Origin of the sequence: Bradyrhizobium sp. TM233, assembly GCF_036247965.1 — a bacterium.
GTDB classification, from domain to species: domain Bacteria; phylum Pseudomonadota; class Alphaproteobacteria; order Rhizobiales; family Xanthobacteraceae; genus Bradyrhizobium; species Bradyrhizobium ottawaense.
On record NZ_BTIG01000017.1, the window covers coordinates 56701 to 113739 of the forward strand.

Genomic DNA, 57039 nt, shown 5'->3' on the forward strand with positions numbered 1-57039 from the left:
GGTGAAAGACACCCAGCCGAGGATCAGAAGGATGATCGAGAAGACGACCGACGGCAGCGGATTCCGGATCGACCAAGCCGAGATATTGAGAGCCATCAGCGTACCCGCGTGCGATCGAGTTCATCGGCGAACATGGTCTTGATCTGGTCGCCGTCATGGAGCGAAGAGCCGGCGTCGGCCACGACGATTTCGCCGACGTCGAGGCCTTCCAGAATTTCCGTCGCGTTGTCGGACGAGAGCCCGACCCGCACCTTGCGCGTCTCGATCGTGTTGCCCTTGACGACCTGAATGGTGAGATGGTCGATCGCGGTCTTGGGGATCGAGACGCCGCAGCTTCGCTTGGCGTCGATCGAGGCGCGGGCGAATACGCCGACCTTCAGCGACGGATTGTTGGTAACGCTGATGCGGACGCGGCCGAGCTGCGTGGCGCGGTCGATTTCGGGCGCAACCAGCCGGACCCGGCCGATCAAATCGGGCGCGTCGTCGCGGCTGATGCGCACGGTGGCGCCGGAGCTGAGCTTGGGCATGTGCACCGCCGGGACCTGAGCATCGAGCTCGATCTCGTTGTTGACGGCGATGCGGAACATCGGGCCGGCCTGCGGGGATGCGGGCGCGCCGACGATGGTGCGGACCTCGGTGACGAGGCCCGGCGCAGGCGCCTTCAGCGAGATCGGGCCTTGCGGACCGGGTCGCTGCGGTTGACCCGGGATCTGCGGCGGCGCGGTCAGGCGCGCCAGCTCCTGGTTGTCGGCAACGACGGTGCCTTCGGTGACGAAGAGATCGGTGACCTTGGATCCTTCCTGGTCGGCGACGACCACGGCCTCGCGGCGCGGCACGAAGAAGCCGGTCACCCGCACGAGGTCGGAGAAGCAGGCATTGGTCGACTTCGTCACGATGACGAGCGCCTCGCTCTGCGTCTCCTTCGGCTCGGGGCGCTTCCGATGCTCGAAGAGGTAATAGCCGACGCCGAGCGCGACGACGAACACCACGGTTCCGGCAGGCTTGAGATATTCGGAGAGATTCATCGCCGGATCATCCTGGCCTGGCTCACGGCCGTCCGCGCGAGGCCCATGAAAAGCGTTTCCCTGAAACAAAGCGGCGTCCCGCAAGGCTGCGGGACGCGCTCTGGAAGCGAGACTTTACACCACATCACGACTTGTCACTTCAAAGGATTACGTCGTGCTCACTTCGATGCGGTGGTCTTGTTTTCCATGTTGACGACTTGGACGCGGCGGTTGACCTCCGCCATCGGCTGGCTCGGGTTCTTCAGCTTGCTCTTGCCGTAGCCGACGGTGACGAGGTCGGTCGCGGAGATGCTGTACTTCTCGACGAGGTAGCGCTTGATCGAATCTGCGCGGCGTTCCGACAGGTCCTGGTTGTAGGTTTCGCCGCCCGCGGCGTCGGTATGACCGGCCACCACGAAGGTGGAGCCCTTCAGGTCGGGACTGGTCAGCGCGCGACCGAGCGCCTGCACGGATGGCATCGACTTGGCGCTGATATTGGCGGAGTTGTAGTCGAAGGTGATTTCGAGATCGATGTTCGGCTTGTCCTTGGCGACTGACGCGATTTCCTCGCGCTCGGTCGAGGACAGCGAACGCGTCGAGCGGCCGCGCACCGACTGGATCAGCTTGCTCTCGGCGGCGTTCGGCGCGGGATCGGCCTGCGGGGCGATCGAGAGGCCGCGGGTCAGGGGCTTCTTCTGCGCCGGCGCCAAAGCGCGGACGATGTCGTCCTCGGTGACGTTCTTGCTGTTGCCGTCATCGCCGGCGAAGGCCGGCGAGGCCGGCAGCGACAGCGTGGCCCCAAGAGTGATGCCAAGCGTGATGACGGACAGGATCGCGGTAAGTCCCTTTGCAGCCGATTTCATAGCCAGTCCCTCCTGCGCAGTCAGCTCGCGCGGTTCCAAAATTCCTGCCAAAATTCCTGCAATGAGCCCCCCGGGGAAGGCCGCCTGCGGCATCCGTTCGTTAGTCTTCCCTGGGCCCCCAGGGGTTCGAGCCGCCGCCTGCCTCAATTCAAAAAAATACTAGCGCACTCCGTAGCTTGCGAATTCCTGAACGATGTTCGGATCCATCGCCTTGGCATTGGCGATATCGAGCGCGCCTTCCTGGGCTGAGCCATTGCGCTGCTTGGCGAGGCCGCGTCCATAGAGCGAGGAGGTCAGGCGCGGGTTGATCCTGAGGGCCGCATCGAAATCGGCGATGGCATTCTTGACCGCGCCGGATTTGAGGTTGACGAGCCCGCGGCTGTCCAGCGCATCGACGAAGTTCGGCCGCAACCGCAGCGCCTCGTTGCAATCCTTCAGCGCGCCCTGGAGGTCGCCGACCACGGTGCGGGTCCAGCAGCGGTTATTCAGCGCCTCGACATCCTTGGTGTTGATCCGGAGCGTGTCGTCAAAATCCTTGATGGCGAGGTTGTAGGCGCCCTTGCTGGCATAGACCTGGCCACGCCGGTACAGCGCATTCACATCGTCCGGATTGGCGGCGATCTTGGAGGTCAGGCTCTTGATCGTGGGATCGTCGGCCAGCGCGGCAGCGCTCGGCCCGCTGTCCGTGCTCGGCGCCGGAGCGGGATCGATCGGTTTTACCGGCGGTGGCGGCGGGGGCAGGGCGGCCTCGACCTGCGGCTTCGGTGTGGGGGCCGGTGCGGGCGCTGGCGCCGGTGGCGAAGCAGGCGCGGGTGCCGCCGCGGTGTCGGCCGGCTTCGGCGGCGGAGGTGGTGTCGGCGGCGCGGGCGGTGCCGGCGGCGGGTTGTTGGCGACGACCGGCGGCGGCGCGGGAGGCGCGGGCGGCGTCGCCGGTGCCGGGCGCGATCCGCCGGCTCCCGGGCTGAACGAGAAATCTTCGGCCAATGAAGAGGATATCCACGGCACCTGCTCGCCGCGTGAAGCGCGGGTGACGCCCATCTTGGTCCGGTTCAGTGTCTCCTCGGCCATCAGGTCGGGGACCCGGATTTCCTTCAGGAGCTCCTGGACGAACAGGCTGTGCTCGCCGCCGGCGTCGGAGACGACCGAGGCCAGCGCCGCCGAATACATCACCAGCGTTCCGTTCGGCGCGATGACCGGGGTCAGGCCAGCCGAGAAGCTGCGGAACCGGCGCTCGAACGGGTTGCGCCTGGAGGCGTCGATCAGCGCGATCTTGACGCCGGCGCCGCGGGTGTTGAGCTCGCCGAGGACGGTCTCGAGGCTGAAACCGTCGCGGCGTACGTCGGATTCGGTCCAGATCTGCGCATCGATCGGCAACATGTAGCTCTGGCGCGCCGACTGGATGCCGAAGCCGCTGAAGAACACCAGCGCCACCGATCCCGGCTTGATCTTGCCGTAGAGCTTGTCGAAGGCGCGGCGCATGCCGTCGCCGGTCAGATTCTCGGCGATCTCGACCGAAAAGCCGTCGCGCTTGAGCTCGTCGGCGACGTCACGGGCATCGTTGATCGGTTCCTTCAGCGGGGCATCCGCATCCGGATATTTGGCGTTGCCGATGACCAGCGCAAAACGGTCACCGGCCGCAAGCGATGGGGCAGTCGGGACGAGCGAGATGAGCAAGGGCAGAAGAAGAAAGAAGCGAATTTTCATAATCAGCGCGGTCCAGCCAAAAAGGCGCCGTTACCAGCTTGCGCCGCGGCGACCTTAACTTACGCTTCCTGCATTATCAAACCGGGGACGGAGGGCGTCAACCACTTGGAGATTCGGCGTTATCGCGACGATTGACCGCAACGCCTGGGTGCGCCGCTGGGGGAATAAACAGTCTGTCATGTTTGTGCTCGACCTGATCCGGCTAGATCTTACCGGCAGCACGTTAGGGCCTCCATGGCGACCAAAATGTGATTGGTCTCACATTGAAGGCCTGCCCCGTCGCGCGCCGCGGGGCGTTTGACCTTTGCAGCGGACAATGGCTTGGTGCGCAGGATCGTCCCGGAAGGTCCACTCAGAAAAGCAAAGCAAAAAGCAGGAATCATGGGAAACGCCTACGAAATCTACGCCCTGCGCTACGCGACGATGTCGCCGCGCACCCCCAGCATGAACTTCCTTCAGCCCGATCCGCATGACAGCGCGGCGCAGGACCTCGACTATTTCGTCTGGCTGATCCGCGGGGGTGGCCGCGACATCCTGGTCGACACCGGCTTCAATGCCGAGGAGGCGAGCGCACGGGCGCGCAAGCTGACACTCAATCCGGTCGATGCGCTGGAGCGTTTTGGCGTCAAGGCATCGAGCATTCGCGACGTCATCGTGACGCATCTGCATTACGATCATGCCGGTAATCTCGACCGCTTTGCGAATGCGCGCTTCCATCTCCAGGAGCGCGAGATGGCTTATGCGACGGGGCGCTGCATGTGCAACGGCCTGCTGCGACATCCCTTCTCGGTCGAGCACGTCACCCAGATGGTGCGACATGTGTACGGCGAACGCGTCACTTTCTATTCCGGCGACGGTGAGGTCGCGCCCGGCGTCACCGTGCATCGTGTCGGCGGCCATTCCGACGGCTTGCAGGTGGTCAGGGTCGAAACCGCGCGCGGGCCCGTGGTGTTGGCGTCCGATGCCGCGCATTACTACGCCAATCTGCAGCGCAAGAGCCCGTTCCCGATCGTCTACAATGTCGGCGACATGGCGGTCGGTTGGGAGACGATCGAGCGCCTCGCCGGACATCCCGATCGTTTCATCCCCGGTCACGATCCGATCGTGACGGAGATCTATCCGCGTGCCAGCGACAAGGTCGATGCCTGGGCGCTGCATCTCGCGCCGTCGCGGTCGTTTGCGAAGTGACGATGTCGTCACCTTGGAGACAAATTTGATCACCCGCCTTCAGGTGGCGATGCGAGGCATCGGCCCACGATGCGCGATCGTGCGCGCCGATTGACGTGCTCATCCATCATTTCTAGGTTGTGTCTGACATTCACAGAGGTGTTGGGCGTGCTTTCAAAACTCAAAAATCTTGCCGCTGACGCCGTGAAAGGCGTCAGCGGGCATTTCTCGAAAGCTTCCGGGGCAATTGCCGACCTGGCCGCGAGTCTTGCCAGCCGCGCCGCGGCCGCCGCTGATCTGGGGCGCATTCTCGATATCATCGAAATGGTCCCGGGCGTCAGCTTCGAGAAGCCGGAGCTTAATGCTGACTATCTCAATACGCTGCTTGCCGCGGTGCAGATGGGCGAGCTTACGCTGGCCGTGCACTACCGCCAGCAGACCGAAGCCGGCGTGGTACGCCTGCATCCCCTCACAACCGCAGAGGCCAATGCACTAACCGGCTCGGACGATAAATTTTCCTCGATGATCCTGATCGACGGTGAGAATGACAAGCCTGCCCTCCAGATGCTGATGAACACCGAGCATCTGGCGGAAAATTATCGGTACGTTACCGCCGATACCCTGATCAACGCATTGGCGTTCCCGATCGACAATGTCAAAGGCGGTTTCATCATCGCCAGGCCGTTTCGTGCAATCGCGCGACCAATCGCAGGATGGCTGCTCAACATCATTTTCGACCAGGGTGAGAAACTGCATCGCCGTTTCCGCGGTACCCGCGCCGAAGATCAGCCCCAGCCACCGTCGTTATCAGCGGAGGAGGAAACCGGGGCGACGAGTGTCTCAATGACGTCGGAAGACAGTGACGTCCAGGCTCGAGTCTCCGATCGCGCTGTCGACTAGTCGCGGAATGTTGGCGCGTCAGCCTGCGCCCTAATACGCTTCCTTCGCGTCGGCTTCCTTGCTGGTCTGGATCAGATCGAGACTCTCCTCGATCTTGCCGAGCAGCGCCGAGAGCGCTCTTGCGGCTCAGTTCAGGCAGGCCTCGTGTCCGCTATGCTTCGGAATGCCGCTCGAAAAGAACATCGTCGGAGGTCCGAGCCGGGCCACAAGCGGACCCCCTACAATCCGCGCGTTGTAACTTTCCAGAACTCGTCCATCGCTAAGCAATGCTCTTTGGACTTTGGTCCGAGATAGCTAATCAGTGCCTTAAAATCGAATAATCTCCCGCCGTCCGCATGCTGCAATGTTTCAAGAAAGCCCGTCGACAAGGCGGCCTGTTCTTCGGCAGAGCCATTGTCTAGCACCTGCTCGCAGAGTTCAAAAACGGACCTTACCGTGTCTTTTGGCAGCTGCTCAAAATGCTCGATGAGAGCCTGTGCCAATCCGCCGCCAGCTACAGTTATTGGCACCACCTCAGGTGACCACTCCGCCTTCAGCGTAGCGAGCGACTCTCTCAATTGAGGCGCTAGATCAGCAATCCGGTCAAGATATTTACGGTCCGTAGGCATGCGCTCACACGCGCGCGATGCGCGCCGGATGCTCCGGGTTGCGGCGAATGAAGTCCTCAACATCCCGCAATCGTTCTGGCAATGGCTGCGCACCGGCGTAGTGCCAGAAGCGGAAGCCTGCTGACCAGAGGGCCTCCACCTTCAGCCATTGCTCGGCATCGGTCCGCTTCGGAGCCCTGAACGCGCGGCCCATTTCATGAAGGCAAGAACCGCAATGCGGGCAAACAGTGCTCGCATTTGCCCGAACCTTCCACGATTTTCGGCACGCGAAACAGGCATGGGCTATGAGATAGTTGCGTCCTTGCAACGATAGCTCTGGACGAGGGGGCCGAGGACGCGGATCGGCACGCGTGGCGGTCGCGCGCCGCAAATCCATTCGTCGAGCCTTTTCCAAGCCGGATGCCATATGAGGAACATTGACAGGAGAGCCCTAAGTCCGCAACGGGTCAAAATCTCCGGCTTGAGTCTCAGCCGGCGACTTCCGGTCTGCCGCCTTCTTCGGACCCGTTCAGCCTCTGAGACGGGCGGCAGATATGGTTTCAACGAGTGCCGGCAGGATCCACACAAGCAACGATATCGCGGGGAGATTTTCGAGCCGCTAGCTCCGGCGGAGAGAATATCGCCAGGTATCCTCCGTCCCCTGCGAGCTTAGATGTGGCGACCTCGCGATAGCCGACGGCAGTTAATTCGCAGCGCAAGAGCTCAATTGGCGTGCCGTGCTTCGACGTCGGAAGCTCAAGATCGACAATTCCCACCCGTGCACCCTGCTTCAAGGCGGGCGCGAGATTGTAGAGGAAGGCATAGGGTTGGGCTATCTCGTGATACATATGCGCAAGGATTGCGGCGTCCAGCGAGGAAGCGGGCAGACGCGGGTCGTGCGGTTCGCCGAGCGCGAATTGCACGTTCGTCAACTTCAGAAGTTTTGTTCGCCTGGCGAGTTCGACGAGGTAATCTCGCGTGACGTCCTGGGCAACGACAGAGCCGGCGGGTCCGACGAGGTGCGAGAGCCTGACCGTGTGGTAGCCACTGCCTGCTCCAATGTCACCGACTGTCATACCTGGTTTCAGTTCAAGAACGCGTGCGATTTGACCGGCCTCATTGAGGGCGTCGCGGCGCTCTTCGGCGGAGCGGCGCGGGCTGACGATTCGTGCGACAGGGCGCTGCGGTGAGGGAAACTCGTTTGCAGCGACTCCGGGGGGAGCCAGATAACCCATGTCAACCGCGTATGCGCGAGCTGCAGCAAAGGCCACAAGTAGCATCGCTATATACGCCACTGCCGTCACGGGCCTACCAAGCTCTCTCAACCGGACTCCCAAAAGCCGACGTCTGCGCCTCTATGAGTCCCTAATACGCCTGCTTGGCGTCGGCCTCTTTGCTGGTCTGGATCAGATCGAGACTCTCCTCGATCTTGCCGAGCAGCGCCGAGAGCTGCTTGCGCTCCTGCGCGGAGAGGCAGGCGAGGATCTCGTCCTCCCGTCGCAGCAATTGCGGGAACAGCTCCTCGTAGAGCGCGCGGCCCTTCTTCGTCAGTTGCAGGCGGAATTCGCGGCGGTCGGCTTCGTTCTCGACCCGCTCGATCATGCTCTCGCTGAGCAGCGTGGTCACCGCGCGGCTGATGGTGGATTTGTGCGTGCGGGTGCATTGCGCGATGTACTGCGCGCTACAGGCATCGTTGCGGAACCCGAGCGTGGCGATCACGCGCCAGGCCGGAATGTCGAGGCCATGCCGTTCCTGATATTCGACCGAGAGCGCGGAACTGACCTCGGCTGCGAGCCGGTTGAGGCGGAACGGCACGAACTTGAACAGATCGAGTCGGGCTTTTGGCCGCGCCGAGGCCTCATCGGCTTCGCGTGCCTTCAGTGCGATATCGCCAGATGTCCTCGCCAAGGAGCGCGCTCCGAATTCCAGTTGACGGCCGGCCGGCTCCGGTCCAAAATAGTTGCACGTGAGACTATCTAGCAGATCAGTGCTCTCCTGACCATAGCCGAGGTTCGAGTATGGCGCAGGCCAAGCCACTTCAGGTCAAGACACATCAGGTCAACACGCATCAGGCCAAAGCCCAATTCGGCTATCGCCGTCACCCCGATCAGGATCGTCCCGGTCAGAATCCGGCCGAGCATCCGGTCGTGGTTGTCGGCGCCGGCCCGGTCGGGCTGTCGCTCGCGATCGATCTTGCCCAGCGCGGTCAGCGCGTCGTCCTTCTGGATGACGCCGACCGCATCGGCGAGGGCTCCCGCGCGATCTGCTTCTCGAAGCGGTCGCTGGAATATTGGGACCGGCTCGGCGTCGGCGACCGTATGGTCGCCAAGGGCGTGGTGTGGAGCGTCGGCCGGATCTTCCACGGGGACTCCCTGCTCTACCAGTTCAACCTCCTGCCCGAGGACGGCCACAAGCGGCCCGCCTTCATCAATCTCCAGCAATATTACGCCGAAGCCTATCTGGTCGATCGTATCAGCGATCTGCCCGAGATCGACTTGCGCTGGCGCAACAAGGTGACGGCGCTGGAGCAGCGTAACGACGGCGTGGCGCTGACGATCGAGACACCCGACGGTGCCTATCGCCTGCACGCGCAACATGTGATCGCCTGCGACGGCGCGCGCTCCTCGCTGCGGCAGATGGTCGGCGCCGAGTTCGCGGGACAGGTGTTCGAGGACCAGTTCCTGATCGCCGACGTCAAGATGACCGCGGAATTCCCGACCGAGCGCTGGTTCTGGTTCGATCCGCCGTTCCATGCCGGCCGCTCCGCGCTGCTGCATCGGCAGCCCGACGACGTCTGGCGCATCGATCTTCAGCTCAATCGCTACGCCGATCCCGTGGTCGAGAAGAAGCCCGAGAATGTGCGGCCGCGGATCGCGCGCATGCTCGGCCACGACAAGTTCGAGTTCGAGTGGATCTCGCTCTACAAATTCCAGTGCCGGCGGATGGACCGCTTCATCCATGGCCGGGTGATTTTCGCCGGCGATTCCGCGCATCAGGTTTCGCCGTTCGGTGCCCGCGGCGCCAATTCCGGGCTCGAGGACGCCGAAAATCTCTCCTGGAAGCTCGACCGCGTGCTGCGCGGCACTTCGCCCGCAAGCCTGCTCGAGAGCTATCATGTCGAGCGCAGCTTGGCGGCCGACGAGAACATCCGCGAATCCACCCGCTCGACCGATTTCATGGCGCCGAACTCGCATCAGGAAGCGCGGCTGCGCAAGGCGGTGCTGTCGCTCGCCAAGGAAACCGAGTTCGGCAAGCGCATGGTCAATGGCGGCCGGCTCTCGGTGCCGTGCAGCTACGATTCCCCGCTGTCATCGCCGGATGCAGATGCCTGGCGCGGCGGACCATCTCCCGGCTGCTCCATGCTCGACGCACCAATCGCCGAGCAGGCCTATCTGACGGACGCCTTCCGCAAGGGTGGAACGGACTTCACCCTGCTGTCGTTCAGCAATGGCACGGCGATCGATGTGCCCGACGGGGTCAAGGATGTTCGCATCGGTGGCGAGGGCGGACTTGCCGATCCCTCGGGCCTCGTCGCAAAGCGCTATGACGCCGCGCCGGGCGCTGCCTATCTGCTCAGGCCCGACGGCTATGTCGCCGCGCGCTTCCGCCATCCGACGCGCGCCGCGATCGCGGCGGCGTTGTCGCAGGCTCAAGGTCTCAATTGAGGTTTCGCATGCCGTTGTCCACCAGCTCCAACTTTGCGCGGCCGGACGATGCCTTTCGCGCCATCGTCGAAGCGCATCGCGGGCTCACGGAGGAGCAGAGCGCCGATTTCGATGCGGCGCTGGTGCTGATCCTCGCCAATCATATCGGCGAGATCGATGTGCTGCGTGAGGCGATCGAGCTTGCCAAGCGCCGCATGATCGACGGTCAGCAGCAGCAACAGCAACAACAATAACCCAAAAGACTCAAAGGACGAATTGATGGCGAAGAACTTCGCATCCACCGGCGATCTCGCCGAGAAGACAATCACCTTCTCCGAGATCGGCACCGATCTCTATGCCTTCACCGCCGAGGGCGATCCGAACACGGCCGTGATCGTCGGCGACGACGGCTGCCTGGTGTTCGACGCGCAGGCGACGCCGGCGATGGCGAACAAGGTGATCGAGCGCGTCAAGACTGTCACCGACAAGCCGATCAAATATGTCGTGCTGTCGCACTATCACGCCGTGCGCGTGCTCGGCGCCTCCGCCTACAAGGCGCAAGGCATCGTTGCCTCGCAGGAGACCTATCGTCTGATCGAGGAGCGCGGCAAGCAGGATTGGGATTCCGAATACGGCCGCTTCCCGCGGCTGTTCCAGGATGCGCAAAGCATCCCAGGCCTGACCTGGCCGACGCTGACCTTCGAAGGCGAGATGTCCATTTTTCTCGGCAAGCGCGAGGTGCGACTGATGCAGTTAGGGGCCGGCCACACCTCCGGCGACATCGTCGCCTGGGTGCCCGATGCCGAAGTGATGTTCTCCGGCGATCTCATCGAATATCACTCGGCCTGCTATTGTGGCGATGCGCATCTGCGCGAATGGCCGATGACGCTGAACGAGATCCGCAACTTCAATCCCAAGGCGATCGCGCCGGGCCGCGGCGATGCGCTGAAGGGTGCGGCCACGGTGCGCGAGGCGATTGCGATGACGCGCGACTTCGTCACCTCGCTCTATGGCGCGGCCGAAATCTCGGTCGCCAAGGGGCGCACGCTGAAGGAATCGATGGCTGCGACGCGCGAAGTGATGGACCCGAAATTCCACAGTTTCGCGATCTACGAGCACTGCCTGCCGTTCAACGTGTCGCGCGCTTATGACGAGGCGTCGGGAATCGACGATCCCGTGATCTGGACCGACAAGCGCGACCAGGACATGTGGGCGGCCCTGCAAGGAGGAGGATAGTCATGAACATCAACACCTCGCCCGATCAGATCGTCCGCAGCACGGCGCAGGTCACCCCGGGCTACATGTCCGGCTTCGGCAACAGTTTTGAGACCGAGGCGCTGCCGGGCGCGTTGCCGATCGGGCGCAACTCGCCGCAGCGCTGCGCCTACGGGCTCTACGCCGAGCAGCTCTCCGGCTCGCCCTTCACCGCGCCGCGCGGCACCAATGAGCGTTCCTGGCTCTATCGCATCCGCCCCTCGGTGAAGCATTCCGGCCGCTTCGAGAAACTCGATGCCGGCCTGTGGCGTTCGGCGCCGTGTCACGAATACGATCTGCCGATCGCGCAGATGCGCTGGGACCCGACGCCGCTCCCGAAGGACGATGTGACTTTCGTTCAGGGCGTGCAGACCATGACGACGGCGGGTGACGTCAACACGCAGGCCGGCATGGCCGCGCATGTCTACCTCATCACCAAATCGATGGTGGATCAGCATTTCTACAATGCCGACGGCGAGCTGATGTTCGTGCTGCAGCAGGGCAATCTTCGCCTCGTCACCGAGTTCGGCCGCATCGACGCCGAGCCTGGCGAGATCGTGTTGATCCCGCGCGGCGTCAAGTTCCGTGTCGAGATTCCCAACGGACCGGCACGCGGCTATCTCTGCGAGAATTACGGCGGTGCCTTCACGCTGCCGGAGCGCGGGCCGATCGGCGCCAACTGCCTCGCCAACGCGCGCGATTTCCTGACGCCGGTGGCGCATTACGAGGATAAGGACACGCCGACCGAGCTGTTCGTGAAATGGGGCGGCTCGCTGTTCAAGACGACCTTGCCGCATTCGCCGATCGACGTCGTCGCCTGGCACGGCAACTACGCGCCCTACAAATACGATTTGCGCACCTTCTCTCCCGTAGGTGCGATCGGCTTCGATCATCCCGATCCCTCGATCTTCACGGTTCTGACCTCGCCGTCGGAGACCACGGGCACCGCGAATATCGACTTCGTCATCTTCCCCGAGCGCTGGATGGTCGCCGACAACACCTTCCGGCCGCCCTGGTATCACATGAACATCATGAGCGAGTTCATGGGCCTGATCTACGGCGTCTACGATGCCAAGCCGCAAGGCTTCGTCCCCGGCGGCATGAGCCTGCACAATTGCATGCTGCCGCACGGCCCCGATCGTGACGCCTTCGAGCATGCCAGCAACGGCGAATTGAAGCCGGTGAAGCTGACGGGCACCATGGCCTTCATGTTCGAGACCCGCTACCCGCAGCGCGTCACCGCGCATGCCGCGAACGCGTCCACGCTGCAGGACGATTACGCGGATTGCTGGAAGGGCCTGGAGAAGCGGTTCGATCCGAGCAAACCGTAGTCCTTTCGTCATTGCGGGATGCGCCGAAGGCGCAGGCCCGGAATCCATAACCACGATCGTGAGTATGGATTCTCAGATGCGCAATTGCGCATCTTAGCTCGCGCTCCGCGCGCCCCGGAATGACAGCGGAAAAACCGTCAACAACTCCGGCAGGAAACCCATGCCCCATCCCAACGACCCCAGCCTCCGCTCCTTCATCGAGATTGATCCTTCCTCCGACTTCCCGATTCAGAACCTGCCCTATGGCGTGTTCTCGACCGCGGCCAATCCGACGCCGCGCGTCGGCGTTGCGATCGGCGATTACGTGCTCGATCTCTGGGAGCTCGAGCAGGATTGCCGGCTCGAGGTCGGCCCGCTCGGCGTATTCTCCGGGGCCTCGCTCAATCCGTTCATGACGCTGGGTCCGAAGGTCTGGACGAAGACGCGGGCACGGGTCAGCGAGCTTTTGCGCGCGGATCATCCGGAGCTGCGCGACAACGAGGAGCTGCGCAAGCGCGCGCTGGTGCCGATGCGCGATGCGAGATTGCATCTGCCCTTCACCGTCTCCGGCTACACCGATTTTTACTCGTCCAAGGAGCACGCCACCAATGTCGGCGTGATGTTCCGCGGCAAGGACAATGCGCTGCAGCCGAACTGGCTGCATATGCCGATCGCCTATAACGGCCGCGCCTCCACGGTCGTGGTCTCCGGCACCCAGGTGAAACGGCCGCGCGGGCAGCTGAAGCCGCCGAATGTGGAGGTGCCGAGCTTCGGGCCATGCAAGCGGCTCGATTTCGAGCTGGAGATGGGTGTTGTCGTCGGCCAGCCCTCGCCGATGGGTGGCATGCTGACGGAGAGCCAGGCCGAGGAGATGATCTTCGGCTTCGTGCTGCTCAACGACTGGAGCGCGCGCGACATCCAGCAATGGGAATACGTGCCGCTCGGCCCGTTCCTCGCCAAAGCGTTCGCGACCTCGATCAGCCCATGGGTGGTGACGCGCGAGGCGCTGGAGCCGTTCCGCCTGAAGGGACCGGAGCAGGAGCCGGTGCCGCTCGACTATCTCAGGCAGGGCAAGCCGCAGAATTACGATGTCGACCTCGACGTCTCCTTGCGCGCCGCCGGCGCCAACGCGCCCGCCAGCATCAGCCGCACCAATTTCAAGTACATGTACTGGTCCTCGGTGCAGCAGCTGATGCACCACGCTTCCTCCGGCTGCGCCATGAATGTCGGCGATCTCCTCGGCAGCGGCACCATCTCCGGTCCAGAAAAGAACCAGCGCGGCAGCTTGCTCGAGATCAGCTGGAACGGCACCGAGCCGGTCGAGCTCCCCGGCGGCGCCAGGCGCTCGTTCCTCGAGGATGGCGATAGCCTCGTCATGCGCGGCTGGTGCCAGGGCAGCGGCTATCGTGTGGGCTTCGGCGAGGTCGAGGGGACGATTTTGGCGGCGGAGTAGCCGCGCGCTCCTGTCTTGTAGGGTGGGTTAGCGTCAGCGTAACCCACCTCTTCAGTGTCCGCGGTCGCAGACGTGGTGGGTTACGCTGCGCTAACCCACCCTAAGCATCAACGCCGTGGAGAGACCTACCGCCTCTCCGGCGGCACGTCGCGCACCCGCGCGCAATGCGCCGCGACGTCCTCGACGCTGTATTTCAGATGCACCCGCTTGTCCGACGGCGCCTGCCTGCTCGTGCACACGCCCGCGCGCCATTCCTGCGTCGGCCTGATCGGGCGCGGCGCAAAGCCGCCGCCGCAGTTCGGGCAGACGTTGGACAGCTTGGTCTCGACGCAGTCCACGCAGAACGTGCATTCATAGGAGCAGATCCGCGCGTTCGTGGCATCCGGCGGCAGATCGCAATCGCAATATTCGCAGTTCGGTCGAAGCTGGAGGGCCATGGCTGAATCTCCGGATTGGCTGGGATCATCGCAGACCGCGCGTGGAGCGCGAATGACGTAGTTCCCTCGATTTCAGCCGCTCTTGATCTCCTTGAGCGGCAGCCGCGAACTCTCCTTCAGCCTGTCCAGCACGATCGAGGAGCGCACATGCGCTACGCTCTGATGCGGCATCAAGACGTCGTTGACGAGGTTGGAGAGGCCCTTGAGATCGCGCAGCACCGCCTTGAGCACGTAGTCGGCATCACCGGTGAGCGAATAGGCCTCCTGGATCTCGTCGATCCGGTTCACCAGCGCGCGAAACCGCTTGGAATTGTCCGGCGAATGGGTCGCAAGCCCCACCTGGATGAAGGCGATCACGCCGAAGCCGAGCGCCTCGCTGGAGAGATCGGCGTGATAGCCCGCGATCACCTTCTCCTCCTCCAGCCGCATCCGCCGCCGCGAGCATTGCGAGGCCGAAAGTCCCGCGAGGTCGGCCAGCTCCTGGTTGGTGAGGCGGCCGTCGTCCTGGAGTGCGCCCAGGATCTTGAGGTCAAAAGCGTCAACCTGAATCATGTGTGTTTTGTCCATTCCATGCACAGATCATGCATAGGATAGTCAAATACCGTCCCGTTTGCACGCTTCTTGCGCGTCTCATGAAGGATAATTCCTTCCCAGCAGCCATTTGGGAGAGCACCATGGGTCCGTTTCCGCACGATGCACCGCCGGCCACGATCACCGCCGACAATCCGATGGGCACCGACGGGTTCGAGTTCGTCGAATATGCGCATCCCAATCCGGAAGAGCTGCACGCGCTGTTCAAGCTGATGGGCTATGCGCCCGTCGCGCGCCACAAGACCAAGACAATCACGGTCTACCGCCAGGGCGACATCAACTATCTCGTCAACGAGGAGCCCGGCACGCATGGCTACGAGTTCGTCGCCGCGCACGGCCCGTGTGCGCCGTCGATGGCGTTCCGCGTCGTCGATGCGAAGGCGGCCTATGACCGCGCGATTTCGCTCGGTGCGGAGCCTGCCGATGTGTCATCCGCGCAGAAGACGCTCGATGTGCCCGCGATCAAGGGCATCGGTGGCAGCCTGCTGTATCTCGTCGATCGCTACGGTGCCAAGGGCTCGGCCTATGAGGCCGAGTTCGAATGGCTCGGCGCACGCGATCCGCGGCCAGCCGGCGCCGGCCTGTTCTATCTCGACCACCTCACCCACAACGTCCACCGCGGCCGCATGGATGTCTGGGCCGGCTTCTACGAAAAGCTGTTCAGCTTTCGCCAGATCCGCTTCTTCGACATCGAGGGCCGCGCTTCCGGCCTGTTCTCGCGCGCACTGACCAGCCCGGACGGCAAGATCCGGATTCCGATCAATGAGGACGCCGGCGATTCCGGACAGATCGAGGAATATCTGAAGACCTATCGCGGCGAGGGCATCCAGCACATCGCCTGCGGCTGCCGCGACATCTACCGCACCATCGAAGGCCTGCGCGACGCCGGCCTGCGCTTCATGCCGTCGCCGCCCGAGACTTATTTCGAGAAGGTCGACACGCGCCTGCCTGAGCATGGCGAGGATCTCGCGCGGCTCCGGAAGAACGGCATCCTGATCGACGGCGAAGGCGTGGTCGAGGGCGGCCAGACCAAGGTGCTGCTCCAGATCTTCTCGGCCAACGCGATCGGTCCGATCTTCTTCGAGTTCATCCAGCGCAAGGGCGACGACGGATTCGGCGAGGGCAATTTCAAGGCCCTGTTCGAATCGATCGAGGAGGATCAGATCCGGCGCGGGGTGCTGAAGGTGGAGACGGCGGCGTAAGCGTTGCGCGTGAGACGCCTGCCGCCACATCATCGGTGTCGTCCCGGACAAGCGTAAGCGCAGATCCGGGATCCATACCCCCCAGGGTCGCGTTGTAGAGCGAGCGCCAACCCCGAGTCTTCGCCAAACACAATCCTGTGGTTATGGATCCCGGATCTGCGCGCGCTTGTGGCGCGCTTGTCCGGGACGACGGCGGAGGTTGACGCGACAGCAGAGAGTCTAACGCCCCGCCCACGCCTTCGTCACCGCCCCGATCTCCGCTCCCTCCGGCTCGCGCACCGTCGAGGGCGTGCGCGAGAATCTTGGCGCGGGTGCCGGCTGCTTCACGCCGTGGCGCTCGATGAAGACCTCGCGCGCGACCATGTGCGGGTGCTTGGTCGCTTCCGACATGGTCAGCACCGGCGCGAAGCAGATGTCGGTGCCTTCCATGATCTTGCACCAGTCCTCGCGCGTCTTGCTCTTGAACACGGCCTTGAGCTTCTCCTTCAGCGCCGGCCAGGCCTTGGGGTTCATCTGCGCGTCGAAATCGGCATCGGCGAGGCCCGCGTGCTCGCGCAGCAGCGCGTAGAACTGCGGCTCGATCGAGCCGATCGAAACGAAGTGGCCGCAGGCGCATTCATAGACGCCGTAGAAATGCGCGCCGCCGTCGAGGAAGTTCTGGTTGCGCCCCTCGGTCCAGCGTCCCATCGTCGTCATGTCGAAGAAGAACGACATCAGCGATGCCGCCCCGTCGCACATCGCGGCATCGACGACCTGGCCCTTGCCGGACCGCTGCGCCTCCAGCAGCGCTGCAAGCACGCCGACGACGAGATAGAGCGCGCCGCCGCCGAAATCGCCGACGAGATTGAGCGGCGGCACCGGTGCTTCCTTCGTGCCGATGGCGGCGAGCGCACCGGTGATGGAGATGTAATTGATGTCGTGGCCCGCGGCATTGGCGAGCGGGCCTTCCTGGCCCCAGCCGGTCATGCGGCCATAGACCAGTTTGGGGTTGCGCGCGAGCACGACGTCCGGCCCGAGGCCGAGCCGCTCCATCACGCCGGGACGAAAACCCTCGACCAGCGCATCGGCGCTGGCCAAGAGGTCGAGCACCTCAGCGATCGCGGCCTTGTCCTTGAGGTCGAGCTCGATCACCTTGCGGCCGCGCCCCGCCACCGACTTCATGCTCTTCTTCGCGCCGACCCGGTCGAGCGTGACGACGTCGGCGCCCATGTCGGCCAGCATCATGCAGGCGAACGGACCGGGTCCGATGCCGGCGAATTCGACGATGCGAAAGCCCGAGAGCGGGCCGGAGCTGCGGACGGAGGAGCCTTCTGATTTTTCGTTGGCTGATTTGTCGAGCACGTTGTTGTTTCCTCGGGTCGCGGGCGAATGCCGGTGGTTCGGCAATCGCCGCTGACATTCTTCTTTGGAGCGAGTTAATCGGCTGATTAACTTTTCCCGCCTTCATGCCAGCGAGGCAAGCGCTTTTGATGCCGCACGGCCAAAATAAAACGGCGCGCACCGAAGTGCGCGCCGCGGAAAATTTGTGTCGAGACGCTGGCGACGAGATCAGCTTGCCGCAGCCACCGCGCGCTGCGCCATCACCTTGACGAGATTGGCTCGGTATTCGGCCGTGCCGTGGATATCGGCCAGCAATCCATTCGCCGAAATGCTGACGCCGTCGATCGCCGCCGGCGACCAGTTCGCTTTCAGCGCGGCCTCGATCGCGGGCACCCGCATCACGCCACTCTGTGAGGCGCCGGTCGCGGCGACCCGGACCTCGCCCGATTTGGTCTGCGCGACGAACACGCCGGTTAGCGCAAAGCGCGAGGCCGGATGCCGCATCTTCTCGTAGCCGGCCTTTGCCGGCACCGGGAACGACACGGCGGTGATGATCTCGCCGTCTTCGAGTGCCGTGGTGAACAGGCCCTGGAAGAAGTCCTCGGCCGAGATCGACCGCTTGTTGGTCTTCACGGTGGCGCCAAGGGCCAACAAAGCGGCCGGGAAATCCGCGGCCGGATCGTTGTTGGCGATCGAGCCGCCGATCGTGCCGCGGTAACGCACGGCGGGGTCGCCGAGCACCGAGGTGAGATAGGCGATCGCGGGAATCGCCTTCTTCACATCGGCATTGGTCATGATGTCGTAATAGATCGTGGCGGCCTTGATGGTCAGCGTGTCGCCCGACAATTCGACGCCCTGCAGCTCCTTGATCTTGCCGAGGTCGATCACGTCGGAGGGGCTTGCGAGGCGCTGCTTCATCACCGGCAGCAGCGTCTGGCCGCCGGCAAGGAACTTCGACTCGCTGCCCTTGGCGAACAGGCTGACGGCCTCGTCGACCGAGGAAGCGCGATGATAGGTGGTCTGGTACATCTTCGTTCCTCCCTCTTAAGCCGCGTGGATCGTGCGCCACACCCGGTCAGGGGTTGCGGGCATTTCCAGGTTGTTCTTGCCGATCGCATCCGTGATCGCGTTGATCACGGCTGCAGAGGCGCCGATCGCGCCGGCCTCACCGCAACCCTTGATGCCGAGCGGATTGCCCGGGCACAGCGTCGTGGTGTGGGAGAGGTTGAAGGAGGGTACGTCGTCGGCGCGCGGCATGGCGTAGTCCATGAACGAGGCCGTGACCGGCTGGCCGTTGGCATCGTAGATCGCATGCTCGAGCAGCGCCTGTCCGATGCCTTGAACAAGGCCGCCATGGACCTGGCCCTCGACGATCATCGGATTGATCAGCCGGCCGAAATCATCGGCCGCGACGAAGTTGACGAAGGAGGTCTTGCCGGTGCCGGAATCGACCTCGAGCTCGCAGATATAGGTGCCGGCCGGGAAGGTGAAGTTGGTGGGGTCGTAGAAGGCGCTTTCCTTCAGACCCGGCTCCATCCCGTCAGGCAGATTGTGCGCGGTATAGGCCGCGAGCGCGACCATCGGCAGGGCAATCGCCTTGTCGGTGCCGGTCACCTTGAACTCGCCGTTCTCGATGACGATGTCGGCTTCGGAAGCTTCCAGCGCGTGCGCCGCAATCTTCTTGGCCTTCGATTCCATCTTCTCCATCGCCTTCAGGATCGCGGTGAGGCCGACGGCCGCCGAGCGCGAGCCGTAGGTGCCCATGCCGAACTGCACCTTGTCGGTGTCGCCATGGACGATCGAGACCTGGCTGATGGGAACGCCGAGGCGCTCCGCGACGAGCTGGCAGAACGTGGTCTCGTGACCCTGGCCGTGGCTGTGCGAGCCCGTCAGGATCTCGATGGTGCCGACCGGGTTGACGCGCACCTCGGCCGATTCCCAAAGACCGACGCCGGCGCCGAGGCTGCCGACCGCCTTCGACGGCGCGATGCCGCAGGCCTCGATGTAGCAGGACACGCCGATGCCGCGCAGCTTGCCGTCGGCTTTCGCCTTGGCCTTGCGGGCGGGGAAGCCGGCATAGTCGATCGCCTTCATCGCAGCGTCGAGCGAGGCGTTAAAGTCGCCGGTGTCGTAGGCCATGATCACGGGCGTCTGATGCGGGAACTGGGTGATGAAGTTGGTCCGGCGCAGCGCGGCCGGATCGACCTTCAACTGCCGCGCCGCCGTCTCCATCAGCCGTTCGATCAGATAGCTCGCCTCGGGGCGGCCCGCGCCGCGATAGGCGTCGACCGGCGTGGTGTTGGTGTAGACCCCGATCACCTCGGCGTGGATCGCCGGGATGTTGTACTGGCCCGACAGCAGCGTCGCGTAGAGATAGGTCGGCACCGACGACGAGAACAGCGACATGTAGGCGCCGAAATTGGCGTAGGTCTTCACCTTGAGGCCGGTGATCTTGTTGCTGGCGTCGAACGCCAGCTCGGCATGGGTGACGTGGTCACGGCCATGCGCGTCGGTGAGGAAGGCCTCGGTCCGGTCGCCGGTCCATTTCACGGGACGGCCGATCTTCTTGGAGGCCCACAGTGCCACCATCTCTTCGGGATAGATGAAGATCTTGGAGCCGAAGCCGCCGCCGACGTCGGGCGCGATCACGCGCAGCTTGTGCTCCGGCGCGATGTTGTAGAAGGCCGACAGCACGAGGCGGGCGACGTGCGGGTTCTGCGAGGTCGTGTAGAGCGTGAAATGCTCCTCCGCCGCGTCGTAATCGGCGATCGCCGCGCGCGGTTCCATCGCATTCGGGGCGAGGCGGTTGTTGGTGACGTCGAGCTTCACGACGTTGGCCGCCTTGGCGAAGGCGGCATCGGTGGCACCCTCGTCGCCGATCACCCAGTCATAGACCTGGTTGCCGGGGGCCTCGGGATGAAGCTGCGGCGCGCCTGATTTGATCGCGGCGTGGACGTCGGCGACCGCGGGAAGCTCCTCGTAATCCACGACGACGGCCTCGGCCGCATCGCGCGCCAGATTCTTGCTCTCGGCAATCACGACCGCGACGGCCTGACCGACGAAGCGCACGGTCTCCGGCGCCATCGCCGGCCATGCGCCCATCTTCATCGGGCTGCCGTCCTTGGAGGTGATGGCCCAGCCGCAAATGAGGTTGCCGACCTTGTCGTCGACAATCTGCTGGCCCGTGAGCACGGCGACCACGCCCGGCATCTTCAGCGCGGCGGAGGAATCGATCCCCTTCACCTTGGCGTGCGCGTGCGGGCTGCGGATGAAGTGGGCATGGGTCATGCCCAGCAGCTTGATGTCGTCGACGTAGCGGCCCTTGCCGGTAATGAAACGCTTGTCTTCCTTGCGCACGACTCGCGCGCCGATGCCTTCTACACCCATGTCTGGTCCTCCCGACCGGAAATTTCTTTGACCGCGCTTTCCCTCGAAAGCTGCAGCCGTGGTTCTTTTCGAGGCGAGCCGCTCTACTCGGCCGCCTGCGAGACCTTCATGCGTCCGGCTGCATCCAGCACGGCTTTGACGATGTTGTGGTAGCCGGTGCAGCGGCAGATATTGCCTTCCAGCTCGGTGCGAACGGTGGCCTCGTCGAGCTGGCCGCCATGACGATGCACGATGTCGATCGCCGACATGATCATGCCCGGCGTGCAATAGCCGCATTGCAGGCCGTGATTGTCGCGGAAGGCGGCCTGCATCGGGTGCAGCTCGTCGCCCTTGGCGATGCCTTCGATGGTGGTGATGCTGGCGCCGTCGGCCTGGCCCGCCAGCATGGTGCAGGATTTCACCGCGCGGCCGTCCATGTGCACGACGCAGGCGCCGCACTGGCTGGTGTCGCAGCCGACATGGGTCCCCGTGAGGTTGAGGTGATCGCGCAGCAGCTGGACCAGCAGCGTGCGGTCCTCGACGTCGACAGCAACGGCCTTGCCGTTCACTGTCAGTTTGACTGTAGACACGATGTCGTCCTCCCAGAATGTTTGTAGTTATTCCAATTAGAAACAGCGCAATGAAACTTTGCAACTGGGATTTTGGGTCGCCGGGCGTCACGAAACGGTCGTCGAGGCGCCGCGATCAGACAACAGCGATCCGTGCCGCCGCCAGCGCATGGCGCGACCTGTCCGAAACCTGCAAGGAGATGGTCTCTCGTTTTCCGCAGCGTCCACCTCTGGCATCGCGCGAAGGCTGCTCGCCCCGCGGATGTCGGTCCTGGCGCCGCCGATTGTCTCTCCCTTGGGATTCTTGTCGTCGTTCCGCAAATAGGAGCACGGCCGGGCGACTTTGTAATCGCGATCTTGGTAGTAGGATTTGGTGCGGTAAGCCATTGATTTCATTGAAGCGCTGATCGCCCGCGACGAGCCGGGCCGGCTCGGGGGCCTGCCGGGAAGCGGACTGCCCGAGTCCGCCTATACCCCCTGGCGATCGGTGGACGCGAAGAAACAGCCGATCTCTCGAGATGGCCTCGCCAATCGCGCGCCTACCGTCGTGCTGAAGGCGGGCCGGTCAAAGCGAGCGACAACGAGACCGTGACATTGACGGATATCGTAACGCCCAGCGGCCATCCGTCGCGGCTGAACCGTTGTCGTGATTTGTGGCCGTCGCGGATGCCGACTTTCGACGGAACGCGCGGATGGCTGCACGATGTTGCCGCAATCCGATCGCTGGTTTCGAGCTGCCAACGAGCGACAAGAAGCGAGTGCCGACAACGAGATGAGTGGCCAGGCCTGACAGTGATTTGCACTACTACCTTCCGCCTATACTAAGCGCGAAAGGGCGATGCTGTAATTTCCGTGATGGTTCGCAGGTGAACTGCGTATCGAAAAGCGCAAGAGCGCATCGGCGCCCAACGTGGCGCGCAAAGCAACATCACGGAGGGAATAATGACCTTTGGAACGAGGGGCTTCTTGGCCGGCATTTCGATGATCGCGATCCTGGGCGCCGGCACGATTGGCGTTCGCGCCAACGATTCACTGCTCAAAGCGCAATCCGATTCCAATCAATGGGCGGTGGCGGGCCATGACTACGCCAACACGCGGTTCAGCCCGCTGAACCAGATCAACGCCGAGAATGCCGGCAAGCTGTCGCTTGCCTATTCGTTCTCGCTTGCATCGCTGCGCTCGAACGAATCTTCGCCGATCGTCATCGGCAACACGTTGTACGTCTCGACATCATGGGGGCCGAAATACGTCTATGCGCTCGACGCCGCGACCGGCGCGCGCAAGTGGACCTACGAGCCGGAGATTCCGGACGACGTGCTGCAATACGCCTGCTGCGACGTCAACAATCGCGGCGTCTCCTACGCCGACGGCAAGATCTTCGTCGGCCGGCTCGACGGCAAGCTGACCGCGCTCGACGCTGCGACGGGCAAGGCGCTGTGGACGGCGAAGGTGGTCGATTACAAGCAGGGCTCGGTCATCACCTCGCCGCCGCTGGTCGTGCGCGACAAGGTCATCACCGGCTTCGGCGGTGGCGAGTACGGCGTGCGCGGCGCGCTTCAGGCCTTCGACATCAACACCGGCAAGCTCGCTTGGCAGACCTTTACCGTTCCCACGCCGGAGGAGCCCGGCGGCGATACCTGGAAGGGCGATTCCGCGCAGCATGGCGGCGGCGCGGCCTGGCTGGTCGGCTCTTATGATCCCAAGACCGATACCGTGTATTGGGGCACCAGCAATCCCGGGCCGTGGAACACTGCCGTGCGCTCGACCGGCAATGGCGATTTCGGCAAGCTGACCAACCTCTACACGGCCTCGACGCTGGCGCTCGACCCGAACACCGGCAAGATCAAATGGCATATCCAGACCACGCCCGCCGACGCCTGGGACTATGACGGCGTGAACGAGGCCGTGCTCGCCGACCTCAACATCGGCGGCAGCAACGTTCCGGCGCTGATGAAGGCGGATCGCAACGGGTTCTTCTTCGTCGCCAACCGCGAGACCGGCAAGGTTCTTTCGGCGGAGAAGTATGTCTTCTCGAACTGGGCGCAGAAATTCGATCTCGCCACCATGCGCGCGGTCGAGGATCCCGACAAGCGTCCGGGCCCCGGCCATCCCGCCAAGGACATCTGTCCCAATCTGATCGGCGGCAAGAACTGGCAGCCGATGTCGTTCAACCCGCAGACCGGCCTCGTCTACATTCCCTCCAACAATGTCTGCATGGATTGGTCGGTCAGTGACGTCGCCTACAAGCGCGGCGTGTTCTATCTCGGCGCCGAATTCCCGACCAAGGGAGGCCCCGGCGGCTTCCTCGGCGAGCTCGTGGCCTGGGATCCCGTCAACCAGAAGAAAGTCTGGTCCATCAAGGAAGACCTGCCTTTCAATGGCGGTACGCTGACCACTGGCGGGGGTCTGGTGTTCGCCGGCAACATCCATGGCGATTTCCGCGCCATCGATGCGAAATCCGGCAAAGTGCTCTGGAGCAAGAATCTCGGCTCCGGCATCGGTGCGGGTCCTGTGACCTACATGGTCGACGGCAAGCAATACGTCGCCATCGTCGTCGGCCGTACGGCAGCACTGCCCGCGTTCCTGGGCGAGGTTGGCAAGAAGATGACGGCTGCAGCTCCCGAGGGCGGCTCGCTCTTCGTGTTCTCCGTCCAGTGACCACTGGCGCGTGTATCCCGGGGTGACGGGATACACGCGCTCTTTTCCCGAAGTGTGATCGCGTCGTTGCGGCCGAGGCAGGGCCATGTCGCAACGTCACGCCAACAATGCCCAACCACGGGAGGTGAGGATGCGTCCAAATCGTTCTGGCCTTGGCCATAGCAAACGTCGCGCCATCGCAGCTTTACTTGCATGTGTTGCCGGTTCCGCGCTCATCGTGCCAGCCGCCACAAGCCGCGCCGACGAAGTGAAGCCGTTCCGGCTCTGTGCCGACCCGACCAATCTTCCGTTCTCGAGCAACAGCCCCTCGCAACCCGGCTTCTATGTCGAGATCGGGCAGGCGCTGGCGCGGGCGCTCGGGCGGCCGATCGCCTATGATTGGTACAAGTCGTATTTCGGCAAGCGCACCGTCCGCGTGACGCTGCTCGGCAAGCAGTGCGACGCCATGATCGGCCTGCCGCGCTCCGAGGATTTCATGGGGCCGGCCGTCATCTTCTCGAGCACGGTTGCGCGTGAAGGCTACGCCCTCGTGACCGCAAAGGACCGGACGGTCTCCGGGGTCGACGATCTCCGGGGCAAGCGGGTCGCCGTGCAGTTCGCCAGCACACCGCAAAACCTCCTGGCGACGCGTGACGAGATCCAGAAGGTGACGGTGCTGTCGCCCGAGGAAGGCATGCAGGCGCTCGATCGGGGCAATGCCGACGTCGCCTTTATCTGGGGACCCGTGGCGGGCTGGCTGAACAAGACCGTCTACCAGGATCGGTACCGCGTTCAGCTCACCGAAGGCGAAGGTCTGTCGTGGGACGCGGCGATCGGCTTCGCAAAGGCCTCGACAGAACTGCGCGACCAGATCGATGCGGTTTTGCCGGACCTCGAGCGCACCATCGCCGACCTCAAGGCGAAGTATGGCCTGCCGACCGGTCAGGCTCTCCACTTCAATGCCGTGCAGACGCCGGCGGGAACCACGACCGGAGCCGGGACCGGCGCGGCGCAAGTGGCCAGCGTCGTCGCGACCGAGACCAAGGGCGACGCGCTGGCATCGAATGCCGAAGCTGTCGGCCTGGGCAAGGAGATCTTCAACGGCACCTGTGCGCATTGCCATGGTCCCGACGCGATCCAGAGCGAGCGGAAGATCGATCTGAGGCTGCTGCGTCACCGCTACGGCGACGAGATGCGAGAGAAATTCTTGACCACGGTGCACGAGGGACGTCCGGCCAAGGGCATGCCGTCCTGGAAAGAGGTCTTCACCGACGGCCAGTTCGACAACATCTACGCCTTTCTGCTGACGGTTCAGGCCGAATCGAACGACTGAATGGACTTGACCGGACGGCATCGGGGAGATGTTCTAGGGGCCGTTTCGCATCCATCGGCACGAACGTCCGATGGATGCGCCCGCGCGATGGACCCCGGGGAAGGTGCCATGACCAGCTTCCTGATCATCGACGATCATCCGCTGTTTCGCGAGGCGCTCGGCAATGCCGTGCGGTTGGCGCTGCCGGAGGCCCGCATTCTGGAAGCGATGTCGATCGAGGACGCCTTGCGGGTTCTTTCGGTCGAACGGGGGATCGACCTTGCGCTGCTCGATCTCTCGCTTCCCGACGCAACCGGTTTCTCCGGCTTTCTCAGGCTGCGCGAGACCTATCCGCGCCTGCCGGTCGCCATCGTCTCGAGCGAGGAGGATCAGCATGTGGTCCGCGAGGCGCTGGCGCTGGGTGCTGCCGGCTATCTGCCGAAATCCACGTCCAAGCGCGAGCTCGCGCAGTCGATCGAAGGCGTGCTCGGCGGATCGGTATCCGTGCCGAAGGATTTCGTGGCGGAGCCGCAGCGGAAGCGGGCCGACAGCAGCAAGGCACTCAGGGTCAAGCTTCGCGAGCTGACGCCGCAGCAGCTTCGCGTGCTCGATCTCCTTCGCCGCGGCTATCCGAACCGGCAGATCGCGCAGGAGCTTCAACTCGCCGAATCGACCGTGAAGGCACACATCACCGAGATCCTGCGCAAGCTCGGACTGTTCAGCCGCAACAAGGCGATCGTCGAGATCGGCAAGGTCGACCTGCCGGATCCACGGCGGCCCCATCCGAGGATCGATCGCGGGAGGCCGCAATGAGCTGCTGGTCCGATTTGATCTGGATCAAGCCGGGTTGCTCCGGCGACGGCATGCTCGCCGGTCTGATCGCTGACTTCGGTGACGAGCTGGGAACGGCCCAAATCTGATGCGGTTTCTGATTGTCGAGGATCATCCGCTGTTTCGCGAGGCGCTCGAGGGAGCGCTGCAAATGGCGACGCCGGATGCCGAGATGCTTCAGGCCACCTCGATCGACGGTGCGCTCGAGTTGTTGGCGTCGAGGCCCGATGTCGACCTCATTCTTCTCGACCTGTCGATACCCGGGACGACCGGACTGTCCGGCATCATCCGCATCCGCAAGGCGTTCCCGCGCATTCCCGTCGTCATCGTGTCGGGGCACCAGGACGCGCAGATCATCTCGGGCGCATTGTCGCTCGGCGTATCCGGCTACATCCTGAAATCCTCGTCCAAGCAGGAGCTGGCGCATTCGATCAGCGAAGTCGTGCGTGGCGCGGTGTGTCTGCCGGCCGCTTTTCGCGCGTTGGCCCGCCCGCAGCGTTCGCCGATTGCGGCCCAGGAGCTCCTGAAGCGCCTTCACGATCTGACGCCCCAGCAATTGCGTGTCCTCGAAATGCTCAAGCGCGGCCTGCAGAACAAGCAGATCGCCTTTGAGCTGAAGATCTCCGAGACCACCGTGAAGGTTCACGTCTCGGATATCCTGCGCAAGCTGAACGTGATGAGCCGCACCAAGGCGATCGTCGAAATGTCGAAGATCGATTTTGCGACGCTGGCGGGCGCGGGAGCGGCCGCGAAGCGCGACCGCGCCCGGACCGATCCGCAGGCATGATGCAGCCCTCGCTCGCCGTCGATGCGGCGCGAGGTGATGAACTAGCTCAGCAGGAACGACAGCAGCGCGCGCATCTCCGCCGGCCTGATCGGTTTCTTCAGCACTTCCAGCCCGTAGCGGCTGGCTTCCGCCGCAGCCTTTTCGGAATAATCCGCCGTGATGATCATCGCCGGCACGTCCGACTTCAACCGCTGCCGGATTCCCTCGACGGCCGACAATCCGCTTTCGCCGTGATCGAGGTGGAGATCGGCGATGATGGCGTCCGGCGTGCCGCCGAGCTCACTCAAACGCTGGGCGGCATCCGCGGCGGATCTCGTGGTCGCGACATCGCAGCCCCATCCTTCCAGCAAGGCGGCCAGCGCCTCCGCACCCGAGGCGTCGTTCTCGATGAGCAGGATCTTGGCCCCTCCCAGACCGCCATAGTGCAGGTCGGCGGGCTTCATCTCCTGCAGGTCGTCGCTGACATCGGCGCGATCGGCCTGCTCCAGCTCGAGCACAAAGGTCGATCCCCGGCCGACATGCGAGGACAGCCGCACCTCGTGCCCGAGCGCCGTCGCGAAGCGGCGCACGATCGAAAGTCCGAGACCGAAGCCGGCCTGGTCGGTCGCGCTCGCGTCGCCGCGCTGGAATTCCCGGAAGATCGCCTCCTGCTGCGCCTGCGCAATTCCGGGGCCGGTATCGGAGATCTGGATCGCGATGCGATCACCACGCCGTCTGCATCCCATGATGACGCCGCCGCGGCGGGTATAACGGATCGCATTCGCGAGCAGATTTTGCAGGATCCTCCGGAGCATCATCGGGTCGGACAGGACCGCGAGCGGCGAGGCGCGGACGCGCAGGGACAGTCCCTGCCTCCAGGCGATCGGCTCGAACTCGTCGCGGAGCTGGTCGAGCAGCGGCCCAAGCGCGATCGGCCGCACGTCGGGCCGGAGCGCGCCCGCATCGAGCTTCGCGATCTCCAGAAGCGAGCGGAGCAGGTCTTCCAGCGTAACCAGGGAGCGGTCGACCTGGTCGATGAGCAGGCCCGCTTCCTGCGACTCCATCATCTCGGTGAGGGCCGACAGGGTCAGGCGCGCCGCGTTCAGCGGCTGCAGGAGATCGTGGGTGACCGAGATCAGCACGGACGATTTCAGCGAGCTTGCAGCTTCCGCCTGCTGCTTGGCACGGTACAAGCCTTCGTTGGCCCGCTCGACCGAACGCAGGGCATCCCGCAACTGATGCGTCCGGTCGCGAACTTGATGGTCGAGCGCGATTGCGGTTTCGAACAGTGAGAACGCATTGAGCTGCTGGTCCATCGACCGCTCGACGCGCGACATCAGCGCCGCATTGATCTTCTTCAGCTTGACGGACTCCCGCCGGAGCTGCTCGATCGTTTCGGCATCCTGCCAGGTCTCTGCCACGTCGGCTCCGTTACGTCGGCCGCCTGCCGATGGCGACGCCGGTGAAGGTCTGATTCACGTGCATCGAGCCGAACTGTTCGCCGTAGGTATGGAACCCGACGACGCGATTCTGCCGGTACAGCTCGGACATTTCGCGTGAAAGCTGATGCTGCTCGGCATCCAGCCGGCGTAGCAGGCATTCGAAGCCAATATATAGAGAGACGTCGCCGATCTGGTCACGGGTTTCCGCGAAGGCGTCGCGGGTGGCTCCGACCAGGCTGCACGAGGTTGCCGTCGTCAGCACCATGCCCTCGTCGATCGCGCAGAAGAAGCGCAGCGAGCCGTCGGGATCGACGCGCTGGATCGACCGCGCATAATAGGATCCGCCGACCCGGACCAGCACCGGATGGGATGCGAAGGAGAACGGGTCGAGCTTTGCGTCGATGATTCCGACGGCACGGGAATATTCCGCGGCGGCAGGCTCGGCGTTCAATTCCTTGACGACGCGCTGCTCGATATCGGCCTCGGTGACCACCATCTTCTGTGCGGTCGGCTCGAAATTGTCGCATTTGAACACGCGGAACGGCAGCGACGTGTTGAGGAGAATGAGGAGAGCGGCGTCGGTGTGGGCCTTGCCGTCGAAGAACACCCAGGTCCTTTCGAAGCGCAGGCCGTCGCCGGCCGACCCGCCGACGATCGGGATATTGTCGAGCGAGGCATAGAGGGCGGACATCACCGCTTCTTCGCGGCGGCACATGCCGTCGATCAGCACCAGGCCGAACGGGTTGCGGCCGCTGACCTCCGAGGTTGTCCGCAGCAGCTCGTGGCGAAGCTCGCTGCCGATCCGGCGGCCGTCCTCGACGTGGAAATTGGCGAGATTCAGGATCGGCCGGACCACGGCGTTGAAGTCGGCCTGGCTGAACGTCATCGCGACAACGCTGTTCTCGTCCCAGCCGTCCGGCGCCAGCTCGCCTGCCGTCGTGCAACCGCAGACCGGCGCGTCCGCGAAGTGTCTGGTGATCTCGGCGATGAACCGATGAGGATCGTAGCGGGGGGAGAGGAAGACCAGGACCAGGGCCAGCTCGTCCGACGGAAGCTGGGCGACCAGCTCGGCAACGGCCTCGTCGACGGTCGGAGCTTTCGATTTCGCGACCGCAACGCCGGACGAACCGCCAAACCGAAGATCGGCCTGCCCCACTTCGTTTCTCTCCTCAAGGACCGGCTTGGTCTGTCGCCAAGATCTGTCGCCAAGTGCCGAAAACAGTAGGGCTTTTTCATTCTACCCGCAACAAGTCGCACAGTGTCGTCCGGACGGGAAGCTGCCGGCCTGGCGCTTGCGCGGCCCGGGATTGCGAGCCGGAGGAATTTACCGCCCCTTGACGATTCTGCCTTAGTTTTGCGCATCCGGTCGGGGAGGCGGGGCGCCTCCGGATCGTGGCTGTTTGGAATGAATAATGGGGGTGGGAATGTCCGGGCGTATCGCGTCGCCGTCAAAGCGCACAATATTTCCCACCCTGAGGTTCCGCGCCAAGATCATCCTGGGCTTTGCGGTCGTGCTGGCGATCTCCGCCGGCAGCATGGCTTTCTCCTATTTCGGCTTCGAGCGGGTTTCGGCCGGGGTCGGGTCCTACCGCAGCAGCGTGTCGGAGGCCGACCTCGCCCGCAACATCGACCGCGAGCTGCTCGCCTACCGTTCGGCCGTCAAATATTTCGTCGTCACCGGCAAGGAAGATGACGCCAAGGCGGCGATTGATGCCGAGGCCAGCCTGAAGAACGCCATCGACCAGGCCGTGAAGAGTGCCAAGGCCCCGGCGCGGGGCGAGAGTCTCGACAAGCTCGCCAAGGAGTTCGCGAATTTCTCCGCAACCTTCGCCAAGGTTCTGCAGGCCAAGCGTGACAGCACGTTGCTGGTGCAGAACCAGCTGCAGCGCCAAGCCAATCTCCTGAAGTACAAGCTGGACGATATCGGCAACAACGCTTCCGATTCCGAGGCGCAGTCGATCGAGTTCGGTACCAAGCAGGTCAACGCCCAGTTCCAAACCGCGAGTGCTGCAGCCACCAATTTCGTGCTCACGTCCGATCAGGCGATCGCGACCAGCGCGCTGGCGCGGCTGAAATTCGTGGAGAACTCGCTCGGCGCGGTCTATTCCATGGACGAGAAGATCGTCGACGGCCTGAAGGAGGCCAAGACCATCCTCGGCGCCTATCGCGAAGCGCTGGAAAAGCTGATCGCCAACGCCAAGTTGGTCGACAGCCTCGTCACCGAAATGAGCGGCTCGGCCGGTGCCATCCTGCAAGGCGCCACCGCCATGAAGGCGGACCTCGTCGCCGAGCAGCAGCGGCTGGATTCGGAATCGGAAGCGACGATCGGGAAGACCGAGCAACTGGTTCTGATGCTGGCCATCGGCGGTACGCTGCTTGGTGCGGTCCTCGCCTTCCTGCTCGGCACCGGCATCTCGCGTCCGATGATCGCGATGTGCAAGGCGATGCGCGAGCTGGCCTCGGGCAATTTCGACGTGGTGCTGCCGGGGCTCGGCCGCAAGGACGAGATCGGCGAGATGGCCGGTGCGGTCGAGGAGTTCAAGGTTCAAGCCGTGGCAAAAGCCGAGCGCGATGCCGCCGCCAGCGAAGCCCAGAACAGGGAGGCGAGCGCGGCCCGCCGCTCCGAGCTGATCCGCTTCGCCGATGATTTCGAAAGCGCGGTCGGCGCGATCGTCTCCAACGTCTCGGCCTCGGCCGTGCAGCTGGAATCGGCGGCCTCGACGCTGACCCGCACCGCCGAGACCACCCAGAGCCTGTCGAGCCAGGTCGCGGGCGTGTCCGAGCAGGCGTCCTCCAACATGCAGTCGGTCGCCACCGCGACGGAAGAGCTCTCGGCCTCGGTCGAGGAGATCGGCCGTCAGGTCCGCGATTCCAGCCGGATTGCGGAAGCCGCCGTGGTCCAGGCCAAGGAGACCGACGGGCGCATCGGCAAGCTGTCGCATGCCGCCCAGCAGATCGGCGAGGTGGTCAAGCTGATCACCGCGATTGCCGAGCAGACCAACCTTCTGGCGCTCAATGCCACCATCGAGGCGGCACGGGCCGGCGAGGCCGGGCGCGGCTTTGCGGTGGTTGCCAGCGAGGTGAAGTCGCTGGCGAGCCAGACCGCGAAGGCGACGGACGAGATTTCCTCGCACATCACGGGCATGCAGGGCGCCACGGCCGAGTCGGTTGCGGCGATCAAGGAGATCGGCGCGACCATCGGCCAGATCTCGTCGATCTCGACGTCGATCGCGAGCGCGGTCGAGCAGCAGGGCGCGGCGACGCAGGAGATCGCGCGTAGCGTCCAGACCGTCGCGCAGGGCACCCAGACCGCGGCCACCGACATCGGCGAGGTCAACCGCGGCGCCGCCGAGACCGGCTCGGCCTCGGAGGAGGTGCTGCACTCGGCCAAGACGCTGTCATCCGAAAGCACCCGCCTGCGCGCCGAGCTCGACCGCTTCATGGGGAATATCCGGGCGGCGTAAGTTGCTTGGGCTCGTCGCGAGCTAGACTCTCCGCTGTCGCCCCACTCTCTACTGTCGCCCCCGCGAACGCGGGGGCCCATAACCCCAGGGAGCGGTTATGGAGCGAGCAGGTAACTCCGAGTCTTCGCCAAACTCCTCCCTGGGGTTATCGCGACGAGCGCAAGCGCTCGCGCGGAAGTCCCCGATCTGCGCTTCGCTTGTCGGGGACGACAGCGGAGTGTGCATCTTCCCCGCGTCACCTAACCGCAAGTTGCGGCGCCATAAATTTACCGTGGCTTATCCTTTGCCAATTACCGTGCGGACGAGTCAGGAAGCGGGCTGCTTCCGGGCTGCGCCTGGTTTTCCGCGAATGGAATGGGGTGGGGGAATGTCGGTCAAGTCCAAATCCAAGTCGAAGTCGAACCAATCGAAGCTGCCAACCTTGCGTTTTCGTGCAAAAATCATCCTCGGCTTCGTGGCTGTGCTAGCCATCCTCGCCGTCAGCATGGCTTTCGCCTATTTCGGCTTCGAGCGGATCCAGGCCGCGGTGGCTTCCTACCGCACCAGCGTGTCGGAAGCCGACCTCGCGCGGACGGTCGATCGCGAGCTGATCGCCTATCAAGGACTGGCTCGGGCCTATACCCTGACCGGGGCGGTGGATGACGAGACCGCAGCCAAGGCCGCCGAAGACAATCTGAAGAGCGCGATCGCGAAGTCGATGTCCGCCACGACCGGCGCCGCCCGCCGTGAGCAGGTCGGCAAGCTGGAAGCCGAGTTTCAGCGCTTCACGAAGGTGTTCGGGGAGATCATCGTCCTGACGCGTGAGAACAACAAGATTGCGGCCGATGAGCTCAACAGCGTCGGCAACAAGATCCGCTTCAAGTTCGACGATCTCGCCGATTCCGCCGCGTTGGCGGGGCTGGCATCGGTCCAGACCACGGCCAAGGACATCACCTCGCAATATCTGGCGGTCTCCACCTCGGTCAGCGCCTTCGTGGCCAAGCCGGAGCCGAAGACCGCCGATGGCGTGATCGCCCGCATCAAATTCCTGGAGACGCTGCTGGTCTCGATCTATGCCAGCGACCAGAAGATCACCGACCGCGTCACCGAGATCGGCAATCTGCTGAAGCAGTACCGCACCTCGTTCTCAAAGCTGACCGAGAACGTGAAGATCATCGTCAAGTCGAACGGTGAGATGACCAAGACGGCGGCAACCATCCTCAAGCTCTCGGCCGAGCTGCGTTCGGATCTGACCGCCGACCAGCAGCGCATCGAGGCGAGCGCGAATGCGACCATCGGAGAGACCGAGCGGCTGATGCTGATGATGGCGCTCGGCGGCCTTGCCATCGGTGCGGTGCTGGCCTTGTGGCTCGGCAACGGCATCTCGCGTCCGATGATCGCGATGTGCAAGGCGATGCGCGAGCTGGCCTCGGGCAATTTCGACGTGGTGCTGCCGGGTCTCGGCCGCAAGGACGAGATCGGCGAGATGGCCGGCGCCGTCGAGGAGTTCAAGGTCCAAGCCGTGGCAAAAGCCGAGCGCGATGCCGCCGCCAGCGAAGCCCAGAACAGGGAGGCGAGCGCGGCCCGCCGCTCCGAGCTGATCCGCTTTGCCGACGATTTCGAAAGCGCGGTCGGCGCCATCGTCTCCAACGTGTCGGCCTCGGCCGTGCAGCTGGAATCGGCGGCCTCGACGCTGACGCGCACTGCCGAGACCACCCAGAGCCTGTCGAGCCAGGTCGCCGGCGTGTCCGAGCAGGCGTCCTCCAACATGCAGTCGGTCGCCACCGCGACGGAAGAGCTCTCGGCCTCGGTCGAGGAGATCGGCCGTCAGGTCCGCGATTCCAGCCGGATTGCGGAAGCCGCCGTGGTCCAGGCCAAGGAGACCGACGGGCGCATCGGCAAGCTGTCGCATGCCGCCCAGCAGATCGGCGAGGTGGTCAAGCTGATCACCGCGATTGCCGAGCAGACCAACCTTCTGGCGCTCAATGCCACCATCGAGGCGGCACGGGCCGGCGAGGCCGGGCGCGGCTTTGCGGTGGTCGCCAGCGAGGTGAAGTCGCTGGCGAGCCAGACCGCGAAGGCCACCGACGAGATTTCCTCGCACATCACGGGCATGCAGGGCGCCACGGCCGAGTCGGTTGCGGCGATCAAGGAGATCGGCGCGACCATCGGCCAGATCTCGTCGATCTCGACGTCGATCGCGAGCGCGGTCGAGCAGCAGGGCGCGGCGACGCAGGAGATCGCGCGCAGCGTCCAGACTGTCGCGCAGGGCACCCAGACCGCGGCCACCGACATCGGCGAGGTCAACCGCGGCGCCGCCGAGACTGGCTCGGCCTCGGAGGAGGTGCTGCACTCGGCCAAGACGCTGTCATCCGAAAGCACCCGCCTGCGCGCCGAGCTCGATCGCTTCATGGGGAATATCAGGGCGGCGTAAATTCGCGGCCTCTGAAGTTCGCGTCGCCGCCTCATACTCCGCTGTCGTCCCGGACAAGCGCGCCTCAAGGCGCGCCGATCCGGGACCCATACTCCCAGCGAGGAGTTGCGACGGACGCTGACAACTTCGAGCTATCACCAAACCCGATCCTGTGGCTATGGATCCCGGATCAGCGCTCCGCTCCCGGCAACGCGACGCGTTGCCAAGAGCTCCGCTTGTCCGGGACGACAGCGGAGGTTTGATCTCACTCCCTTCCAGACACCCGCTTCAGCTCCAGCTTCGCCTTCTCCAGTCGCGTGCGCTGCGTCTTCGGCAAGTCTTGCCGGCGCGGTTGATGTAGAAGGTCAGCATCGCCGCGCTTGGCGCTCATCGTCCTGCGCGCGGCTGTTTTGCGCGAATGTGTCCTCTTTCTGACATGAGCCATGCGTCAACTCCCTGCGGCTCCATCGGAAACGAGCGGTAGGAAGGGCCGTTCCCATGGGAACCCGGCCTCGCCGCAGACGTTGTCGCAGGCGGAATGCCGCACCCCGATGATCGGATCGACCCCGTCCACATCATGTGACCGGGGGCGCTTTTATTGATCAGACACAACAGCCCGATGGAATTGCAGCAACGCCCAGCGCCGAACTATGCTCCTGTGGTCGCGGCAGCCGCGACCGATCGCATCGTCGAGACCAGTATTCCCGCGCGGCTCGACGCGCTGCCCTGGAGCGGCTTTCACACCCGCGTCGTGCTGGCGCTCGGCATCACCTGGATCCTCGACGGGCTCGAGGTGACGCTGGCCGGCGCGCTCTCGGGTGCGCTGAAGCAGAGCCCGTCGTTGCAATTCACCAATTTCGATCTCGGCATTGCCAATTCCGCCTACCTCGCCGGCGCCGTGCTCGGTGCGCTCGGCTTCGGCTGGCTGACCGACCGCATCGGACGCAAGAAGCTGTTCTTCATCACGCTGGCGCTCTATCTCTCGGCGACGGCCGCGACGGCTCTGTCATGGAATGTCGCGAGCTACGCGCTGTTTCGTTTCCTCACCGGTGCCGGCATCGGCGGCGAATACACCGCGATCAACTCGACCATCCAGGAGCTGGTGCCGGCGCGCTATCGCGGCTGGACCGATCTCGTCATCAACGGCAGTTTCTGGATCGGGGCCGCAATGGGCGCGGTTGCGTCGATCGTGCTGCTGGATCCTGCCGTGATCAACCGCGATCTCGGCTGGCGCCTGGCTTATCTCATCGGCGCGACCGTCGGCCTCGTCGTGCTCTTGATGCGGATGTGGATTCCGGAGAGCCCGCGCTGGCTGATGATCCACGGCCGCCCCGATCAGGCCCACGCAATCGTCGACGAGATCGAACGCTCGGTGATCGGGCATGACCAGGATACGAGCGACGGGCGCTTCGCGAAGATCCGGCTGAAGATGCGCGATCACACGCCGATCCGCGAGGTCGTGCACACGCTGTTCTCGGCGTACCGCCAGCGTGCGGTGGTCGGCCTCGTGCTGATGAGCGCGCAGGCGTTCTTCTACAATGCCATCTTCTTCACCTTCGCGCTGGTGCTGACCGATTTCTACGGCATCAGCGCCGATCATGTCGGCTGGTACCTGCTCCCCTTCGCCGCCGGCAATTTCCTCGGGCCCCTGCTGCTCGGCCGGCTGTTCGATACGCTCGGACGCCGCGTCATGATCATGTTCACCTATGGCATGTCGGGCCTGTTGCTGGCGATCTCGGGCTACCTGTTCTCCATCGGCGTGCTCACCGCGCAGGGGCAGACCATCGCCTGGATGGTGATCTTCTTCTTCGCCTCGCCGGCCGCGAGCGCGGCCTATCTCACCGTCAGCGAGACCTTTCCGCTCGAAGTTCGCGCGCTGGCGATTGCGGTGTTCTACGCGGTCGGCACCGGCATCGGCGGCGTGATCGGGCCGGCGCTGTTCGGCGTGCTGATCGACACGGGATCGCGCACCAGCGTGTTCGCCGGCTATCTGCTGGGGTCAGCCCTGATGATCGCGGCCGCGATCGTGGCGTGGCGCTACGCCGTCCCTGCGGAACGCAAATCGCTCGAACAAATCGCGCGGCCGCTCGCCTTTATGGAGTAGATTGATGAAATCGGAATTTGCAGAAATGGCGTTGGACCAGAAGCGCACCATGCCGGACGACGAAGCACCCGATGCGGTGCCGGTGCCGCATGCGCTGGTGCCGCATCTCGACGAGATCGCGATTTTGCTCGACATCGACGGCACGCTGCTCGACCTGATGCCGACGCCGCGCGAAGTGTGGGTGCCGCCGGGCCTGTCGGACACGCTGAATCGGCTGACCGAGCGCACCTCCGGCGCGCTGGCGCTGGTCAGCGGCCGCTCGCTCAACGACATCGACCTGATCTTCGCGCCCGATGTGTTCCGCGCCGTCGCCGGCCACGGCGCGGAGATGCGGCTGTCGATCGACAATGAGGCCGATGACGTGCATGCCCCGCCGCTGGACAAGGAGCTGAAGCGGCGGCTGGCCGCCATCGCCAAGCTCAGCCCCGGCATTCTGCTCGAGGACAAGGGCTATTCACTCGCTCTGCATTACCGCCTTGCGCCGCATGCGGAGAAAGCGATCTACGAATCGGTCTCGGTGATCCGCGCCGACCTGCCCAATGCGCCGATCGAGGTGCTGCCCGGCAAGTTCGTCTGCGAGATCAAGCATTCCGGATTCACCAAGGCGACCGGCGTGCGCGAATTGATGAAACGGGAGCCGTTCAAAGGACGGCGTCCGATCTTCATCGGTGACGACGTCACCGATGAAACCGTGTTCGCGATCATGCCCGACATGAACGGGCTTGCCTTCTCGGTCGGCCGCCGTGCCATGGGCGTGAATGGCCATTTCGACGCGCCGAACGATGTGCGTGCGTTCCTTGCCCGCCTGCTCGACCCGAGGTGAAATAAAGGCAGCGCCACGTCACAGACATGATGCTTTGGGAACGGCGCCGTCGCGCCGCTATGATTGCTGCGCAACATGGCCGCATAAGCTGACTTTGCAACGAAATCTCGGGTTCCCGAAGCGCAACCAGTTCCAACGCGCGTGCCCGATTTTGGTTTCAATTGGTTGAAACGATGACAGGAACCATATTGATGAACGGCAGTTAAATGGGGTGGAATGAAACAGGAGGGGACGACCTGTGAATTTAATCCTCGTTTCGAATCGCGTCGCGCGCGGCAAGCCTAACGAGCCCATGACGGGCGGCCTCGCGGCGGCCTTGTTGCCGGTGGTGGAACATTCGGGCGCGATCTGGGTGGGTTCTTCGGGCCGCGTGCGTGACGGCCATCAGAAGGAGCCGTTCGCGGAGATCGAAGCGCTCGGATCGGGCGCGATTGCGACGTTGGATCTGCCGGCGGCGCATTACGGCGGCTATTACGAAGGCTTTGCCAATTCGGCGCTGTGGCCCGCGCTGCATTCGCGCAGCGATCTGATCCGCGTCTCGCGCGACGATTACGTCAGCTATCGCGAGGTCAACGCCTTCATGGCGCGCGCCTTGATGCGCTTCCGAAAAGCCAAAACCGCGTTCTGGGTGCAGGATTATCATTTCCTCGCGCTCGGCGCCGAACTGCGTGATCTCGGCGTCGACGATCCGATCGGCTTCTTCCTTCACACGCCGTGGCCGGTCGCCGCGGTGATGCAGGGCGTGCCGAATCATCGCGAGCTGATCACGGCAATGCTGGCCTACGATCTGCTCGGCTTTCAGACCGAGGAGGATTGCCAGAATTTTCTCGGCTACGTCGCAAGCGAGCTTGGCCTCGCCGTCGAGGACGGCGTTGCCGTCTCGCAGCATGGCCGCACTCGCTGCGAGGTCTTCCCGATCGGAATCGATGCGGAGAAGTTCGCGCAATACGCTGCGAAATCGGCCTCGCATCCCGACGTGTCGCGGCTGCGGCGCAGCCTCAATGGCGAGCGCCTCGCGATCGGTGTCGACCGGCTCGACTATTCGAAGGGCCTCGTCAACCGCATCAGCGCGTTCGACCGGCTCTGGACCGAACAGCCGCAATTCTTGCGCAGCATCTCGCTGCTTCAGATCGCCAACCCCTCGCGCGGCGGCATCGAAGCCTATGGCAATCTGCAGAACGACGTCGCGCGCCTCGTCACCGACGTCAACGGCCGCCACGGCGAGGTCGACTGGACGCCGATCCGGTATTTGAACAAGGGCTTCAGCCAGGCCGTGCTCGCCGGCCTGTACCGGACTGCGCAGATCGGCGTGGTCACGCCGCTGCATGACGGCATGAACCTCGTCGCCAAGGAATATGTCGCCGCGCAAAACCCGGCCGATCCCGGGGTGCTGGTGCTGTCGAAGTTCGCAGGCGCGGCCAACGAGCTCGACGCCGCGCTGCTCGTCAATCCGCACGACATCGACGGCATGGCCCGCGCGATCGCGATCGCCGCCGCGATGCCGCTCACCGAGCGCAAGATGCGCTGGGACGCGATGATGAAGAAGCTGCGCGGCCACACCATCCAGCAATGGTCGGCCGATTTCGTCGCGGAGCTGGAAAAGTGCCGGACGGAGAAGGCCGCGGTCGCCCCGCTCGCCACGCAGCCGCCGCAGGCACTGCGCTGGCTGAAGTCGGCGATCTCAGGCGTGCGGCTGATTTAGGATACTCTCCCTCGCCCCGTTCTTACGGGGAGAGGTGAAAACGAGAGCCTCAATAGCAATACGACACGCCATCCAGAATCGCGCATTGCCGCTTGTTCGGCGCATTCGGATCGTCCATCGGCACCATGCCCTTGCCCTGGCCGACGAACACGCCGGGCCCGACATGCACCGAGCTCTTGTTGCCGATGATCACGCTCGGATGCGGCGTCGAGCTCGAGCGCGTGCCGTCCGGCCAGATGATGGCATCGCCCGACAGCATCCCGCGCCGGCCGTCGTTGCAGCTGACATCGACCCCTTGCCGGGTGCAGACCTGGGCGGCGGCGGGCACGGCGAAGGCGGAGCCAAGGGCCGAAATCAGGCTGAGGGCGGCGATGGTGCTGCGGATGGTCATGGCGTCCCCGGTCGTGTCTGCTGTTCTCAGGTGAATCGTCGCGCCAAACCCGTCACCGGTTCAGCCGGCAGGCGGGTCAGGGCATCTGCGATGCCAGATATTATCCCGTAAATACAACATCTTACGGAAAATTCACCCGATTTCCCCGCGATCCCTTGCAAAATCATCGGCGCCCCTTCAAGAGAGGGCGCTCCGGAGAGATGGCCGAGTGGCTTAAGGCGCACGCTTGGAAAGCGTGTGTGCGGGAAACCGTACCGTGGGTTCGAATCCCACTCTCTCCGCCATTTTCACGATTCTGAACTTGTGCGCTGCCGGTGCGAGCAAGGAATCTCGTAGACTGGATCGCATCAGTCTCAAATCATCGCGCTGGCTTATTGACTTCGGGGCCAGCGATCGTCGCCAAGCGCCCGAGCAGGGTCGCCTCAGCCTTGGGAGTCAGATGGTAGACTTCCGCCATCTCGACGATGTCGCCGCCGATCGCCGCAGCCAGATCCTCGTCAGCGGTGTCGTATTCGGACTCCTCGACCAAGCCTCTAATGAAGGTCTCGAAGTCTGGCGCGACGACGACGATGCGGTAGTTTGCCTCTTGGTCGACGTACACGACCTGCGGCTCGCCCCGCTTTCCGCAGGTTCGGTAGTCCAACATGATCAGTTCGTGGCCCCCGGCCGGGGTGTCGGCGATGCCGACGCCAATCGGCGGGTAGTCCCATTCCTCGATCATGAACTTGGGGCCCAGTTCGCCGGCGAGCGAATATTTGGCCGTGCGCCCGATGGCGTAGAGCCCCTCGATAGCCACGTGGTCCTCCGCCCAGCCTGTACGCTCCTTCATTTGGTGGCAGTTGCGCTTGACCATACCGCCATTGTGGCGCCGTGCGAGATCGACATAGGCCGCAGGCAGCTGATACCCGCCTATCTCCTGTTCGATGGAGGCAATCAGCTCGTCGCTCGGCGGAGGCTCGACATAGTTCTCCAGGGAATACGGACAGTCGTTCCAGAAGCCTTCGAAATCGAAGCCGTCAAAGGGCCTTTTCGACGTCATCCTCGTTACCCATCATGTTACGCGGCGGCCATCTAACCCTAGAAACCGACAAACACCGTAGCTTTCTCGACAGACCTCTGCTCCGACGCCGCACGAGCGTTCAGCACCAACCTGACGGGAAGCCGACACGCGTCGGATTGCACTCCGGCGGCTTGTCCAACGAGCTGCCAAACCATCTACTCGCCAACGAGCCATCATTGTCGATCCAGGGGATCGGTGGCAATTGCGGCAGGTAGGATGCATACGGCATGACTTTCGCAAGCGTCACTCTGCCCGGAAATTGTGTGAGGAATGCCTTGTTCATTCCGCCGTCCAGTCCGCTGTATATCGGGGCAGCCGGCACGCTGTCTTTAACCAATCGCGCGTATTCGAGCTCGTCGGAGCGCCTCTTCTCCAGCGCCCGCCGCGCGATTTCCGGGTTGACGACGAAGGGGGGACATTTTTCGGTAGGGTTGAACACTGGAGGCGACGGCGAATTCGGGGGAGGTCGCGCATCGAACACATAGCGGCGGTCGCACACATCCACCCTTGGTTCGAGTCGCGTCGTCTCGAAATGATCGTTGCCGATCTTGAGCATTTTCCAGAAGGCCAGGTTGGGGCTATTTCGATGCCGCGCCAGGTTTGCCGGCGTCAGGCGGAACGGATAGGCCTGGACCTGGAACGACGGCCGGCCGCCGAGGAATGAGTCGCGTGCCAGCGAATAGATTTCGCCTATTTGTTCGTCGGTCATGGCATAGCAACCGCTCGACCAGCAGTCGCCGTGGATCATGAGGAAGCTGCCGTTGCGCTTGTTCGCCTTGTCGAACGTGTTGGGGAAGCCGAGGTTGATCGAAAGATGGAAGTTGGAGTTGGGATTCATCAGCTCGGGTGTAATCGTATAGAACCCTTCCGGAGCCTGTCGGTCGCCCTCGTACAATTTCGGCCCGAGGTCGCCCGACCACCGACAGATCGGATAGGTCTTGAGGATCTGGAAATGGCCGGTCGCGTCCTGCTTCCAGACCTCGAGCTCGGCCTCCTCCTTGAACAGGCGCACGACGATAGGTGAATATTTCGGCATCTTCTTCTGTTCGAGCAGCGAGAGCAGCTCAGCGGGTAGTTCCCTCGTTGCCTTGGCTGGCAACGGCTTGCTGCTTTCGCCAAGACAAATGACCGGCGTCAAGGCAGTGGCAAAAGCCGTCGCCAGCACAAGTACACGTCGGACCATGGCGCGGATCACTGCTGTGCCTCCAGCCCTTCCGACCGCACGCCGCTACTTCTCGAAACCGACGAACACCGTCGCTTCCTCGACGGATTTCCGCTCCGACACCACGGCATTCGCCGGAAAAGTTTCATCCGGCCAGCCCAGCGCGATGCTTTTCATGATGACTTGATCGTCGGCTATGCCCGCGTGCTCGCGCACCACGGGGGACTGCATGATGCCCTGGCTGTTGATCACGGCGCCGAGCCCGCGGGACCACGCGGCATTGACCAGGGCGGTCGCCACGGCGCCGCAGTCGAAGGGCGTATCGTCGCTACCGTCAAGCACGCGATCATAGGTGATGATCACGCAGACGGGCGCGTCGAACTGGCGGAAGCCGCGCAGCACCCAGTCCTGGCGCTTTTCCGTGTTGTCGCGCTCGATTCCCATTGCGGAGAATAATTGCTTGGCGACGCCGACCTGCCTGTCACGGTGCTTGCCTGCAAAGGCCTGGCCCGTGCGGAACTCGCGCGACTGCGGGATGCCCGCCACCATCCGTTCGGTGTTGCCGGCGCGGATCCGATCCAGCGGTTCGCCGGTGATGACATAGAAATTCCAGGGCTGGGTGTTCATCGACGACGGAGCGCGCATCGCCAAACCAATGATTTCCGCAATCAGCTCCTTGGGTACCGGATCGGGTTTGTAACCGCGGATACTCCGGCGACCGAGGATGACGTCATCGAACTGCATTTGTGTGGAATTCCCCTGACAAGTTCTGAAACAGTTAGGACTTTCGCGGTTTCGGCACCCTCGCGCAAGCGTCGGCGGTGCGTCCTCAACGGTCCAGCCACGCGGAACACGATCGCATCAGTCTGGATTGACTGACGCTCTCTCCGCCATCAGCCTCATCCCGCCAGTTTCCAACTCCCATCCCCCGCCCGCTTCAGCGCGGGGTCGCTCACACGCACGTGCTCCGCGAGGAAATCGATGAAGGCGCGGACGCGTGCGGGCAGGGGGGCGGTGTGGCCGACATAGACGGCGTGGATGTCTTCGCGGTCGCCGGGATTGTAGTTCTGCAGCACCGGCACGAGGCGGCCGGATTCGATGTCGGGGCCGATGTGGAAGAGGGCGAGACGGGCGAGGCCGACGCCGCCCAGCGCCAGCCGGCGGGCGACCTCGCCGTCGCTGGCGCGGGCGACCGGCGGCGGCACGGCTTCCTCGGTGCGATCGCCGCGCCGGAATGGCCATCCACCGCGGATGCGCGGAAAGGTCCAGCCGATGCCGCGGTGATCGGCGAGATCCGCCGGCGTCCTGGGCGTGCCAAAGCGCGCCAGATAGTTGGGGGTGCCGACGACCACCATGCGGCTGCTGCCGAGCTTGCGCGCGATCAGGCGGGACGCTTTCAGAGGTCCTACACGGATCGCAACGTCGGCACGCTCCTGCATCAAGTCGACCAGCGTGTCGGTCAGCACGAGATCGAGCGTGACCTCGGGATGCTGCTCCAGGAAACGGGGGATCAGCGGCATCATATGCAGCATGCCGAACGGGATGTTGCAGTTGACCGTGAGGCGGCCGCGCGGCGCCGCGCCTGACGCCGCCTCGCGCTCGGCTTCCTCCATCTCGGCGAGAATCCGCACGGCCCGCTGATAGAATGCCTGGCCTTCCTCGGTCAGGGTCAGCTTGCGCGTGGTGCGGTTGACGAGGCGCGAGCCGAGCCGCGCCTCCAGCCGCGACATCAGCTTGCTCACCCCCGACGGCGTCAGCCGCAGCTTTCGCGCGGCCTGGGTGAACCCGCCGAGATCGACGACGCGGACGAAGACCTCCATCTCGGCGGAGCGGTTGGTGTCGAAGCGGGCCATGTTGAATTCACGTCACAAATGATTGGATTGGGGACATCCTAATGGTTTTGCGCGGGCACGGCTATCTGCGTGGCTCGTCTCATCCATCGGAGCCCACGCATGCCTCCCGCCGTCCTCGCCCTCACCGCCGGTGCCTTCGGCATCGGCACCACTGAATTCATCATCATGGGCCTCTTGCTGCAGGTCGCCGCCGACATGCATGTCTCGGTCCCGGTCGCGGGCCTGCTCATCTCCGGCTATGCGCTCGGCGTGTTCGTCGGTGCGCCCGTCCTGACCCTGGCGACGCGGCGGATGCCGCGCAAAACCGTGCTGCTCGCGCTGATGGCGATCTTCACGCTCGGCAATGCGGCCTGTGCGCTGGCGCCGAATTACGAATTGCTGATGGCGGCGCGCGTGCTGACCTCGCTTGCCCATGGCACTTTCTTCGGTGTCGGGTCGGTGGTGGCGACGAGCCTCGTCGCCGAGGACAAGCGAGCCTCCGCGATTGCCACCATGTTCATCGGCCTCACGGTCGCGACGCTGCTTGGCGTGCCCTTCGGCGCCTGGTTCGGCCTGATGCTTGGCTGGCGCGCGGCGTTCTGGGCCGTGACGGTCATCGGCCTGATCGCCTTCGCCGTGGTCGCAGCCCTGGTGCCCGGCCATGTCGGCAACGGCGACAAGCCGGTCTCGCTGGCCGAGGAGATATCGGTGCTCGGCCGCCCGCAGGTGTTGCTCGGCCTTGCCATGACCGTGTTCGGCTTTGCCGGCCTGTTCGTGGTCTTCACCTACATCCAGCCGATCCTGACCCGCTTCACCGGCTTTTCGGAAGGCGCGGTGTCGCCGATCCTGCTGGTGTTCGGCGTCGGGCTCGCGATCGGCAACGTGGCCGGCGGCAAGCTCGCCGACCGTGGCCTCGCCGGCGCGTTGATCGGAACGCTCGCCGCGCTCGCCATCGTGCTGCTTGGCCTTGCCGCCGTGCTGTCGGTCAAGATCCCGGCGATCGTGCTGATCCTGCTGCTGGGCATCGCCGCTTTTGCGACCGTCGCCCCGCTCCAGCTTCGCGTGCTGGAAGCGGCCGGCCCCAGCGGCCGGACGCTCGCCTCCAGCCTCAACATCGCCGCGTTCAATCTCGGTAACGCGCTCGGCGCCTGGGCCGGCGGCGTCACCATCGACCGTGGGCTCGGCCTCTCGGCGCTGCCTCTGGTCGCAGCCGGCATCACCGCTGTCGGTCTGGTGCTGGCGCTGTGGAGCCTGCGGCTCGACCGCGCGCAGGCGGCCGTCGCGGCGTGCCCCGCCGAATAGCGCAGCGGCGCGACCGCGGACGATTCGCCGCGTCGCGCCACTGCGTCATGCAGAAAACGCACCTGTACACGTCCCCACGCCATCCGTAACCTCCGCCGCGCAATTTTCAGGAGATGCGACGTGGCGAAGAAGACGGCCAAGAAGACTACCAAGAAGAAGACTGCTTCGAAGAAACCGGCGAAGACCTCCGGCAAGACCAGCGCAAGCCGCAAGGCCGTCGTTGCGAAGAAAGCCAAGAAGGTCGTGCAGTTCAAGCCGGCTTCATCGCGCCGCCCCAAGGGACCGGCCTGGCAATGGTCGGCGGTGGAGACCGCGGCTGCGATCCGCTCCGGCGCAATCTCCGCCGTCGAGACCGTCGAAGCGCATCTCGAACGGATGCGGGCCGTCAATCCGAAGCTGAACGCCGTCGTTGTCGATCTCTCGGAAGAGGCGTTGAAGGCCGCGCATGCCGCGGACAAGCAGCGCGCCAAGGGCGGCGCGCTCGGCCTCCTGCATGGCGTGCCCATCACCATCAAGGAAAACGTCGACTACGAAGGCCGGCCGAACTTCAACGGCGTGCCCGCCAACAAGGACCTGGTCGCGCCGTCGGATGCGCCGGTCGTGCGCAACCTGAAGAAATCAGGTGCGATCGTCATCGGGCTCACCAACACGCCGGAATTCTCCTTTCGCGGCTTTACCGACAATCCGCTGCACGGGCTGACGCTCAATCCCTGGGATCCCAATATCACCTGCGGCGGCTCCTCGGGCGGTGCGGGTTCGGCGGTCGCCGCCGGCATCGGCACCATCGCCCATGGCAACGACATCGGCGGCTCACTGCGCTGGCCCGCGCATTGCAACGGTGTCGCCACCATCAAGCCGACGCAGGGACGCATCCCCGCGTTCAACGCAAGCGCAACGGCCGAGCGGCCGATGCTGGCGCATCTGATGTCGGCGCAGGGGCCGCTCGCGCGCCACGTCGCCGACGTTCGCCTTGCGCTCGAGGTGATGAGCCGGCGCGATCCGCGCGATCCCTGGTGGGTGCCGGCGCCGCTGGTCGGCGAGAGGCCGAAGGGGCCGATCAAGGTGGCGCTGGCCAAGATCCCCGAGGACATGGAGGTCGACCCCTCCGTGCGCGCGGCGCTGCGCCAGGCCGCGGACCACCTCGAGCGTTCCGGCTATCGCGTCAGCGAGGTCGAGGTGCCCGACATCAACGGCGTCTGGCAGACCTGGTGCGACATCATCACCAACGAGACCGTGGTGATGCAGGAGGCCGGCATGCTGAAGGTCACCTCCGAAGATTTCCACAAGGCCTGGGGCGGCATGAAGGACAAGGCCAATGTGCTCGATCTCAAGGCCTGGATGCAGGCGACCGCTGCGCGCAACGGCCACATCCGCGCCTGGCAATTGTTCTTCGAGGAGTACCCGGTCGTGCTGGCGCCGACCACGGTGAAGCCGACGCCGGGCCCGCGCGAGGACACGGTCAGCGCCGAGCGCGTGCGCGAGATCTTCTGGGGCGAGATCCGCTTCATCTCCGCGATCAACGTGCTGGGCCTGCCCGGCGCCGTGGTGCCGGTGGCCCTCCACGACGGCAAGCCGATCGGCGTGCAGCTCATTACCGGGCGCTATCGCGAGGATCTCGCGCTCGACGCGGCGGCCGCGATCGAGAAGCGCGCCGGCGTGTTTGCACACAGGCTGTGGGAGAGCATGGTTTAGTCCACGATTGTCGCCGCATTGGCGGCGCTGCCTTTCTCCGCAAGGAGAAGGCATGGCGCCGCCACGGCCGTGCAGGTTGCACTTCGTTAATCCGCTTTAACCCGAATCCCGGCCAATTCGCCGACAAGCGTTAGGGTTACTTCCTCGATCTCTATGCGAATTATTGTCCGCTTTACCACCCGCCTCTAACACGGGGGCGGCGGACAACGCACATGCCCATTAGGCCAATAAGTGCGGCCCGCTCCACGCGGAGGTGGCACGATGCGCAACGAGACGATCGCTATTCACGCCGGCTACGAGCCCGAAGCGACCACGCACGCGGTCGCCGTGCCGATCTACCAGACCGCGGCCTACGCTTTCGACAGCGCCGATCACGGCGCGGCGCTCTTCAATCTCGAGGCCGAAGGTTTCCGCTACAGCCGCATCGCCAATCCGACCAGCGCCGTGCTGGAGAAGCGCATCGCCCAGCTCGAAGGTGGAGTCGGCGCACTCGCGGTCGCAACCGGCCAGGCGGCGCTGCATTTCGCCTTCGTCAACGTCGCCGATCACGGCGGCAACATCGTTTCCATGCCGCAGCTTTACGGCACCACGCACACGCTGCTCTCGCACATCCTGCCGCGCCAGGGCATCACCGGCCGCTTCGCCGAGAGCGACAAGCCGGAGGCGGTCGAGAAGCTGATCGACGAGAACACCCGCGCGGTGTTCGCCGAGACCATCGGCAATCCCGCCGGCAATGTCTGCGATATCGAGGCGCTGGCCAAAATCGCGCATGCGCATGGCGTGCCGCTGATCGTCGACAACACCGTCGCAACCCCGATCCTGCTGAAGCCGTTCGACTACGGCGCCGACATCGCCGTGCACTCGCTGACAAAGTTTCTCGGAGGCCACGGCACCACGCTCGGCGGCGCCATCGTCGATTCCGGCAACTTCGCGTGGGCGAAATACGCCGACCGCTTCCCGGCCTACAACAGGCCCGACGCCTCCTATCACGGCCTCGTCTATGCCGAGCGCTTCGGCCGGACCGCCTATATCGAGCGCGCGCGCAGCGTCTATCAGCGCACCATGGGCTCGGTGCTGTCGCCGTTCAACGCTTTCCTGCTGCTGCAGGGCATCGAGACCGTGGCGCTGCGCATGGAGCGCCATGTCGAGAACGCGCGCAAGGTCGCCGAATTCCTCCGCAAGGATCCGCGCGTTGCCTGGGTCAATTACGCCGGCTTTCCCGACAGCCCCTATTATCCGCTGGTGCAGAAATATCTCGATGGCAACGCCTCCTCGTTGTTCACCTTCGGCATCAAGGGCGGGATGGAGGCGGGCAAGTCTTTCTATGACGCGCTGAAGCTGATCACGCGCCTCGTCAACATCGGCGATGCCAAGTCGCTGGCCTGCCATCCGGCCTCGACCACCCACCGCCAGATGTCGGCAGAGCAGCAGCGCGTCGCCGGCGTGCTGCCGGAAACGATCCGGCTGTCGATCGGCATCGAGCATGTCTCTGACATCATCGAGGACATCGATCAGGCGCTGGACAAGGCCTGCCTCTCGGCGCGCCTCGAGGCCGCGGAGTAGGCGGCGGCGCCAATGACGATCTTGATCGACAAAGATCAAGTCATATCGAGCCCGGCGCTGGTGCCGGCCGAACGCGATCTTGCGCGCGATCGCGGCGGCGAGCTCACGATCGGGCTCGTCAACAACATGCCGGATCCGGCGCTGAAGGCGACCGAGCGGCAGTTCTTGAAGCTGCTTCAGGCTGCGGCCGGTCCGCGCCGCATCCGCTTCCATTGCTTCTCGCTTCCCAGCGTGAAGCGCTCGCCGGAGGCGAAGTGGCATGTCGAAAGCGAATATTCCGACCTGTCCGAGCTGAAGCGCCAGAAATTCGACGGGCTGATCGTGACAGGCGCCGAGCCGGTTGCGCCCGAGCTCGACCAGGAGCCTTATTGGCGTGACCTCGCCGACCTCATTGACTGGGCCAAGGCCAACACGCGCTCGACGATCTGGTCGTGCCTTGCCGCGCATGCGGCGGTGCTGCATCTCGACGGCATCGCACGGCGGCGGCTGCCGGCCAAATGTCACGGCATCTTCGATTGCGAGGCCGTGACGAGCGATGCCCTGACGCGCGCCGCGCCGGCGCCGCTGAAGGTGTCGCATTCGCGCCTGAACGAGCTCGCGCAGAGCGACCTGGAGCAGGCCGGTTATCAGGTGCTGACACGCTCGGCCGAGGCCGGCGTCGACATCTTTGTTCGCCAATATGCCAGCCGGTTCGTGTTCTTCCAGGGGCATCCGGAATATGACGCGCTGTCGCTCCAGCGCGAATACCTGCGCGACATCGGCCGCTACCTTGCGCGGGAGCGTGAGACTTATCCGCGCCCGCCCGTGAGCTATTTTGACGCAGCGACTGAAGAGAAATTGGTCCGCTTCGAGAAGAAGACGGCGCACCAGCGCCATCCGGCACTCACCAACGAGCTGCCTGGGCTGAATTTGCGCGCCGATATCGGCGTCGGCAGCGCGGCGGCGGTGCTTTTTCGCAATTGGTTGCAATATCTCAGTGTGGAAGCCGAAGCGCCGGTCCTTGCGCGTTAGCCGAAGGATGTTGGTTCCGCGTTAGGATTACCCAGGCGTTAGGCTTGCCTCGATCAGCGCGCGAATGTTTCAGTACAGACATACGGAATCACGGGAAACGCAGTCGTGTGGTCGGCACTCCAGGGACGCGTGAGCAATCGGCTGGCCCGGCATTTCCGCGCCGCGCCGCACCGGCTGCCCGCGCATGTGCCGATGGTGAGCTTCACCTTCGACGATGCCCCGGATAGCGCTGCAGGTGAGGGCGCCGCGCTTCTCGAAGAGCATGGCGGCCGCGGCACGTTCTATCTCGCCGGCAGCCTGATCGGGCAGCCGTCGGACCATTGGCATGGCCTGTCGGGCGATGCAATCGTGCGGCTTCACCGCGCCGGTCACGAGATTGCCTGCCACACCTTCTCGCACCAGAGCTCGGCCAATCTCGACGAGGCCGCGATGGCGCGCGAGATCGAGCGGAACCGCGCTTATTTTCGCAGCATCGATTCCTCGATCAATCTGGAGAACTTCGCTTATCCCTATGGGATTGCATCGGTCTGGCGCAAGCCGCAGCTCGCCAAAGCCTTCCGGTCGGCGCGCGGCATCCTTCCCGGCGTCAACAGCGACGTCATCGATCTCCAGTTCCTGCGTGCTTCACCTTTGGTCGATTGCGAGATCGACAGAGCGGGCGTCGATCGCTATTTCGACGAGGCGGTGGCGAGCGGCGGATGGCTCATCTTCTATGGCCATGACGTCGCAAGCGCCCCGAGCCCCTATGGCTGCACCCCGGACCTGATGCGTCATGCGCTGGAAGCCGCCGGGCAGCGCAACATGCCGATCGTGACGGTCGCAGAGGCGCTGCGCAGGATCGGGGCCTAGGGCCTATTCACCTGTCCCCGTAAGAATGGGGAGAGGGAGGAAGCGGCAGCGCCTCGACCCTCAAACGCTCTTGCCACGCCGACGCCAGCATGCGACTGGCCTTGTGACGAATCTCTTGGCCTTGTTCCCCGAACGCCCATGAATGCCCCTTCCACCGCTCCGCGACCTGCGCCGGCCAACGGCCGCGACGCGCTGTCGGTGCTGCATTCGGTGTTCGGCCTGCCGGGCTTTCGCGGTTCGCAGGGCGAGATCATCCGGCACGTCACGGGCGGCGGCAATTGCCTGGTGCTGATGCCGACCGGCGGCGGCAAATCGCTGTGCTATCAGCTGCCGTCCCTGCTGCGCGAAGGCTGCGGCATCGTGGTGTCGCCGTTGATCGCGTTGATGCGCGACCAGGTCGCCGGTCTGCTCGAGGCCGGCGTCAACGCCGCCGCGTTGAACTCGTCGCTGAGCTTCCAGGAGGCCTCCGACATCGAGCGGCGGCTGCTCGCGGGCGATCTCGATCTGCTCTATGTCGCGCCGGAACGCCTGGTCACGCCGCGCTGCCTGTCGCTGCTGGCGCAGGCCAAGGTGGCGCTGTTCGCGATCGACGAGGCGCATTGCGTCTCGCAATGGGGCCATGATTTCCGCCCCGAATATGTCGGTCTCTCTATCATCGCCGAGCGCTTCCCCGACGTGCCGCGCATCGCGCTGACCGCGACCGCCGACGAGTTGACGCGCAAGGAGATCGTGGCGCGGCTTCAGCTCGCGGACTCGCCGCAGTTCGTCTCCAGCTTCGACCGGCCCAACATCCGCTATGAGATCGTCGACAAGCGCAGTGCGGTGTCGCAGCTCAAGGAATTCATCCGGGAGCGCCATGCCGGGGACGCCGGCGTGGTCTATTGCCTGTCCCGCAACCGTGTCGAGGAGGTCGCCGCCGCGCTCGACGAGGCCGGCATTGCCGCGCTGCCCTACCACGCCGGGCTCGACAGCCAGGTGCGCTCGCGCAACCAGGACCGCTTTCTCAACGAGGATGGCATCGTCATCGTCGCGACCGTCGCGTTCGGCATGGGCATTGACAAGCCCGACGTGCGCTTCGTCGCCCATCTCGACCTGCCCAAGAGCATTGAGGCCTATTACCAGGAGACCGGGCGCGCCGGCCGCGACGGCAAGCCGTCGGCGGCCTGGATGGCCTACGGCCTCTCGGACATCGTGCAGCAGCGGCGCATGATTGACGAGTCCAGCGGCTCCGACGACTTCAAGCGTGTATCGATCGGCAAGCTCGACGCGCTGGTTGGTCTTGCTGAGACTGCACAGTGCCGGCGCAAACGGCTGCTGGCCTATTTCGGCGAGACCGAGACCGCGAACAATTGCGGCAATTGCGACAACTGCCTCACGCCGCCAAAGATGCGCGACGGCAAGGTTCTGGCGCAAAAGCTGCTGTCCTGCGCCTACCGCACCGGACAACGTTTCGGCGCGATGCACCTGATCGACGTGCTGATCGGGCGCCTGACCGAGAAGGTGACGCAGTTCGGCCACGACAAGCTGTCGGTGTTCGGCATCGGGCGCGAGCTCAACGAGAAGCAGTGGCGCACCGTGCTGCGGCAATTGGTGGCGATGGGGCATTTGCAGAGCGACAGCGAAGCCTATGGCGCGCTGAAGCTGACCGAGACCGCCCGCGGTGTGCTGCGCGGTGAGACCGAGGTGTGGCTGCGCGAGGAAGCGCCCGGCACGCGCATTCGCGCAAGCCGCGGCAAGTCCCGCCGCGGCGATCTTGCGCCGGCGGCAAACGCGCCGCAAGGCGATGTCGACCCCGAACTGCGCGCGCGGCTGCGCTCGTGGCGTTCGGACATTGCGCGCGAGCGCGGCGTGCCAGCCTATGTGGTGCTGCACGATGCCACCATCGACGGCATCGTCCGGGCCTGGCCGACGACACTCGACGAGCTGCGCAACGTGCCCGGCATCGGCGACAAGAAGCTCGAGCATTACGGCGACGAGCTGCTGCAGATCGTCAGGACGCGGTAGGGGGCGCTCTTAACTCCGCTGTCGTCCCGGACAAGCGAAGCGCAGATCCGGGACCCATACCGCGTGATCTATCGGTTGCGATCGGTCGAAGTACCGAACTCCGAGTCTTCGTCAAACGCCTTCCTGTGGTTATGGGTCCCCGCGTTCGCGGGGACGACAGCGGTGTGTATGGCGCGAGCAGAACCTCTCACCCATTCCTAAACGCGTAAGCATACCCGTTCAGCGCGGGCGCGCCGCCGAGATGCGCGTACAGAATCTTCGCGCCCTTCTCGAAATAGCCCTTCTGGGCGAGGTCGATCAGGCCCTGCATCGACTTGCCCTCGTAGACGGGGTCGGTGATCATGCCTTCGAGACGCGCGGTGAGGCGGATCGCCTCCTTGGTCTCTTCCGACGGCACGCCGTAGGCAGGATAGGCGTAGTCCTCGATCAGCACGACGTCGTCGGCGACCAGCTCCTTGCCGAGCTCGACCAGCTTTGCTGTGTTCTGCGCGATCTCGAGCACCTGTGCCTTGGTCTGTGCCGGCGTGAAGGACGCATCGATGCCGATCACCTTGCGGGCGCGGCCGTCGGCGGCGAAGCCGACCAGCATGCCGGCATGGGTCGAGCCGGTGACGGTGCAGACGACGATGTAGTCGAACTTGAAGCCAAGCTCGGCTTCCTGCTTGCGCACCTCTTCGGCGAAGCCGACATAGCCGAGGCCACCGAACTTGTGCACGGAGGCGCCGGCGGGAATGGCGTAGGGCTTGCCGCCCGCCGCCTTCACCTCGTCGATCGCCTGCTCCCAGCTCTTGCGGATGCCGATGTCGAAGCCGTCGTCGACGAGGCGCACGTCGGCGCCCATGATGCGCGAGAGCATGATGTTGCCGACACGGTCATAGACCGCGTCCTCGTGCGGCACCCAGGCTTCCTGTACGAGGCGGCACTTCATCCCGATCTTGGCGGCGACCGCCGCGATCATGCGGGTGTGGTTCGACTGCACGCCGCCGATCGAGACCAGCGTGTCGGCGTTGGAGGCGATCGCATCCGGGATGATGTATTCGAGCTTGCGCAGCTTGTTGCCGCCATAGGCGAGGCCGGAATTGCAGTCCTCGCGCTTGGCGTAGACCTCGACATTGCCGCCAAGATGCTTCGACAACCGCTCCAGCTTCTCGATGGGCGTCGGGCCGAAGGTCAGGGGGTAGCGCGGAAATCTGTCGAGCTTCATGGGTCATCCCGTTGGGCGTTGGCGTTGCCATCTGCCTAGCATCACGTTTGAAAGAGGTGCTTTCAAATGTTGCGGACATATTGCGCTTCTTCTTGCGTAAACGACCAATATCGCTAATAATTCTTCCATAATATTGCGTATCTTTGAAAGCTTCTTTCATGTCTGCCCGGCTCGATCGCACCGACCTTAAGATATTGAGATTGCTGCAAAACAACGGTCGGCTGAGCAATGCCGAGCTGGCCGTATCAGTCGCAATCAGCCCCGCCACCTGCCATCGCCGCACCCAGCGCCTGTTCGAGGACGGGTTCATCGCCACTGTGCGCGCCATGATCGCGCCGAAGAAGGTGGCGAAGGGCACCCTGGTGATGGTCGGGGTCGTGCTCGACCGCTCGACGCCGGAGAGCTTTGCGATCTTCGAGCAGGCGATCGCCAAGCTGAAATTCGTGCTCGACTGCCACCTTGTCGCCGGCGACTTCGACTACTTCCTGAAAATCCGCGTCGGCGACATGGAGGATTTCAACCGCATCCATGGCGAGCAGCTGATCGCACTGCCCGGCGTACGCCAGACCCGCACCTTCTTCGTGATGAAGGAAGTCGTCGACAACGCGCCGCTGGAATTTTGACCAGAAGCTATTGATGCGCGATACGCATCATGAAAGATTCGTTCGATGCAGACTTTCCCTTTCCGCCAGCACAATCCGGCCGGGCCGGCCTACCGGCGCGGCTGGGTCGACCAGGCCGTGGCCGCGATCGAGGCCGACCAGTGCCGCACCGCCGACACGCATCTGATCCGGCTGATCGTGCCGGCGCTATCAGGCATCGACATCTACCTGAAGGATGAGTCGACCCATCCGACCGGCAGCCTGAAGCATCGCCTCGCGCGCTCGCTGTTCCTCTACGCGCTCTGCAACGGCCACATCCGCGAAGGCACGCCCGTCGTCGAGGCCTCGTCCGGGTCGACCGCGGTGTCGGAGGCCTATTTCGCGCAGATGATCGGCGTGCCCTTCTACGCCGTGATGCCGCGCACGACCTCGGCGGAGAAGATCGCCGCGATCGAGCATTATGGCGGCAATTGCCATCTGATCGACGACGGCCGCGCGCTGTATGCGGAGGCCGCCGCGCTCGCCGCGCGCCTGAACGGCCATTACATGGACCAGTTCACTTTCGCCGAGCGAGCCACCGACTGGCGCGGCAACAACAACATCGCCGAATCGATCTTCACGCAATTGCAGGGCGAGCCGCGGCCGTTGCCGGATTGGATCGTGATGGGCGCCGGCACCGGCGGCACGTCGGCCACCATCGGACGCTATCTGCGCTATCGCCAGTATCCGACGCGGCTGTGCGTCGCCGATGTCGAGCATTCCGCCTTCTTCGATTGCTTCCGCTCGCAGGACCGCTCCCGCGTTTGCGACCGCCCGTCGCTGATCGAGGGCGTCGGCCGGCCGCGTTGCGAGCCCTCCTTCGTGCCCGGCGTGGTCGACCGCATGATGAAGATCCCGGATGCGGCCACGATCGCGGCGATGAACGTGTTGTCGCGCCGGCTGCGCCGCACGGTCGGCGGCTCCACTGGCACCAATTTCCTGGCGCTGTGCCGGCTCGCCTCGGAGATGCGGCAGGCGAACGTGACGGGATCGCTGGTGACATTGATCTGCGATTCCGGCGAGCGCTACCGGCAGACCTATTATGAGCCCGAATGGTTGAAGGCGCGCGGGCTCGATCCGACGCAGTTCGAGGCCAATTTGTCGTCGTTTCTCGCGACAGGTGAGCCGCTGCCGCTCACCGTCGACGATTTCGCAAATCCCCAGAGCGCACGAGGCCCCGAGGCGACATAGCCGAATTTGTCGGAACGCCCGCTTGGCGTGCGATGTCACGGCAACTTCACTTGCGTTGCGCGCACCTGCGGGCAAGCCTCGTATATTCTCAACGAGGAGATTTCCACCGTGCGCCTTCCCATTCTCGATCCGAAGGATCTGACCGACGAACAGAAGCCGCTCTATGACGACATGCGAGCCGGCATCAAGGACCACTTCAAGGGCTTCGTGAACATGCGCGACGACGGCGCGCTGCTCGGGCCCTGGAATCCCTGGGTCCGCGAGCCGCGCTTCGGCAAGCCGGTGTGGGAGCTGGTCAAGGCGATCGCATCGAACCCGCTGCTGCCGGCTCCGGTGCGCGAGGTCGCCATCCTCGTCACCGGCTCGCATTTCCGCTCCGGCTACGAGCTCTATGCCCATGTGCTGGTCGCCTAGCAGCGCGGCCTGTCCGACGAAAAGCTCGCGACCATCGTCGCCGGTCAGCGGCCGGTGGATCTCACCAGGCAGGAGGCCATCGCTTATGACGTGGCAGCCGCGCTGGTCGGTGGCGGTGTGCTGCCGGAATTGACCTGGCGCGCCGCGGTGAAGGAGTTCGGCGAGCACGGCGCGGCCGAGCTGTCCTATCTCGTCGGCGTCTATTGCATGGTCTCGGTCACGCTCAATACGTTCGACGTGCCGGTGCCGGACTAAAAGCTGCGTCCTTATCACTCCGCCGCCTTGCTTGCAGGCGGCGGAGCTGCGAAGGCGATGCAGCGATTGCGGCCCTCGGCCTTGGCCTGGTAGAGCGCATGATCGGCCGCGCCCATCAGCGCGTCGATTCCGGACATGCTGACGGCGGCCTCGGCGATGCCGATGCTCACGGTGAGGCCGAACTGAATCTCGCCGGCAACGATTTGCGCGCCCATCACGCGCTTGCGGATGCGATCCGCCACGGTCCTTGCACGAGACAGGCTGGTCTCGGGAGATCCGGTTTACCAGCTATCCACCATGATCCCAGTCAGTTGCGGACCGCATAGAGCGGCGTTCGCAACGTCACCTGGTAGGACGGCTTCGGCATCCAGGCGATCTGCGCGGTGATGCCGAACAGGCGGTTGTCGTTGTCGTCCATGCGATCGAGGTCGAGCCGCAGGATCGGCTGCGTAAAAGACTCCGCCAGCGTCCGGCCCGCGAGCTGCGCCCCGCCGAACGACTGCAGGCCGAGGCGCCCGGTGAATTTCCAGTTGCTCGGCCATTGGTAATAGCCGCCGGCATAGACGATCGTGTTCGGCCGGATGCTGGCGAACGGGCTGGCGATGGTGGTGGTGGTGTATTGCATGCCGGCCAGCCAGCCCCGCGTCTCGTCCTCGTCGAGCGCGTAGTCGAATTCCAGGATGTTGTTGAACGAGTTCGTCATGCCCTGATCGTTCGGCACCGACTGCGTCAAGGTCGATTGCAACGTGATGGTCGGGATCGAGCCGCCATTCTGCCGATAGAGGTCGGCCTGCACGCCAATGTTCCAGCTTGTGATGTCGAACGTCGACCAGCCGCCGCCGATGTCGGTCGTCGAGCCCGACACGCCGCCATAGAGCGAGACGCGGTCGTTGACGTCGACGGTCAGCGGCAGGTCGACGGCAATCGATTTCGCGGCCGGCAAGCCGTTCGACAGCGCTGCGCCTCTGCGCACCGCCAAAGCCTGGAGCGCGGCCGACAGTGACGTGTTGCCGAAGCCGAGCCCGAGCGTGCCCGCCGGAATCGTCGCATAGGTCGTGCGCAGATCGAGATAGATGTTCGGGACCGCAGGCTTTGCCGGTGCGTCCTCCTCGGCCTCGGCGGAAAAGGCGGCGCTGGTCGAAATCGTCAGACAGGCCAGTCCCAATGCGACAGTGCGCAAAGCCGGACGATGCGATGGGCTGTGATGGGACACGTGACAATCCGACGCGCGGGGACTGTATGGCAAGATCGTGTGCTAGATGGAACGTGATCGTTCCCGTGGTCAAGCGCTATCCGCAAACGATGGACGGCATCGATGTGCGCGGCTACCTTGTCGCGATTGTACCGATACGCTCGCCGGCCAAAGTGCAGGCCGGACTATGGAGGACGACAGCCATGACCACGTCACGCCGCATCCTGCTCGCCGGAATGGCGGGGCTTGCCGTCGCTCCGACCGCTGTCGCGGCCGCACCCGCGCCAGTGCGCGATGACGCGACGGTTGCCGAAGAACGCTTTGCGCGCATGATCGCTGCCGCACATGCGCCCGATGTCACCTGCGCCCGGCAGGCCGAACGTTATGCGGACGCGCATTGGCCTGACTATGTTGTGGCAGCCAGGGCCGTTA

At 64.2% G+C, this 57039-nt stretch carries 50 protein-coding genes, 1 tRNA gene and 3 pseudogenes (2 of these 54 cut by a window edge); 28 read left to right on the plus strand and 26 right to left on the minus strand.

Translation table 11 applies throughout. The features are described from left to right. The 4 genes from AABA86_RS26680 to AABA86_RS26695 form a co-directional block, all read right to left on the minus strand. Positions 1–96 carry the beginning of an efflux RND transporter permease subunit gene (locus AABA86_RS26680; RefSeq protein ID WP_212253076.1) on the minus strand. The gene continues 3054 nt to the left of window position 1, outside the view, so 96 of the gene's 3150 nt are visible here — the first part of the coding sequence; the start codon lies at positions 94–96; its stop codon lies off the left edge, out of view. Next, positions 96–1025 carry an efflux RND transporter periplasmic adaptor subunit gene (locus AABA86_RS26685; RefSeq protein ID WP_338308970.1) on the minus strand — a complete coding sequence of 310 codons (930 nt, stop codon included), beginning with the start codon at positions 1023–1025 and terminating at the stop codon, positions 96–98. Before AABA86_RS26685 ends, AABA86_RS26680 begins: the two co-directional genes overlap by 1 nt. A gap of 158 nt (positions 1026–1183) precedes the next feature. Beyond that, complete coding sequence (locus AABA86_RS26690; RefSeq protein WP_212253080.1) at positions 1184–1867, minus strand: OmpA family protein; 684 nt, start codon at positions 1865–1867, stop codon at positions 1184–1186. Between the two features lie 159 nt (positions 1868–2026). After that, complete coding sequence (locus AABA86_RS26695) at positions 2027–3571, minus strand: caspase family protein (protein WP_212253082.1); 1545 nt, start codon at positions 3569–3571, stop codon at positions 2027–2029. A gap of 381 nt (positions 3572–3952) precedes the next feature. Here AABA86_RS26695 and AABA86_RS26700 point away from each other — a divergent pair, with 381 nt between their 5' ends. Both AABA86_RS26700 and AABA86_RS26705 read left to right on the plus strand, forming a co-directional pair. After that, positions 3953–4759 (plus strand): N-acyl homoserine lactonase family protein, encoded by an 807-nt coding sequence (locus AABA86_RS26700; RefSeq protein ID WP_212253084.1) that lies wholly within the window; start codon positions 3953–3955, stop codon positions 4757–4759. Positions 4760–4906: 147 nt separating this feature from the next. Further along, the gene (locus AABA86_RS26705; RefSeq protein WP_338308971.1) at positions 4907–5638 is read left to right on the plus strand and encodes a hypothetical protein; all 732 of its coding nucleotides are present in this window, start codon (positions 4907–4909) and stop codon (positions 5636–5638) included. Between the two features lie 30 nt (positions 5639–5668). Here the strand turns inward: AABA86_RS26705 and AABA86_RS26710 are convergent. The 5 genes and pseudogenes from AABA86_RS26710 to AABA86_RS26730 form a co-directional block, all read right to left on the minus strand. Continuing rightward, positions 5669–5758: pseudogene (locus tag AABA86_RS26710) on the minus strand (MarR family winged helix-turn-helix transcriptional regulator); the annotation flags it as partial. A 98-nt stretch (positions 5759–5856) separates the two neighbouring features. Continuing rightward, positions 5857–6246 carry a DUF7674 family protein gene (locus AABA86_RS26715; protein WP_338308972.1) on the minus strand — a complete coding sequence of 130 codons (390 nt, stop codon included), beginning with the start codon at positions 6244–6246 and terminating at the stop codon, positions 5857–5859. A gap of 4 nt (positions 6247–6250) precedes the next feature. After that, positions 6251–6553 (minus strand): hypothetical protein, encoded by a 303-nt coding sequence (locus AABA86_RS26720; RefSeq protein WP_152102084.1) that lies wholly within the window; start codon positions 6551–6553, stop codon positions 6251–6253. A gap of 232 nt (positions 6554–6785) precedes the next feature. Continuing rightward, positions 6786–7505 (minus strand): class I SAM-dependent methyltransferase, encoded by a 720-nt coding sequence (locus AABA86_RS26725; protein WP_038973104.1) that lies wholly within the window; start codon positions 7503–7505, stop codon positions 6786–6788. 85 nt (positions 7506–7590) lie between these two features. Next, on the minus strand, positions 7591–8133 hold the full coding sequence (locus AABA86_RS26730) for a MarR family winged helix-turn-helix transcriptional regulator (RefSeq protein WP_212253093.1): 543 nt from the start codon (positions 8131–8133) through the stop codon (positions 7591–7593). Between the two features lie 110 nt (positions 8134–8243). Between AABA86_RS26730 and AABA86_RS26735 the strand changes: the two genes are divergently transcribed. From AABA86_RS26735 to fahA, 5 genes are all read left to right on the plus strand, one after another. Beyond that, entirely contained in the window at positions 8244–9890 is a 1647-nt protein-coding gene (locus tag AABA86_RS26735; protein ID WP_338308973.1) for an FAD-dependent oxidoreductase, read from the plus strand. An 8-nt stretch (positions 9891–9898) separates the two neighbouring features. Further along, a complete protein-coding gene (locus AABA86_RS26740; protein ID WP_028143901.1) occupies positions 9899–10123 on the plus strand; it encodes a DUF2783 domain-containing protein in 225 nt (74 codons plus the stop codon). A 25-nt stretch (positions 10124–10148) separates the two neighbouring features. Continuing rightward, positions 10149–11105, plus strand: a complete 957-nt coding sequence (locus tag AABA86_RS26745) for an MBL fold metallo-hydrolase (RefSeq protein ID WP_212253103.1) — start codon at positions 10149–10151, stop codon at positions 11103–11105. Between the two features lie 2 nt (positions 11106–11107). Further along, positions 11108–12454, plus strand: a complete 1347-nt coding sequence (gene hmgA / locus AABA86_RS26750) for a homogentisate 1,2-dioxygenase (protein WP_212253105.1) — start codon at positions 11108–11110, stop codon at positions 12452–12454. A gap of 160 nt (positions 12455–12614) precedes the next feature. Continuing rightward, the gene (gene fahA, locus AABA86_RS26755; RefSeq protein ID WP_338308974.1) at positions 12615–13886 is read left to right on the plus strand and encodes a fumarylacetoacetase; all 1272 of its coding nucleotides are present in this window, start codon (positions 12615–12617) and stop codon (positions 13884–13886) included. A gap of 125 nt (positions 13887–14011) precedes the next feature. Here the strand turns inward: fahA and AABA86_RS26760 are convergent, their stop codons facing one another. Together AABA86_RS26760 and AABA86_RS26765 are read right to left on the minus strand one after the other, a co-directional pair. Next, on the minus strand, positions 14012–14323 hold the full coding sequence (locus tag AABA86_RS26760) for a DUF1272 domain-containing protein (RefSeq protein WP_338308975.1): 312 nt from the start codon (positions 14321–14323) through the stop codon (positions 14012–14014). A 72-nt stretch (positions 14324–14395) separates the two neighbouring features. Then, positions 14396–14875 (minus strand): Lrp/AsnC family transcriptional regulator, encoded by a 480-nt coding sequence (locus AABA86_RS26765; RefSeq protein WP_338308976.1) that lies wholly within the window; start codon positions 14873–14875, stop codon positions 14396–14398. Positions 14876–14997: 122 nt separating this feature from the next. Here AABA86_RS26765 and hppD point away from each other — a divergent pair, with 122 nt between their 5' ends. Then, positions 14998–16116: a 4-hydroxyphenylpyruvate dioxygenase gene (gene hppD / locus AABA86_RS26770; RefSeq protein ID WP_338308977.1), complete on the plus strand. Its 1119-nt coding sequence runs from the start codon at positions 14998–15000 to the stop codon at positions 16114–16116. 219 nt (positions 16117–16335) lie between these two features. Here hppD and AABA86_RS26775 read toward each other — a convergent pair whose 3' ends face one another. The 4 genes from AABA86_RS26775 to AABA86_RS26790 all read right to left on the minus strand — a co-directional run bounded on the left by AABA86_RS26775 (position 16336) and on the right by AABA86_RS26790 (position 21392). Further along, a complete protein-coding gene (locus AABA86_RS26775) occupies positions 16336–17457 on the minus strand; it encodes a CaiB/BaiF CoA transferase family protein (protein WP_338308978.1) in 1122 nt (373 codons plus the stop codon). A gap of 207 nt (positions 17458–17664) precedes the next feature. Further along, complete coding sequence (locus AABA86_RS26780) at positions 17665–18465, minus strand: FAD binding domain-containing protein (protein ID WP_338308979.1); 801 nt, start codon at positions 18463–18465, stop codon at positions 17665–17667. 15 nt (positions 18466–18480) lie between these two features. After that, a complete protein-coding gene (locus AABA86_RS26785) occupies positions 18481–20823 on the minus strand; it encodes a xanthine dehydrogenase family protein molybdopterin-binding subunit (RefSeq protein ID WP_338308980.1) in 2343 nt (780 codons plus the stop codon). Positions 20824–20906: 83 nt separating this feature from the next. Then, entirely contained in the window at positions 20907–21392 is a 486-nt protein-coding gene (locus AABA86_RS26790) for a (2Fe-2S)-binding protein (RefSeq protein WP_018321562.1), read from the minus strand. 921 nt (positions 21393–22313) lie between these two features. Between AABA86_RS26790 and AABA86_RS26795 the strand changes: the two genes are divergently transcribed. The 4 genes from AABA86_RS26795 (at position 22314) to AABA86_RS26810 (ending at position 26938) form a co-directional block, all read left to right on the plus strand. Further along, on the plus strand, positions 22314–24029 hold the full coding sequence (locus tag AABA86_RS26795) for a PQQ-dependent methanol/ethanol family dehydrogenase (protein WP_338308981.1): 1716 nt from the start codon (positions 22314–22316) through the stop codon (positions 24027–24029). A 130-nt stretch (positions 24030–24159) separates the two neighbouring features. Continuing rightward, on the plus strand, positions 24160–25341 hold the full coding sequence (locus AABA86_RS26800; RefSeq protein WP_445083493.1) for a c-type cytochrome: 1182 nt from the start codon (positions 24160–24162) through the stop codon (positions 25339–25341). A 108-nt stretch (positions 25342–25449) separates the two neighbouring features. Continuing rightward, complete coding sequence (locus tag AABA86_RS26805; RefSeq protein WP_338308984.1) at positions 25450–26133, plus strand: response regulator; 684 nt, start codon at positions 25450–25452, stop codon at positions 26131–26133. A 106-nt stretch (positions 26134–26239) separates the two neighbouring features. Beyond that, positions 26240–26938, plus strand: coding sequence for a response regulator (locus tag AABA86_RS26810; RefSeq protein ID WP_212253124.1), 699 nt, complete (start codon positions 26240–26242; stop codon positions 26936–26938). 41 nt (positions 26939–26979) lie between these two features. Here AABA86_RS26810 and AABA86_RS26815 read toward each other — a convergent pair whose 3' ends face one another. Continuing rightward, entirely contained in the window at positions 26980–28338 is a 1359-nt protein-coding gene (locus AABA86_RS26815) for a hybrid sensor histidine kinase/response regulator (RefSeq protein WP_338308985.1), read from the minus strand. Between the two features lie 10 nt (positions 28339–28348). After that, positions 28349–29515, minus strand: a complete 1167-nt coding sequence (locus AABA86_RS26820) for an FIST N-terminal domain-containing protein (protein WP_212253128.1) — start codon at positions 29513–29515, stop codon at positions 28349–28351. 268 nt (positions 29516–29783) lie between these two features. Here AABA86_RS26820 and AABA86_RS26825 point away from each other — a divergent pair, with 268 nt between their 5' ends. Together AABA86_RS26825 and AABA86_RS26830 are read left to right on the plus strand one after the other, a co-directional pair. Then, positions 29784–31823 carry a methyl-accepting chemotaxis protein gene (locus AABA86_RS26825; protein WP_338308986.1) on the plus strand — a complete coding sequence of 680 codons (2040 nt, stop codon included), beginning with the start codon at positions 29784–29786 and terminating at the stop codon, positions 31821–31823. A gap of 367 nt (positions 31824–32190) precedes the next feature. Next, entirely contained in the window at positions 32191–34236 is a 2046-nt protein-coding gene (locus tag AABA86_RS26830) for a methyl-accepting chemotaxis protein (protein ID WP_338308987.1), read from the plus strand. Positions 34237–34480: 244 nt separating this feature from the next. Here AABA86_RS26830 and AABA86_RS34665 read toward each other — a convergent pair. Beyond that, a pseudogene (locus AABA86_RS34665) lies at positions 34481–34590 on the minus strand (DUF3175 domain-containing protein); the annotation flags it as partial. Positions 34591–34834: 244 nt separating this feature from the next. On the opposite strand from AABA86_RS34665, the gene AABA86_RS26835 reads away from it, so the two are divergent. The 3 genes from AABA86_RS26835 (at position 34835) to AABA86_RS26845 (ending at position 38844) form a co-directional block, all read left to right on the plus strand. Then, on the plus strand, positions 34835–36319 hold the full coding sequence (locus AABA86_RS26835) for an MFS transporter (RefSeq protein ID WP_338308988.1): 1485 nt from the start codon (positions 34835–34837) through the stop codon (positions 36317–36319). A gap of 4 nt (positions 36320–36323) precedes the next feature. Continuing rightward, complete coding sequence (gene otsB, locus AABA86_RS26840; RefSeq protein WP_212253818.1) at positions 36324–37142, plus strand: trehalose-phosphatase; 819 nt, start codon at positions 36324–36326, stop codon at positions 37140–37142. Positions 37143–37380: 238 nt separating this feature from the next. Continuing rightward, complete coding sequence (locus AABA86_RS26845) at positions 37381–38844, plus strand: trehalose-6-phosphate synthase (RefSeq protein ID WP_338308989.1); 1464 nt, start codon at positions 37381–37383, stop codon at positions 38842–38844. Between the two features lie 49 nt (positions 38845–38893). Here AABA86_RS26845 and AABA86_RS26850 read toward each other — a convergent pair whose 3' ends face one another. Beyond that, the gene (locus AABA86_RS26850; RefSeq protein WP_212253820.1) at positions 38894–39235 is read right to left on the minus strand and encodes a hypothetical protein; all 342 of its coding nucleotides are present in this window, start codon (positions 39233–39235) and stop codon (positions 38894–38896) included. A gap of 194 nt (positions 39236–39429) precedes the next feature. Here AABA86_RS26850 and AABA86_RS26855 point away from each other — a divergent pair. After that, a tRNA-Ser gene (locus AABA86_RS26855) sits at positions 39430–39519 on the plus strand. 74 nt (positions 39520–39593) lie between these two features. Here the strand turns inward: AABA86_RS26855 and AABA86_RS26860 are convergent. The 4 genes from AABA86_RS26860 to AABA86_RS26875 form a co-directional block, all read right to left on the minus strand. Continuing rightward, positions 39594–40274: an SMI1/KNR4 family protein gene (locus AABA86_RS26860; protein ID WP_338308990.1), complete on the minus strand. Its 681-nt coding sequence runs from the start codon at positions 40272–40274 to the stop codon at positions 39594–39596. A 100-nt stretch (positions 40275–40374) separates the two neighbouring features. Continuing rightward, positions 40375–41490 carry a L,D-transpeptidase family protein gene (locus AABA86_RS26865; RefSeq protein WP_338308991.1) on the minus strand — a complete coding sequence of 372 codons (1116 nt, stop codon included), beginning with the start codon at positions 41488–41490 and terminating at the stop codon, positions 40375–40377. Positions 41491–41523: 33 nt separating this feature from the next. After that, positions 41524–42201, minus strand: a complete 678-nt coding sequence (locus AABA86_RS26870; protein WP_028141933.1) for a nitroreductase — start codon at positions 42199–42201, stop codon at positions 41524–41526. A 155-nt stretch (positions 42202–42356) separates the two neighbouring features. Beyond that, a complete protein-coding gene (locus AABA86_RS26875) occupies positions 42357–43310 on the minus strand; it encodes a LysR family transcriptional regulator (RefSeq protein WP_338308992.1) in 954 nt (317 codons plus the stop codon). A gap of 99 nt (positions 43311–43409) precedes the next feature. Here AABA86_RS26875 and AABA86_RS26880 point away from each other — a divergent pair, with 99 nt between their 5' ends. The 6 genes from AABA86_RS26880 (at position 43410) to recQ (ending at position 51710) form a co-directional block, all read left to right on the plus strand. Then, positions 43410–44591: an MFS transporter gene (locus AABA86_RS26880; RefSeq protein ID WP_212253824.1), complete on the plus strand. Its 1182-nt coding sequence runs from the start codon at positions 43410–43412 to the stop codon at positions 44589–44591. A 120-nt stretch (positions 44592–44711) separates the two neighbouring features. Then, the gene (locus tag AABA86_RS26885) at positions 44712–46283 is read left to right on the plus strand and encodes an amidase family protein (protein ID WP_338308993.1); all 1572 of its coding nucleotides are present in this window, start codon (positions 44712–44714) and stop codon (positions 46281–46283) included. Between the two features lie 261 nt (positions 46284–46544). Then, the gene (locus tag AABA86_RS26890; RefSeq protein ID WP_338308994.1) at positions 46545–47846 is read left to right on the plus strand and encodes an O-acetylhomoserine aminocarboxypropyltransferase/cysteine synthase family protein; all 1302 of its coding nucleotides are present in this window, start codon (positions 46545–46547) and stop codon (positions 47844–47846) included. A gap of 12 nt (positions 47847–47858) precedes the next feature. Next, positions 47859–48857, plus strand: a complete 999-nt coding sequence (gene metA / locus AABA86_RS26895; RefSeq protein WP_338308995.1) for a homoserine O-succinyltransferase MetA — start codon at positions 47859–47861, stop codon at positions 48855–48857. Between the two features lie 105 nt (positions 48858–48962). Beyond that, complete coding sequence (locus AABA86_RS26900) at positions 48963–49706, plus strand: polysaccharide deacetylase family protein (protein ID WP_212253828.1); 744 nt, start codon at positions 48963–48965, stop codon at positions 49704–49706. A 138-nt stretch (positions 49707–49844) separates the two neighbouring features. After that, positions 49845–51710: a DNA helicase RecQ gene (recQ, locus tag AABA86_RS26905; RefSeq protein ID WP_212253829.1), complete on the plus strand. Its 1866-nt coding sequence runs from the start codon at positions 49845–49847 to the stop codon at positions 51708–51710. 187 nt (positions 51711–51897) lie between these two features. Here the strand turns inward: recQ and AABA86_RS26910 are convergent, their stop codons facing one another. Beyond that, complete coding sequence (locus tag AABA86_RS26910; RefSeq protein ID WP_212253830.1) at positions 51898–52914, minus strand: 1-aminocyclopropane-1-carboxylate deaminase; 1017 nt, start codon at positions 52912–52914, stop codon at positions 51898–51900. Between the two features lie 158 nt (positions 52915–53072). Here AABA86_RS26910 and AABA86_RS26915 point away from each other — a divergent pair, with 158 nt between their 5' ends. The 3 genes and pseudogenes from AABA86_RS26915 (at position 53073) to AABA86_RS26925 (ending at position 55415) form a co-directional block, all read left to right on the plus strand. Then, positions 53073–53537, plus strand: coding sequence for an Lrp/AsnC family transcriptional regulator (locus tag AABA86_RS26915; protein WP_338308996.1), 465 nt, complete (start codon positions 53073–53075; stop codon positions 53535–53537). Between the two features lie 45 nt (positions 53538–53582). Then, entirely contained in the window at positions 53583–54746 is a 1164-nt protein-coding gene (locus AABA86_RS26920) for a PLP-dependent cysteine synthase family protein (protein ID WP_338308997.1), read from the plus strand. 108 nt (positions 54747–54854) lie between these two features. Continuing rightward, positions 54855–55415 (plus strand): annotated as a pseudogene (locus AABA86_RS26925) (carboxymuconolactone decarboxylase family protein). A gap of 14 nt (positions 55416–55429) precedes the next feature. Here AABA86_RS26925 and AABA86_RS26930 read toward each other — a convergent pair. After that, on the minus strand, positions 55430–55675 hold the full coding sequence (locus AABA86_RS26930) for a diguanylate cyclase (RefSeq protein WP_212253838.1): 246 nt from the start codon (positions 55673–55675) through the stop codon (positions 55430–55432). Between the two features lie 47 nt (positions 55676–55722). After that, positions 55723–56595 (minus strand): hypothetical protein, encoded by an 873-nt coding sequence (locus tag AABA86_RS26935; RefSeq protein ID WP_338309070.1) that lies wholly within the window; start codon positions 56593–56595, stop codon positions 55723–55725. Positions 56596–56810: 215 nt separating this feature from the next. On the opposite strand from AABA86_RS26935, the gene AABA86_RS26940 reads away from it, so the two are divergent. Then, positions 56811–57039: the 5' portion of a hypothetical protein gene (locus AABA86_RS26940; protein ID WP_038972815.1), read on the plus strand. Its footprint extends 17 nt past the window's final position; 229 of the gene's 246 nt are visible here — the first part of the coding sequence; it begins with the start codon at positions 56811–56813; its stop codon lies off the right edge, out of view.

What these genes read in the sequence shown, in the direction of transcription:
- AABA86_RS26810 (WP_212253124.1), top strand. Translation starts at nt 26,240, where the DNA reads ATGCGGTTTCTGATTGTCGAGGATCATCCGCTGTTTCGCGAGGCGCTC.
- recQ (WP_212253829.1), top strand. Translation starts at nt 49,845, where the DNA reads ATGAATGCCCCTTCCACCGCTCCGCGACCTGCGCCGGCCAACGGCCGC.
- hmgA (WP_212253105.1), top strand. Translation starts at nt 11,108, where the DNA reads ATGAACATCAACACCTCGCCCGATCAGATCGTCCGCAGCACGGCGCAG.
- otsB (WP_212253818.1), top strand. Translation starts at nt 36,324, where the DNA reads ATGAAATCGGAATTTGCAGAAATGGCGTTGGACCAGAAGCGCACCATG.
- AABA86_RS26700 (WP_212253084.1), top strand. Translation starts at nt 3,953, where the DNA reads ATGGGAAACGCCTACGAAATCTACGCCCTGCGCTACGCGACGATGTCG.
- AABA86_RS26785 (WP_338308980.1), bottom strand. Translation starts at nt 20,823, where the DNA reads ATGGGTGTAGAAGGCATCGGCGCGCGAGTCGTGCGCAAGGAAGACAAG.
- AABA86_RS26715 (WP_338308972.1), bottom strand. Translation starts at nt 6,246, where the DNA reads ATGCCTACGGACCGTAAATATCTTGACCGGATTGCTGATCTAGCGCCT.
- AABA86_RS26880 (WP_212253824.1), top strand. Translation starts at nt 43,410, where the DNA reads ATGCCTCCCGCCGTCCTCGCCCTCACCGCCGGTGCCTTCGGCATCGGC.
- fahA (WP_338308974.1), top strand. Translation starts at nt 12,615, where the DNA reads ATGCCCCATCCCAACGACCCCAGCCTCCGCTCCTTCATCGAGATTGAT.
- AABA86_RS26870 (WP_028141933.1), bottom strand. Translation starts at nt 42,201, where the DNA reads ATGCAGTTCGATGACGTCATCCTCGGTCGCCGGAGTATCCGCGGTTAC.
- AABA86_RS26910 (WP_212253830.1), bottom strand. Translation starts at nt 52,914, where the DNA reads ATGAAGCTCGACAGATTTCCGCGCTACCCCCTGACCTTCGGCCCGACG.
- AABA86_RS26830 (WP_338308987.1), top strand. Translation starts at nt 32,191, where the DNA reads ATGTCGGTCAAGTCCAAATCCAAGTCGAAGTCGAACCAATCGAAGCTG.
- AABA86_RS26725 (WP_038973104.1), bottom strand. Translation starts at nt 7,505, where the DNA reads ATGCTACTTGTGGCCTTTGCTGCAGCTCGCGCATACGCGGTTGACATG.
- AABA86_RS26850 (WP_212253820.1), bottom strand. Translation starts at nt 39,235, where the DNA reads ATGACCATCCGCAGCACCATCGCCGCCCTCAGCCTGATTTCGGCCCTT.
- AABA86_RS26740 (WP_028143901.1), top strand. Translation starts at nt 9,899, where the DNA reads ATGCCGTTGTCCACCAGCTCCAACTTTGCGCGGCCGGACGATGCCTTT.
- AABA86_RS26765 (WP_338308976.1), bottom strand. Translation starts at nt 14,875, where the DNA reads ATGATTCAGGTTGACGCTTTTGACCTCAAGATCCTGGGCGCACTCCAG.
- AABA86_RS26695 (WP_212253082.1), bottom strand. Translation starts at nt 3,571, where the DNA reads ATGAAAATTCGCTTCTTTCTTCTTCTGCCCTTGCTCATCTCGCTCGTC.
- AABA86_RS26735 (WP_338308973.1), top strand. Translation starts at nt 8,244, where the DNA reads ATGGCGCAGGCCAAGCCACTTCAGGTCAAGACACATCAGGTCAACACG.
- AABA86_RS26780 (WP_338308979.1), bottom strand. Translation starts at nt 18,465, where the DNA reads ATGTACCAGACCACCTATCATCGCGCTTCCTCGGTCGACGAGGCCGTC.
- AABA86_RS26915 (WP_338308996.1), top strand. Translation starts at nt 53,073, where the DNA reads ATGTCTGCCCGGCTCGATCGCACCGACCTTAAGATATTGAGATTGCTG.
- AABA86_RS26690 (WP_212253080.1), bottom strand. Translation starts at nt 1,867, where the DNA reads ATGAAATCGGCTGCAAAGGGACTTACCGCGATCCTGTCCGTCATCACG.
- AABA86_RS26835 (WP_338308988.1), top strand. Translation starts at nt 34,835, where the DNA reads ATGGAATTGCAGCAACGCCCAGCGCCGAACTATGCTCCTGTGGTCGCG.
- AABA86_RS26805 (WP_338308984.1), top strand. Translation starts at nt 25,450, where the DNA reads ATGACCAGCTTCCTGATCATCGACGATCATCCGCTGTTTCGCGAGGCG.
- AABA86_RS26760 (WP_338308975.1), bottom strand. Translation starts at nt 14,323, where the DNA reads ATGGCCCTCCAGCTTCGACCGAACTGCGAATATTGCGATTGCGATCTG.
- metA (WP_338308995.1), top strand. Translation starts at nt 47,859, where the DNA reads ATGACGATCTTGATCGACAAAGATCAAGTCATATCGAGCCCGGCGCTG.
- AABA86_RS26890 (WP_338308994.1), top strand. Translation starts at nt 46,545, where the DNA reads ATGCGCAACGAGACGATCGCTATTCACGCCGGCTACGAGCCCGAAGCG.
- AABA86_RS26685 (WP_338308970.1), bottom strand. Translation starts at nt 1,025, where the DNA reads ATGAATCTCTCCGAATATCTCAAGCCTGCCGGAACCGTGGTGTTCGTC.
- AABA86_RS26800 (WP_445083493.1), top strand. Translation starts at nt 24,160, where the DNA reads ATGCGTCCAAATCGTTCTGGCCTTGGCCATAGCAAACGTCGCGCCATC.
- AABA86_RS26795 (WP_338308981.1), top strand. Translation starts at nt 22,314, where the DNA reads ATGACCTTTGGAACGAGGGGCTTCTTGGCCGGCATTTCGATGATCGCG.
- AABA86_RS26825 (WP_338308986.1), top strand. Translation starts at nt 29,784, where the DNA reads ATGTCCGGGCGTATCGCGTCGCCGTCAAAGCGCACAATATTTCCCACC.
- AABA86_RS26745 (WP_212253103.1), top strand. Translation starts at nt 10,149, where the DNA reads ATGGCGAAGAACTTCGCATCCACCGGCGATCTCGCCGAGAAGACAATC.
- AABA86_RS26860 (WP_338308990.1), bottom strand. Translation starts at nt 40,274, where the DNA reads ATGACGTCGAAAAGGCCCTTTGACGGCTTCGATTTCGAAGGCTTCTGG.
- hppD (WP_338308977.1), top strand. Translation starts at nt 14,998, where the DNA reads ATGGGTCCGTTTCCGCACGATGCACCGCCGGCCACGATCACCGCCGAC.
- AABA86_RS26920 (WP_338308997.1), top strand. Translation starts at nt 53,583, where the DNA reads ATGCAGACTTTCCCTTTCCGCCAGCACAATCCGGCCGGGCCGGCCTAC.
- AABA86_RS26875 (WP_338308992.1), bottom strand. Translation starts at nt 43,310, where the DNA reads ATGGCCCGCTTCGACACCAACCGCTCCGCCGAGATGGAGGTCTTCGTC.